At 63.4% G+C, this 55,639-nt stretch carries 60 protein-coding genes (2 of these 60 only partly in view); 56 read left to right on the plus strand and 4 right to left on the minus strand.

Annotated elements, in window-relative coordinates:
- On the minus strand, positions 1-120 hold the beginning of the coding sequence (locus IVB41_RS30130) for an SDR family oxidoreductase (protein ID WP_247437849.1). Its footprint begins 909 nt before the window's first position; the window shows 120 of its 1,029 coding nt (coding positions 1-120); it begins with the start codon at positions 118-120; its stop codon lies off the left edge, out of view.
- 161 nt (positions 121-281) lie between these two features.
- Here IVB41_RS30130 and IVB41_RS30135 point away from each other — a divergent pair, with 161 nt between their 5' ends.
- From IVB41_RS30135 to IVB41_RS30195, 13 genes are all read left to right on the plus strand, one after another.
- Positions 282-869: an SIS domain-containing protein gene (locus tag IVB41_RS30135; protein ID WP_245287774.1), complete on the plus strand. Its 588-nt coding sequence runs from the start codon at positions 282-284 to the stop codon at positions 867-869.
- A gap of 75 nt (positions 870-944) precedes the next feature.
- Positions 945-2,213 (plus strand): class I SAM-dependent methyltransferase, encoded by a 1,269-nt coding sequence (locus IVB41_RS30140; protein ID WP_247437850.1) that lies wholly within the window; start codon positions 945-947, stop codon positions 2,211-2,213.
- 379 nt (positions 2,214-2,592) lie between these two features.
- Positions 2,593-2,784, plus strand: a complete 192-nt coding sequence (secE, locus tag IVB41_RS30145; RefSeq protein ID WP_007602984.1) for a preprotein translocase subunit SecE — start codon at positions 2,593-2,595, stop codon at positions 2,782-2,784.
- A complete protein-coding gene (nusG, locus tag IVB41_RS30150) occupies positions 2,784-3,338 on the plus strand; it encodes a transcription termination/antitermination protein NusG (protein WP_007602985.1) in 555 nt (184 codons plus the stop codon). The genes secE and nusG overlap by 1 nt, the downstream gene beginning before the upstream one ends.
- A 130-nt stretch (positions 3,339-3,468) precedes the next feature.
- Positions 3,469-3,897: a 50S ribosomal protein L11 gene (rplK, locus tag IVB41_RS30155; protein ID WP_007602986.1), complete on the plus strand. Its 429-nt coding sequence runs from the start codon at positions 3,469-3,471 to the stop codon at positions 3,895-3,897.
- A 6-nt stretch (positions 3,898-3,903) separates the two neighbouring features.
- On the plus strand, positions 3,904-4,596 hold the full coding sequence (rplA, locus tag IVB41_RS30160) for a 50S ribosomal protein L1 (protein WP_007602988.1): 693 nt from the start codon (positions 3,904-3,906) through the stop codon (positions 4,594-4,596).
- Between the two features lie 90 nt (positions 4,597-4,686).
- The gene (locus tag IVB41_RS30165; protein ID WP_247437853.1) at positions 4,687-5,640 is read left to right on the plus strand and encodes a 2-hydroxyacid dehydrogenase; all 954 of its coding nucleotides are present in this window, start codon (positions 4,687-4,689) and stop codon (positions 5,638-5,640) included.
- A gap of 570 nt (positions 5,641-6,210) precedes the next feature.
- Positions 6,211-6,729: a 50S ribosomal protein L10 gene (gene rplJ / locus IVB41_RS30170; protein ID WP_027567495.1), complete on the plus strand. Its 519-nt coding sequence runs from the start codon at positions 6,211-6,213 to the stop codon at positions 6,727-6,729.
- Positions 6,730-6,783: 54 nt separating this feature from the next.
- Complete coding sequence (gene rplL, locus IVB41_RS30175; protein ID WP_007602994.1) at positions 6,784-7,161, plus strand: 50S ribosomal protein L7/L12; 378 nt, start codon at positions 6,784-6,786, stop codon at positions 7,159-7,161.
- Between the two features lie 482 nt (positions 7,162-7,643).
- Positions 7,644-11,759, plus strand: a complete 4,116-nt coding sequence (gene rpoB, locus IVB41_RS30180; protein ID WP_247437856.1) for a DNA-directed RNA polymerase subunit beta — start codon at positions 7,644-7,646, stop codon at positions 11,757-11,759.
- Positions 11,760-11,887: 128 nt separating this feature from the next.
- The gene (gene rpoC / locus IVB41_RS30185; protein WP_027567494.1) at positions 11,888-16,084 is read left to right on the plus strand and encodes a DNA-directed RNA polymerase subunit beta'; all 4,197 of its coding nucleotides are present in this window, start codon (positions 11,888-11,890) and stop codon (positions 16,082-16,084) included.
- A 191-nt stretch (positions 16,085-16,275) separates the two neighbouring features.
- Complete coding sequence (locus IVB41_RS30190; protein WP_247437867.1) at positions 16,276-18,336, plus strand: FAD-dependent oxidoreductase; 2,061 nt, start codon at positions 16,276-16,278, stop codon at positions 18,334-18,336.
- A gap of 132 nt (positions 18,337-18,468) precedes the next feature.
- Complete coding sequence (locus IVB41_RS30195) at positions 18,469-20,490, plus strand: ABC transporter ATP-binding protein (RefSeq protein ID WP_247287033.1); 2,022 nt, start codon at positions 18,469-18,471, stop codon at positions 20,488-20,490.
- Here IVB41_RS30195 and IVB41_RS30200 read toward each other — a convergent pair.
- Positions 20,418-21,656 carry an NAD(P)/FAD-dependent oxidoreductase gene (locus IVB41_RS30200; protein WP_247437869.1) on the minus strand — a complete coding sequence of 413 codons (1,239 nt, stop codon included), beginning with the start codon at positions 21,654-21,656 and terminating at the stop codon, positions 20,418-20,420. The genes IVB41_RS30195 and IVB41_RS30200 overlap by 73 nt on opposite strands.
- Before the next feature lie 639 nt (positions 21,657-22,295).
- On the opposite strand from IVB41_RS30200, the gene rpsL reads away from it, so the two are divergent.
- The 35 genes from rpsL to IVB41_RS30375 all read left to right on the plus strand — a co-directional run bounded on the left by rpsL (position 22,296) and on the right by IVB41_RS30375 (position 45,117).
- A complete protein-coding gene (gene rpsL / locus IVB41_RS30205; protein ID WP_007603006.1) occupies positions 22,296-22,667 on the plus strand; it encodes a 30S ribosomal protein S12 in 372 nt (123 codons plus the stop codon).
- Between the two features lie 15 nt (positions 22,668-22,682).
- Positions 22,683-23,153 carry a 30S ribosomal protein S7 gene (gene rpsG, locus IVB41_RS30210; RefSeq protein ID WP_007603009.1) on the plus strand — a complete coding sequence of 157 codons (471 nt, stop codon included), beginning with the start codon at positions 22,683-22,685 and terminating at the stop codon, positions 23,151-23,153.
- A 30-nt stretch (positions 23,154-23,183) separates the two neighbouring features.
- On the plus strand, positions 23,184-25,256 hold the full coding sequence (gene fusA / locus IVB41_RS30215) for an elongation factor G (RefSeq protein ID WP_027518591.1): 2,073 nt from the start codon (positions 23,184-23,186) through the stop codon (positions 25,254-25,256).
- A gap of 40 nt (positions 25,257-25,296) precedes the next feature.
- Complete coding sequence (tuf, locus tag IVB41_RS30220) at positions 25,297-26,487, plus strand: elongation factor Tu (protein ID WP_018456453.1); 1,191 nt, start codon at positions 25,297-25,299, stop codon at positions 26,485-26,487.
- A gap of 82 nt (positions 26,488-26,569) precedes the next feature.
- Positions 26,570-26,878 carry a 30S ribosomal protein S10 gene (rpsJ, locus tag IVB41_RS30225; protein ID WP_002712302.1) on the plus strand — a complete coding sequence of 103 codons (309 nt, stop codon included), beginning with the start codon at positions 26,570-26,572 and terminating at the stop codon, positions 26,876-26,878.
- A gap of 53 nt (positions 26,879-26,931) precedes the next feature.
- Positions 26,932-27,645, plus strand: a complete 714-nt coding sequence (gene rplC / locus IVB41_RS30230) for a 50S ribosomal protein L3 (RefSeq protein ID WP_007603016.1) — start codon at positions 26,932-26,934, stop codon at positions 27,643-27,645.
- Position 27,646: 1 nt separating this feature from the next.
- Complete coding sequence (gene rplD / locus IVB41_RS30235) at positions 27,647-28,267, plus strand: 50S ribosomal protein L4 (RefSeq protein WP_007603018.1); 621 nt, start codon at positions 27,647-27,649, stop codon at positions 28,265-28,267.
- The gene (locus IVB41_RS30240) at positions 28,264-28,566 is read left to right on the plus strand and encodes a 50S ribosomal protein L23 (protein WP_007603019.1); all 303 of its coding nucleotides are present in this window, start codon (positions 28,264-28,266) and stop codon (positions 28,564-28,566) included. Before rplD ends, IVB41_RS30240 begins: the two co-directional genes overlap by 4 nt.
- 12 nt (positions 28,567-28,578) lie before the next feature.
- Complete coding sequence (gene rplB / locus IVB41_RS30245; protein WP_007603020.1) at positions 28,579-29,412, plus strand: 50S ribosomal protein L2; 834 nt, start codon at positions 28,579-28,581, stop codon at positions 29,410-29,412.
- A 12-nt stretch (positions 29,413-29,424) separates the two neighbouring features.
- Positions 29,425-29,703: a 30S ribosomal protein S19 gene (rpsS, locus tag IVB41_RS30250; protein ID WP_007603021.1), complete on the plus strand. Its 279-nt coding sequence runs from the start codon at positions 29,425-29,427 to the stop codon at positions 29,701-29,703.
- A 10-nt stretch (positions 29,704-29,713) separates the two neighbouring features.
- The gene (gene rplV, locus IVB41_RS30255) at positions 29,714-30,100 is read left to right on the plus strand and encodes a 50S ribosomal protein L22 (protein WP_007603022.1); all 387 of its coding nucleotides are present in this window, start codon (positions 29,714-29,716) and stop codon (positions 30,098-30,100) included.
- 18 nt (positions 30,101-30,118) lie between these two features.
- A complete protein-coding gene (gene rpsC / locus IVB41_RS30260; protein ID WP_007603023.1) occupies positions 30,119-30,844 on the plus strand; it encodes a 30S ribosomal protein S3 in 726 nt (241 codons plus the stop codon).
- A 32-nt stretch (positions 30,845-30,876) separates the two neighbouring features.
- Positions 30,877-31,290 (plus strand): 50S ribosomal protein L16, encoded by a 414-nt coding sequence (gene rplP, locus IVB41_RS30265; RefSeq protein ID WP_007603024.1) that lies wholly within the window; start codon positions 30,877-30,879, stop codon positions 31,288-31,290.
- A gap of 5 nt (positions 31,291-31,295) precedes the next feature.
- A complete protein-coding gene (gene rpmC / locus IVB41_RS30270; RefSeq protein ID WP_247438245.1) occupies positions 31,296-31,502 on the plus strand; it encodes a 50S ribosomal protein L29 in 207 nt (68 codons plus the stop codon).
- Positions 31,503-31,515: 13 nt separating this feature from the next.
- Positions 31,516-31,764, plus strand: coding sequence for a 30S ribosomal protein S17 (gene rpsQ / locus IVB41_RS30275; protein WP_007603028.1), 249 nt, complete (start codon positions 31,516-31,518; stop codon positions 31,762-31,764).
- Positions 31,765-31,847: 83 nt separating this feature from the next.
- The gene (rplN, locus tag IVB41_RS30280; protein WP_007603030.1) at positions 31,848-32,216 is read left to right on the plus strand and encodes a 50S ribosomal protein L14; all 369 of its coding nucleotides are present in this window, start codon (positions 31,848-31,850) and stop codon (positions 32,214-32,216) included.
- Entirely contained in the window at positions 32,216-32,530 is a 315-nt protein-coding gene (gene rplX / locus IVB41_RS30285; protein WP_007603031.1) for a 50S ribosomal protein L24, read from the plus strand. The genes rplN and rplX overlap by 1 nt, the downstream gene beginning before the upstream one ends.
- Positions 32,523-33,080 (plus strand): 50S ribosomal protein L5, encoded by a 558-nt coding sequence (gene rplE, locus IVB41_RS30290; RefSeq protein ID WP_007603032.1) that lies wholly within the window; start codon positions 32,523-32,525, stop codon positions 33,078-33,080. The genes rplX and rplE overlap by 8 nt, the downstream gene beginning before the upstream one ends.
- A 46-nt stretch (positions 33,081-33,126) precedes the next feature.
- Positions 33,127-33,432 (plus strand): 30S ribosomal protein S14, encoded by a 306-nt coding sequence (gene rpsN, locus IVB41_RS30295; RefSeq protein ID WP_007611604.1) that lies wholly within the window; start codon positions 33,127-33,129, stop codon positions 33,430-33,432.
- A 14-nt stretch (positions 33,433-33,446) separates the two neighbouring features.
- The gene (gene rpsH / locus IVB41_RS30300; RefSeq protein WP_007603034.1) at positions 33,447-33,845 is read left to right on the plus strand and encodes a 30S ribosomal protein S8; all 399 of its coding nucleotides are present in this window, start codon (positions 33,447-33,449) and stop codon (positions 33,843-33,845) included.
- A 16-nt stretch (positions 33,846-33,861) separates the two neighbouring features.
- The gene (rplF, locus tag IVB41_RS30305) at positions 33,862-34,395 is read left to right on the plus strand and encodes a 50S ribosomal protein L6 (protein ID WP_007611603.1); all 534 of its coding nucleotides are present in this window, start codon (positions 33,862-33,864) and stop codon (positions 34,393-34,395) included.
- A gap of 11 nt (positions 34,396-34,406) precedes the next feature.
- The gene (gene rplR / locus IVB41_RS30310) at positions 34,407-34,769 is read left to right on the plus strand and encodes a 50S ribosomal protein L18 (RefSeq protein WP_007603036.1); all 363 of its coding nucleotides are present in this window, start codon (positions 34,407-34,409) and stop codon (positions 34,767-34,769) included.
- A 47-nt stretch (positions 34,770-34,816) separates the two neighbouring features.
- On the plus strand, positions 34,817-35,404 hold the full coding sequence (rpsE, locus tag IVB41_RS30315) for a 30S ribosomal protein S5 (RefSeq protein ID WP_007603037.1): 588 nt from the start codon (positions 34,817-34,819) through the stop codon (positions 35,402-35,404).
- A gap of 25 nt (positions 35,405-35,429) precedes the next feature.
- Complete coding sequence (gene rpmD / locus IVB41_RS30320; RefSeq protein WP_007603038.1) at positions 35,430-35,636, plus strand: 50S ribosomal protein L30; 207 nt, start codon at positions 35,430-35,432, stop codon at positions 35,634-35,636.
- 73 nt (positions 35,637-35,709) lie between these two features.
- Positions 35,710-36,195: a 50S ribosomal protein L15 gene (gene rplO / locus IVB41_RS30325; RefSeq protein ID WP_007611602.1), complete on the plus strand. Its 486-nt coding sequence runs from the start codon at positions 35,710-35,712 to the stop codon at positions 36,193-36,195.
- Between the two features lie 152 nt (positions 36,196-36,347).
- On the plus strand, positions 36,348-37,679 hold the full coding sequence (secY, locus tag IVB41_RS30330) for a preprotein translocase subunit SecY (protein WP_007611601.1): 1,332 nt from the start codon (positions 36,348-36,350) through the stop codon (positions 37,677-37,679).
- Positions 37,680-37,954: 275 nt separating this feature from the next.
- The gene (locus IVB41_RS30335) at positions 37,955-38,848 is read left to right on the plus strand and encodes an adenylate kinase (protein ID WP_247437879.1); all 894 of its coding nucleotides are present in this window, start codon (positions 37,955-37,957) and stop codon (positions 38,846-38,848) included.
- A 187-nt stretch (positions 38,849-39,035) separates the two neighbouring features.
- Complete coding sequence (gene rpsM / locus IVB41_RS30340; RefSeq protein WP_007611599.1) at positions 39,036-39,404, plus strand: 30S ribosomal protein S13; 369 nt, start codon at positions 39,036-39,038, stop codon at positions 39,402-39,404.
- A gap of 123 nt (positions 39,405-39,527) precedes the next feature.
- A complete protein-coding gene (gene rpsK / locus IVB41_RS30345; RefSeq protein WP_007603045.1) occupies positions 39,528-39,917 on the plus strand; it encodes a 30S ribosomal protein S11 in 390 nt (129 codons plus the stop codon).
- Positions 39,918-40,028: 111 nt separating this feature from the next.
- Positions 40,029-41,060 (plus strand): DNA-directed RNA polymerase subunit alpha, encoded by a 1,032-nt coding sequence (locus IVB41_RS30350; RefSeq protein ID WP_035961343.1) that lies wholly within the window; start codon positions 40,029-40,031, stop codon positions 41,058-41,060.
- A gap of 121 nt (positions 41,061-41,181) precedes the next feature.
- Positions 41,182-41,598: a 50S ribosomal protein L17 gene (gene rplQ / locus IVB41_RS30355; protein WP_007603047.1), complete on the plus strand. Its 417-nt coding sequence runs from the start codon at positions 41,182-41,184 to the stop codon at positions 41,596-41,598.
- Between the two features lie 119 nt (positions 41,599-41,717).
- Positions 41,718-42,557, plus strand: coding sequence for a c-type cytochrome (locus tag IVB41_RS30360; protein WP_247437881.1), 840 nt, complete (start codon positions 41,718-41,720; stop codon positions 42,555-42,557).
- Between the two features lie 80 nt (positions 42,558-42,637).
- Positions 42,638-43,426, plus strand: coding sequence for an SDR family NAD(P)-dependent oxidoreductase (locus IVB41_RS30365; protein WP_027567487.1), 789 nt, complete (start codon positions 42,638-42,640; stop codon positions 43,424-43,426).
- Positions 43,427-43,435: 9 nt separating this feature from the next.
- Entirely contained in the window at positions 43,436-43,732 is a 297-nt protein-coding gene (locus IVB41_RS30370; RefSeq protein ID WP_027567486.1) for a DUF1330 domain-containing protein, read from the plus strand.
- Between the two features lie 56 nt (positions 43,733-43,788).
- Positions 43,789-45,117 carry a chloride channel protein gene (locus IVB41_RS30375; protein ID WP_027567485.1) on the plus strand — a complete coding sequence of 443 codons (1,329 nt, stop codon included), beginning with the start codon at positions 43,789-43,791 and terminating at the stop codon, positions 45,115-45,117.
- Positions 45,118-45,120: 3 nt separating this feature from the next.
- Here IVB41_RS30375 and IVB41_RS30380 read toward each other — a convergent pair whose 3' ends face one another.
- Together IVB41_RS30380 and IVB41_RS30385 are read right to left on the minus strand one after the other, a co-directional pair.
- Positions 45,121-46,134 carry a zinc-binding alcohol dehydrogenase family protein gene (locus IVB41_RS30380; protein WP_247437891.1) on the minus strand — a complete coding sequence of 338 codons (1,014 nt, stop codon included), beginning with the start codon at positions 46,132-46,134 and terminating at the stop codon, positions 45,121-45,123.
- Between the two features lie 80 nt (positions 46,135-46,214).
- Positions 46,215-47,828, minus strand: a complete 1,614-nt coding sequence (locus IVB41_RS30385; RefSeq protein ID WP_247437893.1) for an OprO/OprP family phosphate-selective porin — start codon at positions 47,826-47,828, stop codon at positions 46,215-46,217.
- Between the two features lie 312 nt (positions 47,829-48,140).
- Between IVB41_RS30385 and IVB41_RS30390 the strand changes: the two genes are divergently transcribed.
- The 8 genes from IVB41_RS30390 to IVB41_RS30425 form a co-directional block, all read left to right on the plus strand.
- Positions 48,141-49,547: a DegQ family serine endoprotease gene (locus IVB41_RS30390; RefSeq protein ID WP_027567482.1), complete on the plus strand. Its 1,407-nt coding sequence runs from the start codon at positions 48,141-48,143 to the stop codon at positions 49,545-49,547.
- Positions 49,544-50,878, plus strand: a complete 1,335-nt coding sequence (locus IVB41_RS30395; RefSeq protein ID WP_247437894.1) for a replication-associated recombination protein A — start codon at positions 49,544-49,546, stop codon at positions 50,876-50,878. Before IVB41_RS30390 ends, IVB41_RS30395 begins: the two co-directional genes overlap by 4 nt.
- 63 nt (positions 50,879-50,941) lie before the next feature.
- A complete protein-coding gene (locus IVB41_RS30400; RefSeq protein WP_247287017.1) occupies positions 50,942-51,289 on the plus strand; it encodes a type II toxin-antitoxin system RelE/ParE family toxin in 348 nt (115 codons plus the stop codon).
- Entirely contained in the window at positions 51,289-51,579 is a 291-nt protein-coding gene (locus IVB41_RS30405; protein WP_247287015.1) for a helix-turn-helix domain-containing protein, read from the plus strand. The genes IVB41_RS30400 and IVB41_RS30405 overlap by 1 nt, the downstream gene beginning before the upstream one ends.
- Positions 51,580-51,721: 142 nt before the next feature.
- Positions 51,722-52,927, plus strand: a complete 1,206-nt coding sequence (locus IVB41_RS30410; RefSeq protein WP_247437896.1) for an RluA family pseudouridine synthase — start codon at positions 51,722-51,724, stop codon at positions 52,925-52,927.
- A 40-nt stretch (positions 52,928-52,967) separates the two neighbouring features.
- The gene (locus IVB41_RS30415; RefSeq protein WP_247437898.1) at positions 52,968-53,762 is read left to right on the plus strand and encodes an ATP12 family chaperone protein; all 795 of its coding nucleotides are present in this window, start codon (positions 52,968-52,970) and stop codon (positions 53,760-53,762) included.
- A 56-nt stretch (positions 53,763-53,818) separates the two neighbouring features.
- Positions 53,819-55,417, plus strand: coding sequence for a flagellar hook-length control protein FliK (locus IVB41_RS30420; protein ID WP_247437901.1), 1,599 nt, complete (start codon positions 53,819-53,821; stop codon positions 55,415-55,417).
- Positions 55,414-55,639 carry the 5' portion of an EscU/YscU/HrcU family type III secretion system export apparatus switch protein gene (locus IVB41_RS30425; RefSeq protein WP_247361892.1) on the plus strand. It continues 35 nt past the right edge of the window, so 226 of the gene's 261 nt are visible here — the first part of the coding sequence; the start codon lies at positions 55,414-55,416; its stop codon lies off the right edge, out of view. Before IVB41_RS30420 ends, IVB41_RS30425 begins: the two co-directional genes overlap by 4 nt.

Raw genomic sequence — 55,639 nt, forward strand, 5'->3', positions numbered from 1 at the left:
ATTTTCGGGACGTCCGATCACAAAATTGTCGAGCGCGACGACCTCGTGGCCGTCGTCGAGGAGGCGGTCGACGAGGTGACTGCCGATGAAGCCGGCGCCACCGGTAACGATGCATTTCATAGGAACATCCGTGATGCGAATGCCCAGCGAAACAGGCCCGCCAATGTTGAGTGAAGGTGGAAACCGAATCGGCTGCTGGTCAACTTCGAAGGTAATATACCTTTGCAATCACTGGTGATAGCCGGTATCAGGGCGTCATGTCGCCGTCGAGCTGCGAGCCCATGCCTGCCGAGTCCGTCGATCCCGATCACAAGGCTTTCCTTGACGACTACGTAGGACGCCTCCATCGCGCGACGGCGATTGACGACGGGGTTTTCGCCAGGATTTCCGCCACCCGCACGGCCTGGTTGTGCGCGCGCGAGCAGGGCGGCCGCGTCATCTTCATCGGCAATGGAGGCTCGGCCGGCATCGCCTCCCATCTCGCGATCGATCTGGCGAAGAACGCATCGGTGCCGGCACTCTGCTTCAGCGATGCCAGCATGATGTCGTGCCTCGCCAATGACTATGGTTTCGAGGACTGGCTTGCGCATGCCGTGAGGTTGAGCGCCCGCGCCGGCGACTGCCTCGTCGCGATCAGCTCGTCGGGACGCTCGAAGAACATTCTCAATGCGGTCGCGCAGGCGCGGACGATGAAGCTCGATGTGATCACGCTGTCGGGCATGACCGCGGAGAATCCGCTGCGCAATCTCGGCGACGTCAATTATTACGTCGACAGTCGCAGCTACAATATTGTCGAGACCACGCATCAGTTCTGGATGATGGCCGCGATCGACCTCATCATCGGTCGCGCGGAATATCCGGCCTCCTGAGGCGGTGCCCTCTATCTGATCACCACGGGTGAGATTGCCTCGCCTGTTCGCATGTCTCCGTCTTACGGTCCTACGATGAAAAACCTGTTCTACGTCCGCCATACCTGCCGCCTCTGTCATTCGGACAAGCAAGAGCTCGTCGTGCCGATGGCAGGCATGCCCATCGGCACGCCGAACTTTCAGGTGCCGGACGCAAGCGTCGACGATCCCGTCTTTCGGGCCGCGGTGCCGATGGCGCTGCACCTGTGCGCGGACTGCGGCCATCTGCAGATTCTCCACGTCGGCAATCCAGAGATCCAATACCGAAACTACGTCTATACCACCTCGCTCTCGCTTGGTTTGCGGGAGCACTTCGCGGGCTATGCGATGGACGTCGTCAGCCGATTCGCCATCGCGCCGGGCTCGCTGGTCGTCGAGCTCGGCAGCAACGACGGATCGCTGCTCGGTTTCTTCAGGGAGCGCGGCATGCGGGTGCTCGGTGTCGATCCCGCCGTCGACATCGCGCGGCGTGCGACGGAAGCGGGGATCGAGACCATCGGCGATTTCTTCACCGATGCCATCGGTCGCCGCATCCTGCAAAGCCACGGCGCGGCCAGTGTCGTGATCGCCAACAACATGATCGCCAATGTCGACAATCTCGACCCGCTGGTGATCGGGGTTCGCGACGTGCTTGCGCCGGACGGGCTGTTCGTTTTCGAAACGCAGTATGGCGTCGACGTCACCGAGAAGAACCTTCTCGACACCGTCTATCACGAGCATCTGTCGTATTTTAACATCAAGCCGCTGACGCGCTTCTTCGCGCGACTCGGCATGGAAGTGATCGACGTCCAGCACATCGAGACCAAGGGCGGCTCGATCCGGGTGACGGTGCAGCGTGCCGGCGGCGCGAAGAAGCCGTCCGCGGAGGTCGCGCGCTTCATCGCCGAGGAAGACCGGCTCGGCGTCGACCGGCCGGCCTACTATGTGCCCTATGCGAAGAGAATCGCCGCCATCCGCGACGAGCTGGTCGCGATGGCCGATGCCGCCCATGCGCGCGGCCAGCTCGTGGCCGGCTACGGCGTCTCGGTCGGGACCACGACCCTGCTGCCGCAGTTCGGCCTGGAGAACAAGATCGACTTCCTGGTGGACGACGACCCCAAGAAGGGGAGCGTTATGGCCGGCCCGGGGTATGACATCCCGATCCTGCCGCCCGCCGCCCTTTACGAGCGCAAGCCGGCGTTCGTCGTCGTCTTCGCCTGGCGCTATGTGGATCCGATCCGGGCCAAGCATGCCGGCTATTTCGCCGAGGGCGGAAAGTTCGTCGTGCCGTTGCCGGGCATTTCGACGATCGATCGGGCCGACTGACCTTGAGGGGTCGCCAAAGAGGCTGCAGGTGAGGGGGACGGGCCCGGTGGTCTCGTTCTGCGAGGAACCGGCTGAGGCCCTGGGAAGGCGCTTTGCAGGCGGCGGATAAGCCCTTGATCGGCCTGATCTCTAGTCGGTCGCCCGCGGAGGTCGGTTTACTCGCGCGGGCCCTCTCTATCTTGACCTTTGGTCCCATCCGCAGTAGATACCGCGCACTCGCAGCCGGCCCGTTAGACGCGGATTTCCGGCGCGGCTTTGAAATCCCCGAACAATCGAGCCCGATTTCCGGCTCATCCTTCGACAGAGGGCTGGGCCAACGGCGGCTGTTCGGATCCCTGAAATTCATTCGCGTCTGTCGACGGACGTTGGACATCAAACGATGGCAGTCAGCCCGTTCAAGTTCTTGCAGGAAGTGCGCTCGGAGACCGCCAAGGTCACCTGGCCGACCCGCCGCGAGACCACGATCACCACCATCATGGTGTTCGTGATGGTCGCCGTGGCCTCGATCTTCTTCTTCGCCGCCGACCAGATCATCCGCGTCCTCATCACCTTCCTTCTGGGCATTCACTGATGGCAACAGCAACGGCTCAATTGTCTGACAAGCGCTGGTACATCGTCCACGCCTATTCGAACTTCGAGAAGAAGGTCGCCGAATCGATCCGCGAGCAGGCCAAGCAGCGCGGGCTCGAGGAGCTGTTCGAGCTGGTGCTGGTTCCGACCGAGAAGGTCACGGAAGTGCGCCGCGGCCGCAAGATCGACGCCGAGCGCAAGTTCTTCCCGGGCTACGTGCTGGTGAAGATGAAGCTGACCGACGAGGCGTTTCATCTGATCAAGAATACGCCGAAGGTGACCGGCTTCCTCGGCGCGGAAAACAAGCCGATGCCGATCTCGGAAGCCGAGGCCATGCGCATTCTGCACCAGGTGCAAGAGGGCGTGGAGCGGCCGAAGGCGTCGGTGTCGTTCGAAATCGGCGAGAACGTGCGCGTGGCCGACGGCCCGTTTGCCTCGTTCTCGGGTGTGGTCGAGGAAATCGACGAGGCGCGCTCGCGCGTGAAGGTCGCGGTGTCGATCTTCGGCCGCGCCACGCCGGTCGAACTGGAATTCGGTCAGGTCGAGAAGGTCTGATCGGGTAGGGGTGAGGCTTCGGTCTCGCGCAGCAAGAGGCCGTGGGAGGGAGAGGGCGGTTGCCAGCCGCATCCGACCCAGACCACGAACCTGAAACCGCCGGCCCAGGCCGGCCCAACAGGAGTGATACATGGCAAAGAAAGTGACCGGATACCTGAAGCTTCAGGTCCCGGCCGGTGCGGCGAATCCTTCGCCCCCGATCGGTCCCGCGCTCGGTCAGCGCGGTCTCAACATCATGGAGTTCTGCAAGGCGTTCAACGCCCAGACCCAGAAGGAAGAGAAGAATACCCCGATTCCCGTCGTGATCACGATCTACGCCGATCGTTCGTTCACGTTCGAGATGAAGACGCCGCCGATGTCCTTCTTCCTCAAGCAGGCTGCCAAGATCCAGTCCGGCTCCAAGGCGCCGGGCCGTGACAAGGCGGGTGCGGTGACCAAAGCGCAGGTGCGCGAGATCGCCGAGAAGAAGATGAAGGATCTCAATTGCGACTCGATCGAGTCGGCCATGAAGATGGTCGAGGGCTCTGCCCGTTCGATGGGTCTGGAAGTGGCGGGGTAAGGGCTCATGGCAATCGGAAAGCGTTTGAACAAAGCCCGCGAAGGTATTGATCGCGAAAAGCTTTACCCGCTCGCGGACGCCATCAAGATGGTCAAGGAACGCGCGAAAGCGAAGTTCGACGAGACCATCGAGGTCGCGATCAATCTCGGTGTCGATCCGCGTCACGCCGACCAGATGGTCCGCGGTGTCGTGACCCTGCCGAACGGCACCGGCCGTACGCTCCGCGTCGGCGTGTTCGCCCGCGGCGCCAAGGCCGACGAGGCCAAGGCTGCGGGTGCCGATGTCGTCGGCGCCGAGGACCTGGTCGAGAAGGTGCAGAACGGCACGATCGATTTCGACCGCTGTATCGCAACCCCCGACATGATGCCGCTGGTCGGCCGCCTTGGTAAGGTGCTCGGTCCGCGCGGCCTGATGCCGAACCCGAAGATCGGCACCGTGACCATGGACGTCACCGGCGCTGTGAAGGGCGCCAAGGGCGGCTCGGTCGAGTTCCGCGTCGAGAAGGCCGGCATCCTGCAGGCTGGCGTCGGCAAGGCCTCGTTCACCGAGGAAAAATTGGTCGAGAACATCAAGGCTCTGGCTGACGCTGTCTCCAAGGCCAAGCCGGCCGGTTCCAAGGGCACCTACATCCAGCGCGTTGCGGTGTCCTCGTCGATGGGTCCCGGCGTGAAGGTCGAGCCGGGCACCATTCTCGGCTAAGGGTTGGAAACGACATGAGGCGAGGGGCGGAATTGGGCAACCGATTCCGCCCCTCGTCGTTTGTGACGGCGTTCACCGGAAACAAGAACAATGACTGACAAGGTCCTGATCTACTCGCGCTTTCCCAAGACGATGATGGCGCGCTTCGCCGAGCGGTTCGAACTTCTCGACACCGGCGGCAAGCCGGCGCGGGAGATGTTTTCGGCCGACGCGCTCGGCGATATCCGCGCAGTGCTCACCGCCGGCGGCACGCCGCTGGGCGCGGAGGCGATGGACCTGTTTCCGAAGCTCGGTGCCATCGTCTGCTACGGCACTGGCTATGACGGCGTTGACCTGAAGGCCGCTGCTGCCCGCAACATCGCGGTCGGACATAGCCCGGGCGCCAATGCGGCCTCGGTCGCCGACATCGCGATGACGCTGATGCTCGCGACGACGCGGCGAATCCTGGTTGCCGACCAGTACGTCCGAAGCGGCGATTGGGCCGCGTCAAAGCCCTCGCCGATGATGCGCCCGCAGGCCGGGATGCCGGGTCGCCGCATCGGCGTCTACGGCATGGGCGAAATCGGCCGCAAGATCGCAGCGCGCTGCGCCGCCTTCGAGAGCGAAATCGGCTATTTCAGCCGCAGCAAATACGACCTGCCCTATCGATATTTCCCGACGCTGGAGGCGCTCGCCGACTGGTGCAGCGTGCTGATGATCGCGGTCCGGGCAGGGGCCGAGACCCAGCATGCCGTCGGCGCCGATATCCTCAGGCGCCTCGGGGCGGACGGCTATGTTGTCAACATCTCCCGCGGCTCGGTGATCGATGAGAAAGCCCTGGTGGTGGCGCTCACCGAAAAGACCATCGCCGGAGCCGGTCTCGACGTCTACGACAAGGAGCCGCACGCCCCGGACGCGCTGACGGCGCTGCCCAACGTCGTGTTCGCCCCCCATATCGGCGGCCACACCCTCGAATCGCACGTCGCCATGCAGAACTGCGTGCTGGCGAACCTGACCGCATTTTTCGAGGGCCAGCCGCTGCCTTACGCGGTCAAAGGAGCCTGAATCGGCCCTTGTCGGCCCGGGTCAAGCGCCAGCGGCAACGGATTGGAACTGGTGTGAATTTTGCTCTTGGCAAGCCGGCGCCGAGCGGTTAAAGAACCGCTTCCGGACGTGCCGGCCTCGGCTGGCGCGTTCGTGCACGCATTCCGAAAACAAGCGATGGAGATCATTCCTTTTCAGGGCGTCCGTGAGGATTTGCCGGAAAAGGAGGGAAACCCGTCGGGTGTGGGATGCGGGCAGAGGTCGGGCGGTTCGCCGGCTGACCTTGTCCTGTCCAAGACTGCAGGCGCCCGCGGGGAATTTCGATTTCTCAACGGCTTAATCGCATGGCCTGCATAGACGGGTGAAGACCGGATTTCACGTCGTGACCGCCTTAGGGTCGTTGCGGAATGAGTTTGGTTCGGACCTCGACACGCCGTGGGCTCCAACGAGCTCCCGGAGGGCAGGCTTTGAATTGTCGTCTTGCCCGGCGTGTCCGATGGGTTTGGCCCTGAGGTTCAGGTTTGGGCGGGACGATGGGTGCAACCCGGCGGTCCCGCTTTCGCGATGACCGCCAACCGGAAAGAGCTTGCTGTGGAACGAGCGGCAAAAAAGGAAGCGGTCGAACAGCTCAATGGGGTCTTCAAGACCACGAGCGTCGCGGTCGTTGCCCAATATTCCGGCCTGACCGTTGCCCAGATGCAGAAGCTGCGCTCGCAGATGAAGCAGGCTGGCGCCTCGGTGAAGGTCTCGAAGAACCGTCTCGCCAAAATTGCTCTTGAAGGCACAGACGTCGTTGCCATCGGCCCCATGCTGAAGGGACCGACCGTGATCGCCACTTCGGACGATCCGGTAGCGGCGCCAAAGGTCGCCGTCGAATTCGCCAAGGCGAACGAAAAGTTCGTCATCATTGGTGGCTCGATGGGAACGACCGTCCTGAATGTCGACGGCGTGAAGGCTCTTGCCTCGCTGCCGTCGCTTGACGAACTGCGCGCCAAGATCGTCGGCCTGCTTGTGGCCCCGGCGACCAAGATCGCTCAGCTCGCCAACGCGCCCGCGGGCAAGCTCGCGCGCGTCATCCAGGCTTATGCCTCAAAGGGCGAAGCGGCCTGACGCCCTTCGCAAAACTCAAACCCGAACCAGACTTACATTCAAGGAAACTGAACAATGGCTGACCTGCAGAAGATCGTTGACGACCTCTCGAGCCTCACCGTGCTCGAAGCTGCCGAACTCGCGAAGCTCCTCGAAGAGAAGTGGGGCGTTTCGGCTGCCGCGGCTGTCGCCGTGGCTGGCCCGGCTGGTGGTGGCGCCGCCGCCGCTCCGGCCGAAGAGAAGACCGAGTTCACGGTCGTTCTTGCCGCCGCCGGCGACAAGAAGATCGAGGTCATCAAGGAAGTCCGCGCCATCACCGGCCTGGGCCTGAAGGAAGCAAAGGACCTCGTCGAGGGCGCGCCGAAGCCTGTCAAGGAAGGCGTGAACAAGGACGAAGCCGAGAAGCTCAAGGCCCAGCTCGAGAAGGCTGGCGCGAAGGTCGAGCTCAAGTAAGCAGCGCTTACTGGCACGGGATCCCGGTCAGCATCATCGCAACCGGGATCTCGGTCCACTCCCTGAAAGGGTGGGCCAGATGCAAAAGGCGTGCGACGGAACGACCCGACGCAGGCCGAACACGAAAAAGTGTGGGGATTTGAGGGTTTACCCCTCGAATCTGCACTAATGTCGCCCCATATCGGGTCGGCAGCACGAAAGCGCGGTGGGCAGGGATGCCGGATTCCCTGTAAGCCGTTGGGAGAGCAAGCTATTTCGGGCTTTTGCAGTCCGTGAAGAGGTTGGTTGTGACGGGCGGGCGCGCTCCTGCGCCCCGCGCGTCGTTTTGCGTTTTGAAGGTCTGAAGAACAGATTCAGGACATTCCTGCCTGAAACTGAGTCTCCGGCCCCCAAGACGGGTTCGAAAAATTCAACCCGGGGAGCGGCGGTCGCCGCGTTCCGGAGGGCGCGCCCAAATCGGGCGACGAAAATGAGAGGCCACGATGGCGCAGCAGACATTCACCGGTCGCAAACGCGTTCGCAAGTTCTTCGGACACATCAAGGAAGTGGCCGAGATGCCGAACCTCATCGAGGTTCAAAAGGCGTCCTATGACCAGTTCCTGATGGTCGACGAGCCCCAGGGCGGGCGGTCGGACGAGGGCTTGCAGGCGGTGTTCCGCTCGGTGTTCCCGATCTCGGACTTCTCGGGCACCTCGATGCTGGAATTCGTCCGCTACGAGTTCGAGCCGCCGAAATACGACGTCGACGAGTGCCGCCAGCGCGGCATGACCTTCGCGGCCCCCCTCAAGGTGACGCTGCGCCTCATCGTGTTCGATATCGACGAGGAAACCGGCGCGAAGTCGGTCAAGGACATCAAGGAGCAGGACGTCTACATGGGCGACATCCCGCTCATGACGATGAACGGCACCTTCATCGTCAACGGCACCGAGCGCGTCATCGTCTCGCAGATGCACCGTTCGCCGGGCGTGTTCTTCGATCACGACAAGGGCAAGACCCATTCGTCGGGCAAGCTGCTGTTCGCGGCCCGCGTGATCCCGTATCGCGGTTCCTGGCTCGACATCGAGTTCGACGCCAAGGACATCGTCTATGCGCGTATCGACCGTCGCCGCAAGCTTCCGGTGACGTCGCTGATGTTCGCGCTCGGCCTCGACGGCGAGGCGATCCTCAGCACCTTCTACAAGAAGATCCAGTACAAGCGGATCAAGGAGGGCTGGCGTGTTCCGTTCGACGCCAATCGTTTCCGCGGCTACTCGACCATCAAAGACCTGATCGACGCCGATACCGGCAAGGTCGTGCTCGAAGCCGGCAAGAAGCTCACCGTGCGCGGTGCGCGTCAGATGCAGGAGAAGGGGCTGAAGGCGCTGCGCCTCTCGGATGCGGAGCTCGTCGGCAACTACATCGCCGAGGACCTCGTCAATCCCAAGACCGGCGAGATCCACGCGGAAGCCGGTGAAGAGATCACCGACAAGTCGATGAAGGCTCTCAACGAGCAGGGCTACAAGGAGCTGCCGCTGCTCGACATCGACCACGTCAATGTCGGCGCCTACATCCGCAACACGCTCTCGGCCGACAAGAACATGACGCGTGAGGACGCGCTGTTCGACATCTACCGCGTGATGCGTCCGGGCGAGCCGCCGACGCTGGATTCGGCGCAGGCGATGTTCCAGTCGCTGTTCTTCGACGCCGAGCGCTACGACCTCTCTGCGGTCGGCCGCGTCAAGATGAACATGCGCCTCGACCTCGATGCGCCCGACACCCAGCGCACGCTGCGCAAGGAAGACATCCTCTCCGTCATCAAGACGCTGGTGGATTTGCGCGACGGCAAGGGCGAGATCGACGACATCGACCATCTCGGCAACCGCCGTGTGCGTTCGGTCGGCGAGCTCATGGAGAACCAGTACCGCATCGGCTTGCTCCGCATGGAGCGCGCGATCAAGGAGCGCATGTCGTCGGTCGACATCGACACGGTCATGCCGCAGGACCTGATCAACGCCAAGCCGGCGGCCGCCGCCGTGCGCGAGTTCTTCGGCTCCTCGCAGCTCTCGCAGTTCATGGACCAGACCAACCCGCTGTCGGAGATCACCCACAAGCGCCGTCTCTCGGCGCTTGGACCGGGCGGTCTGACCCGCGAGCGCGCCGGCTTCGAGGTGCGCGACGTGCATCCGACGCATTACGGCCGCATCTGCCCGATCGAGACGCCGGAAGGTCCGAACATCGGCCTGATCAACTCGCTCGCGACCTTCGCGCGCGTGAACAAGTACGGCTTCGTCGAGACCCCTTACCGCAAGGTCAAGGACGGCCGCGTCACCGACGAGGTCGTGTACCTCTCGGCGATGGAAGAGGGCCGCTACACGGTCGCGCAGGCCAACGTGCCGCTCGACCCGAAGGGCCGCTTCACCGAAGATCTCGTGGTCTGCCGTCACGCCGGCGAAGTCTTGCCGGTGACCCCGGACAAGGTCGACTACATGGACGTGTCGCCGAAGCAGCTCGTTTCGGTCGCGGCCGCGCTGATCCCGTTCCTCGAGAACGACGACGCCAACCGCGCGCTGATGGGCTCGAACATGCAGCGCCAGGCGGTGCCGCTGGTTCGCGCCGAAGCGCCGTTCGTCGGCACCGGCATGGAAGGCGTGGTTGCGCGTGACTCGGGTGCTGCGATCGCAGCGCGCCGTTCGGGCGTGATCGACCAGATCGACGCAACCCGCGTCGTCATCCGCGCCACGGAAGATCTCGATCCGACCAAGTCGGGCGTCGATATCTACCGGCTGATGAAGTACCAGCGCTCCAACCAGTCCACCTGCATCAACCAGCGTCCGCTGGTGAAGGTCGGCGACATCGTCAAGAAGGGCGACATCATCGCCGACGGTCCGTCGACCGATCTCGGCGAGCTCGCGCTCGGCCGGAACGTGCTCGTCGCGTTCATGCCGTGGAATGGCTACAACTTCGAAGACTCGATCCTGCTCTCCGAACGGATCGTGAAGGAAGACGTGTTTACCTCAATTCATATCGAAGAATTCGAGGTGATGGCCCGCGACACCAAGCTCGGACCCGAGGAAATCACCCGCGACATTCCGAATGTCTCGGAAGAAGCGCTGAAGAACCTCGACGAAGCCGGCATCGTGTACATCGGCGCGGAAGTGCGCGCCGGCGACATCCTGGTCGGCAAGATCACGCCGAAGGGCGAAAGCCCGATGACGCCGGAAGAAAAGCTCCTGCGCGCCATCTTCGGCGAGAAGGCTTCCGACGTCCGCGATACCTCGCTGCGCGTTCCTCCGGGCGTGCAGGGCACCATCGTCGAAGTGCGCGTGTTCAACCGGCACGGCGTCGACAAGGACGAGCGTGCGCTGGCAATCGAGCGGGAAGAGATCGAGCGTCTGGCCAAGGACCGCGACGACGAGCAGGCGATCCTGGACCGCAACGTCTACAACCGTCTTGCCGAGCTGCTCGAAGGACGGCAGGGCATCGCCGGTCCGAAGGGCTTCAAGAAGGACACCAAGATCACCCGTGCGGTGCTCGAGGAGTACCCGAAGTCGCAGTGGTGGCTGTTCGCTTCGCCGAACGACAAGCTGATGGCCGAGATCGAGGCTATGCGGAAGCAGTACGACGAGTCGAAGAAGGGGCTGGAACAGCGCTTCCTCGACAAGGTCGAAAAGCTTCAGCGCGGTGACGAATTGCCGCCCGGGGTGATGAAGATGGTCAAGGTCTTCGTCGCGGTGAAGCGCAAGATCCAGCCCGGCGACAAGATGGCCGGCCGCCACGGCAACAAGGGCGTGGTGTCGAAGATCGTGCCGATCGAGGACATGCCGTTCCTCGAAGACGGTACGCATGCCGACATCGTGCTCAATCCGCTCGGCGTGCCCTCGCGCATGAACGTCGGACAGATCCTCGAGACCCATCTCGGCTGGGCCTGTGCCGGCCTCGGCAAGCGTATCGGCCAGACGGTCGATGCCTATTTGTCGAAGCAGGACATCAGGCCGCTGAAGGAAACCTTGAAGAAGGTCTACGGCGAGGACGAGACGATCAAGTCGCTCAACGACAACGAGTTGATCGAGCTCGGCCACAATCTGAGCCGCGGCGTTCCGATCGCGACGCCGGTGTTCGACGGCGCCAAGGAAGCCGACATCGAGGAGATGCTGAAGCTTGCCGGTCTGGACGCTTCGGGCCAGTCGACCGTCTATGACGGCCGCACCGGCGACGCCTTCGACCGCAAGGTGACGGTGGGCTACATCTACATGCTCAAGCTGCACCATCTCGTCGACGACAAGATCCACGCGCGTTCGATCGGTCCGTACTCGCTCGTTACCCAGCAGCCGCTGGGCGGCAAGGCGCAGTTCGGCGGCCAGCGCTTCGGTGAAATGGAAGTGTGGGCGCTCGAGGCTTACGGCGCGGCGTACACGCTCCAGGAGATGCTGACCGTGAAGTCGGACGACGTCGCCGGCCGTACCAAGGTGTACGAGGCGATCGTGCGTGGCGACGACACCTTCGAGGCCGGTATTCCCGAATCGTTCAACGTGCTGGTCAAGGAAATGCGCTCGCTCGGCCTCAACGTCGACTTGCACAATTCCAAGGTCGGACCGGGGACGGCGGAAGCGGCCGAGTAATACGACCCTCATGCCCGGCCTGAATGGCCGGGCATCGGCGCCCAGTCCTCGAATCGCGAGGGCAGGGCGCCCCGCATAGTGATTTTCGAATTTGCTGCCGGAGGCGACCGGCACGCGAGGAGAAGACGATGAACCAAGAAATTATGAATCTCTTTAATCCGACGACGCCGGCTCAGGTCTTCGACCAGATCCGGATCTCGATCGCGAGCCCCGAGAAGATTCTGTCCTGGTCGTACGGCGAGATCAAGAAGCCGGAAACCATCAACTACCGTACCTTCAAGCCCGAGCGCGATGGCCTGTTCTGCGCCCGCATCTTCGGGCCGATCAAGGACTACGAGTGCTTGTGCGGCAAGTACAAGCGCATGAAGTACAAGGGCATCATCTGCGAGAAGTGCTCGGTCGAGGTCACGCTGTCGCGCGTTCGGCGCGAGCGCATGGGCCATATCGAGCTCGCGGCCCCCGTCGCCCACATCTGGTTCCTGAAGTCGCTGCCCTCGCGCATCGGCCTCCTGCTCGACATGACGCTGAAGGATCTCGAGCGGATCCTCTACTTCGAATATTACGTCGTGCTCGAGCCGGGCCTCACCGCGCTGAAGGACCGTCAGCTCTTGTCGGAAGACGAGTATCTGAAGGCGCAGGACGAATACGGCCAGGATTCCTTCACCGCCATGATCGGCGCGGAAGCGATCCGCGAGCTGCTCAAGGGCATGGATCTCGAGAAGCTCGAGCTGACCTTGCGCGCGGAGATGCAGGAGACCGACTCCGACATCAAGCACAAGAAGCTCGCCAAGCGCCTGAAGATCGTGGAAGCGTTCCGCCACTCCGGCAACAAGCCGGAATGGATGATCATGACCGTGGTCCCGGTGATTCCGCCGGACCTGCGTCCGCTGGTGCCGCTGGACGGCGGCCGCTTCGCGACCTCGGACCTCAACGATCTCTACCGCCGCGTCATCAACCGCAACAACCGCTTGAAGCGGCTGATGGAGCTGCGCGCGCCGGACATCATCATCCGCAACGAGAAGCGCATGCTTCAGGAGGCCGTCGACGCGCTGTTCGACAACGGCCGCCGTGGCCGCGTCATCACCGGTGCCAACAAGCGTCCGCTGAAGTCGCTCGCCGACATGCTCAAGGGCAAGCAGGGCCGGTTCCGTCAGAACCTGCTCGGCAAGCGCGTCGACTATTCGGGCCGTTCCGTGATCGTGGTCGGTCCCGAGCTGCGCCTGCATCAGTGCGGCCTGCCGAAGAAGATGGCGCTCGAGCTGTTCAAGCCGTTCATCTACTCGCGGCTTGACGCCAAGGGCCTGTCCACCACCGTGAAGCAGGCGAAGAAGCTGGTCGAGAAGGAGCGGCCCGAGGTCTGGGACATCCTGGACGAGGTCATCCGCGAGCATCCCGTGCTGCTCAACCGCGCACCGACGCTGCATCGCCTCGGCATCCAGGCGTTCGAGCCCGTGCTGATCGAGGGCAAGGCGATCCAGCTCCACCCGCTGGTCTGCGCCGCGTTCAACGCCGACTTCGACGGCGACCAGATGGCCGTGCACGTCCCGCTGTCGCTGGAAGCGCAGCTGGAAGCGCGCGTCCTGATGATGTCGACCAACAACATCCTGCATCCGGCGAACGGCCAGCCGATCATCGTGCCGTCGCAGGACATCGTGCTCGGTCTCTACTACGTCTCCATCATGCGCGAAGGCCTGCCCGGCGAGGGCAAGATCTTCGGCGAGATGGCGGAGCTCGAGCACGCGCTGCACGCGAAGGTCATCCACCTCCACACCAAGATCAAGTACCGGTGGGAAGGCATCGACGATACCGGCAAGATCTCCAAGCGCTGGATCGAGACCACCGCTGGCCGCGTCATGCTGGGCAATTTGCTGCCGAAGAACCCGCGTGTTCCCTACGAGATCATCAACAAGCTGATGACCAAGCGCGAGATCTCCGGCGTCATCGACCAGGTCTACCGCCACTGCGGTCAGAAGGAGACGGTGATCTTCTGCGACCGCATCATGGCGCTCGGCTTCTACAACGCGTTCAAGGCCGGCATCTCGTTCGGCAAGGACGACATGGTCGTGCCGCACTCCAAGTGGAAGATCGTCGACGCCACCCGTACGCTGGCGAAGGATTTCGAGCAGCAGTACAACGACGGTCTGATCACCCATGGCGAGAAGTACAACAAGGTTGTCGACGCCTGGTCGAAGGCCACGGAAGAAATCGCCAAGGCGATGATGAAGGAGATCTCCTCGACCAAGAAGACGGCGAGCGGGGCGGATGCCGACATCAACTCGATCTACATGATGGCTCACTCCGGTGCCCGCGGTTCGCCGGCCCAGATGCGCCAGCTCGCCGGCATGCGCGGCCTGATGGCCAAGCCGTCTGGCGAGATCATCGAGACGCCGATCATCTCGAACTTCAAGGAAGGCCTTTCGGTGCTCGAGTACTTCAACTCGACCCACGGCGCCCGCAAGGGCCTCGCGGACACCGCATTGAAGACCGCGAACTCCGGCTACCTGACCCGTCGTCTCGTCGACGTCGCGCAGGATTGCATCATCACGCAGGACGATTGCGGCACCAAGCTCGGCATCAAGATGCGCGCCATCGTCGATGCCGGCACCGTGGTCGCTTCGCTCGGCTCGCGCATCCTCGGACGCACGGCCTGCGAAGACGTGCGTGACAGCACGGGCAAGGTGATCTTCAAGCGCGGTACGCTGATGGAAGAGAGCCATCTGGATGCCATCCATCAGGGCGGCGTCCAGGAGGTGAAGATCCGCTCGGCGCTGACCTGCGAGCTCGTCAACGGCATCTGCGGCAAGTGCTACGGCCGCGATCTCGCTCGCGGCACGCCGGTCAACCACGGCGAAGCGGTCGGCGTCATCGCGGCGCAGTCGATCGGCGAGCCTGGCACCCAGCTCACCATGCGCACCTTCCACATCGGCGGTGCGGCGCAGCTGAACGAGCAATCTTTCGTCGAATCCAACTTCGACGGCAAGATCGTGATCCGGAACAAGGCCATCGCTCGCAACAGCGACGGCCACCTGGTCGCGATGGTTCGCAACATGGTGATCGCGATCGTCGATGCCGACGGCACCGAGCGTGCGACGCACCGTATTCAGTACGGTTCGCGCCTGCACGTCGACGAAGGCGATACGGTCAAGCGCGGCCAGCGCATCGTAGAGTGGGATCCCTACTCCCGTCCGCTTCTCACCGAGGTCGAAGGCACCATCGGCTTCGAGGATCTGGTCGAGGGACAGTCGATCTCGGAAACACTGGACGAGGCCACCGGTATTGCCAAGCGCGTGGTCATCGACTGGCGCTCGATGCGCGGCGGCGGGGACCTGCGTCCCGCCATCGTGATCAAGGGCAAGGACGGCAAGGTGCTCAAGCTCGCCCGTGGCGGCGATGCCCGCTACATGCTGTCGGTCGATGCCATTCTGTCGGTCGATGTCGGCGCCAAGGTCCAGGCGGGCGACATTCTCGCCCGTGTCTCGACCGAAAGCGCCAAGACGCGCGACATCACCGGCGGTCTGCCGCGGGTCGCGGAACTGTTCGAGGCTCGGCGTCCGAAGGATGCGGCGATCATCGCCGAAATCGCGGGCACCATCCGGTTTGGGCGCGACTACAAGAACAAGCGTCGCATCTCGATCGAGCCGATGGACAAGACCGACGAGCCGCGTGAGTACCTGATCCCGAAGGGCAAGCACATCCACCTTCAGGACGGCGACATCGTCGAAAAGGGCGACTTCATCGTAGAAGGCAACCCGGCGCCGCACGACATTCTGGCGGTCAAGGGCATCGAGGAACTCGCAGCCTATCTGGTCAACGAGATCCAGGAGGTCTACCGGCTCCAGGGCGTGCTCATCAACGACAAGCATATCGAGGTGATCGTTCGTCAGATGCTCCAGAAGGTGGAAGTCACCGACCAGGGCGACACGGACATGATCTCGGGCGAGCAGATCGACAAGATCGAGTTCGACCAGATCAACGCGAAGGCCAAGGAAGAGGGCAAGAAAATCGCCACGGGGACGCCGGTTCTGCTCGGCATCACCAAGGCGAGCCTTCAGACCCGCTCCTTCTTCTCGGCGGCCTCGTTCCAGGAGACCACCCGCGTCCTTACGGAAGCGGCGGTCAACGGCAAGGTCGATCCGCTCGAAGGCCTCAAGGAGAACGTCATCGTCGGCCGGCTGATTCCGGCAGGCACCGGCGCCTCCATGGCGAAGATCCGCGAAGTCGCCGTGAAGCGCGACAAGATGATCCTCGACGAGCGCGAGAAGCAGGCGGCGGTCGTGCCGCCGGCGCCGGAAGTGGAGCCGATGGCGCTGCCACCTGCGGAATGATCGTTCATCCGTAGGAATACCGAGGACACTGAAAAGGCCGGCGAAAGCCGGCCTTTTTGCTGCTTTGTTTCCCTGTTGCGGTGCAGGATCAACCTTTGTTCATCTTTCCTTCAGGCGCAAAAGCGCTTCTGCTAGGAGAGCTTAGACCGGTGGTCCCGTGAAGGGGGCGGGCCGGAGACCACGGAATTCTCATGCTTGATCTCGCAATCGTAGGCGGCGGCCCCGGCGGGCTGATGAGCGCTTGGTATTTGAAGCGCAAGCTCGGCGATCTCTGCCGCGTCACCATCTACGAGGCATCCGACCGGCTCGGCGGCAAGATCGTCACGCGCAAATTCGATTCCGCGCCCGCGATGTACGAGGCCGGCGTTGCCGAGATCTACGACTACTCGATGACCGGGCCGGATCCGTTGCGCGAGTTGATCCAGCATTTCGGCCTGCAGACCATTCCGATGGATGCCGAGCAGGTGCAGTTCGGCGGCGAGCTCCTCAACGACGTCACTGGCATGCGCCGTAAATACGGCGCCAAGACCGCGGCCGCGATCGAGGCGTTCCGTAAGCGCTGCGCCGAGGCGATGACGCCGATCGAGTATTACGAGGGTGTCGGCGCTCACGACAACGAGAATCCCTGGGCCTACAAGACCGCCGAACAGGTGCTCGACGAGGAGGTCGAGGACGAGACCGCAAAGCGATTCTTCAAGGTGATGGCGCGCTCGGACCTCGCGACCGAGAGCCACAACACCAACGGGCTCAACGCGCTCAAGAACTACCTGATGGATGTCGACGGCTATATCGGCCTCTATTCCATCCAGAACGGCAACGAGCAGCTCATCGAGTGCCTCCAGTCCGAGGTCAATGCCGACATCCAGCTCAATCACCGCGTCCTCACCGTCGGCAAGGCGCCGACCGGCCGCTATCAGCTCAAGATGATGAACGGCAAGGGGCCGGAGACGCGCGACTTCGACCTTGTGCTGGTCTGCTTGCCGCATTCCTGGCTCGGGACCGTCGGCTGGGAGGGCGAACAGCTCCGCAAGTCGATGGTCAAGCACGTCTCGTACTTCGACCGTCCCGCGCACTATTTGCGCGTCTCGATCCTGTTCGACACGCCGTTCTGGGGCGACAAGATCGCCGGCGCCTGGTTCATGTCGGAAGCCTTTGGCGGTTGCTGTGTCTACAACGAGGGCGCGCGCCATGATGTAGGCAAGCACGGCGTACTGAACTGGCTGATTCCGGGCTCCGACGCGCTGGCCTTTGCGAATCTCTCCGACCAGGAGCTGATCGATGCCGCGCTGAAATCGCTGCCGGCATCGCTCGGCGATGCGCGCGCCCATTTCATGGAAGGCAAGATCCACCGCTGGCTGTCGTCGGTGAACGCGATTCCGGGCGGCTTGCCCGTGCGCGACGTCATGACCAATCACCGGCCGGAGCCGAAGGAACATCCCGGAATCGTGGTGGTCGGCGACTATCTGTTCGACTCGACGCTGAACGGCCTGCTCGATTCCTCGGACGCGGCGACGGACATCATCTTGACCGAGATGATGCGCCTGCGCCGCGAGCGTTCGCAGGACGACAAGCCGCTCTCGGACAAGATCGATCGCGACTATTTTGACAATTATCGCGGCCAGGGTCCCTACAGCGAAGTGTGGCAACACTTCACCGATCCCGACTATCTCACAAAACTGATCGGCATTGTCTGGGGCAAGGCCAAAGGCACGAAGCTCTTGATCGCGGGCTCGGCCAGCGGCGAGCTTGTCGGCGCGCTGCGCGATCGCGGCATCGATGCCTGGGGCATCGAGAACAATCGCACCATTCACGCCAGAACGCCGAAGGCGCTGAAGAAGTACAACAAGCTCGGTTCGATCACCGACATGCCGTTCAAGGACGGTGCGTTCGACTTCGTGTTCGAGACCAGCCTCTGCCACGTTTCCCCGAAGCAGGTGGTCCGTGCGATCAGGGAGCTGAACCGTGTGGTCAAGACCGGGCTCGTGTTCGGCTCGGTCACCTCGGACATGGCGCCGGCACTGATCGACCGCTACGACCTCCTGCGTGGGGTCAAGAAGCTCGGCACCTGGTGGGAATGGTCCGAACTGTTCTTCGGCAACGGCTTCGAGTTGTCGATGCACCGCAAGGACTGCACGGACGCGCTCTGGGAGACGACGCTCGCCGCCAACAAGGGGCCGGGCCAGTGGTACGCCGACGCCGATTCCCTGCGCTATTCCTTTTTCGACAAGGTCGAGGACGAGGAAGACGACTAGCCGCCTGAAACGGGCGCCTTCGCCAATTGTTTTGCCGAATTCATCCTGATCGCATAGAATCGATGCAATAGCGGTTTCCGCTATTTCCTGCTTTCTCCGCGGTCATGCCGGCCGTCAGCATCGGTTGGTTTCATGGCGTCCAAGCCCCTCCCGCCCGACAAACAGAAGCTCGCCGCGGAAGAGGCGGCCGAGCTCGACGAGAAGCTCGTCCCTACCGCCAAGCCGGACCTCGAAGACGACGAGGACGATGAGGACGAGGAGGATGACGGACTGGAGCTCGATGACGATGATGAGGACGAGGACCTCGTCGTCTTTACCGCGCGCGAGGCCGCCGGCGCGCTCGCGACCATCCTGGGCTTCGTCAAGCCGTTCCTGGTCAACTACAAGCAGATGCTGTCGTTCGTGGCGTTCGGCGTCTTCGTCGAGACGCTCTTCAACGTCATCATGCCGCTCAGCCTGAAGTACCTGATCGACGACGCGCTCGGCGAGGAGGATTTCCAGGCGCTGTACAAGATCCTCGGCGTGCTCGCGGTCGCGGGCATCTTCACCTCGATCGTCGCGGTCTGGTACGAGCGCTGGGATGCGAGGCTCGCGGCGTGCATCATCTCCGACGTCCGCAAACGGCTGTTCGAGCACGTCCAGGACCTGCCGGCGGCCTATTTCGGTCGCACCAAGCGCGGCGAGATCCTGTCGCGCTTCTCCGTCGACCTCGCGGCCTTCGAGGGCTCGGTCAAGACCTTCGCCAACAGCGCGGCGTTGCCGTTCCTGGAATTGATCGCGGGCATCATCCTGATGGTGTTCCTGAACTGGCAGCTCGCGGCGGTTGCGCTGCTGGTGTTCCCGATCACGCTGATCGGTCCCCGCATGCTCACACCGAAAGCTGTTCAGGCGAATTACGAGCAGAAGCTCAATGAGTCCGCGCTGCTCGGCATGGTGCAGGAGAACGTGGCGGCGCAGGCCGTGATCAAGGCGTTCAGCCTGCAACGCCGGATGTTCGGGTTCTTCAAATTCCGCAACGACGAGACGCGAAACAAGATGGCCTCGGCGGCGTTCCTGTCGACCATGGTGGAGCGGACGGTCACCATCTCGGTGCTGCTCCTGCATCTCGTCGTGCTCGCGATCGGCGCATATCTGGCGACCAAGGGGCAGATCACCATCGGCACCTTCGTCACCTTCGAGAGTGCGTTCTGGGAGGTGTCCTACAACATCGCCCATGTGATGCATTTCATCCCCGTGTCGATCTCCTCGGCAGCCGCGATTCGTCACATGCAGGAGCTGCTCGACGAGCCCACGCGCAGCGCCGATCGTGCCGGCGCGCCCGATCTGCCGCGCATCACCAACGACATCACATTCGACCATGTGACCTTCCAATACGAAGGCAGCCAGACGCCGGTGCTGGACAATCTCAGTCTCAAGCTCAGTGTCGGCAAGCGCATTGCCATCGTCGGTCCCTCGGGCTCCGGCAAGAGCACGCTGCTGAATCTGATCCTGCGGCTCTATGTGCCTGACGAGGGGCGCGTCACCATCGACGGCGTCGACGTCCGCAAGGTGACGCTGGATTCGCTGCGCCGGAGCATGGCGGTGGTGTTCCAGGAGAACATGCTGTTCAACATGTCGATCCGAGAGAACATCCGGCTCGGCAAAGAGGGCGCGACCGACGAGGAAGTGGAGGAGGCGGCCAAGAAGGCCGAGATCCACCGCTACATCATGAGCCTGCCGCAGCGATACGATACACCGGTGGGCGAGCGCGGCGATACCTTGTCGGGCGGCCAGCGCCAGCGCATCGCGATCGCGCGCGCGGTCATCCGTAATCCTTCCGTGCTGCTGCTGGACGAAGCCACGTCGGCGCTCGACCAGACCACGGAAGCTGCGATCAACCGCACGCTGCTGAAGGTTGCCAAGGGCCGCACCATGATCTGGTCGACCCACCGCCTGACCTCGGTGGTCGAGATGGACGAGATCATCGTGATTTCAGGAGGCAGGGCGATCGAGCGCGGCTCTCATGCGGAACTGCTCGCCAAGAACGGCACCTATCGCAAGCTGTGGAACGACCAGATCCACCAACCTCATGGCGCGCCGGCTCACGTCGACGAGGACAGCGACGATGACGACGAGGATGAAGACGATCTCGACGAGGACGATGAGGAGGAGTGACCGAGGAAGTTCGGCTCCAGATCGAAGGCTCCTCCAAGCGGCCGCAATAGCCCCTGAACCGACCAGGCAATGAAGCGTGCCCAGCGCTGCGCCGTCCAATAGGGGCTCGTCGCAATGGAGACTGAGCGGAAGTCGAACGCCTTCGCCGCCGACCAATCGTCGCACGCCCGCTTGACCGGATCTGCGTAGAAGGTGGCGATCTTGCTTGTATCCATCCCGTCGGAGGCCAGCCATCGCGGGATGTAGAGGTTGCAGAGCCGCTCGACGTCGGTGAAGACCTTGTCGCAGCCGGTGCCGGCGGCAGGGCAGGAGGTCGAGAAGGCATCGCCCACCAGCACGAGGCCGGGTAGGCCGCTGGCATCGTTCACATAGAGATCGACCGGGCGGATTTTCAGCTCACCGGGAATGTCGAACGGTCCAGTGATGCGCTTGAGCCGTGGCAGCGCGGCGTTCAACGTCTCGGCGGGCGCGCGGCGCAGCTTAAGCAACCAGGGATCGTCGAAGCTGCGGTAGACGAACAGATTGGCGCGCATCCGCGTCCCGATCGGAAAAAGCGTGAGGTAGGGGATGCGGTCGCTCGGCCGTTCCGAGAAATAGGTCAACGCCGGGAAGTCGAAGGAGTCCCGTCCCGCGGGCACCACGTCGAACCCGATCGAAATCGAATGGCAGGCACTGACGATCTTTCGGGCGATTCCCAGCTGGTGGCGCAGGCCGACATTGAGGCCGTTGGCGAGCACGACCAACCGGGCGGAGATCATCTCGTCGTTGGAGAGAGTGACCCTCTGCCGCTCCGCGCTTGTCTCGACCAAGATGGCCTTGGCGCAGATGCGCTCGACGCCGGCAGGAATTTCGTCGCGGACCGCGTTGACGAGGGCATCGTAGAGGATGTTGAACTGCCGGCTTGGCGCCTTGTCGAGAAGGCGGCCGAAGCGGGCGATCCAGTTCTCACCCACATAGGTCGCGCGGCGCAGCACCGATTCGGCGATTCCCGTCTGCAGGAATCGCCCGACCTGCACGTGACCGCTCAGTTTTTCGACCCGAAAGTCCGCCGAATAGTTCTCATGCGGATCGATCAGAATGGTCGAAATGCCGCTACGGCCGAGCATCGCGGCGGCGGTTGAGCCGGACAATCCCCCGCCGATAATGGCAATGTCGGTGTACCGCATGGTGCTAATCTCTGCCCAAGGCGGCACATTGGCGCTCCAACCGGAAAGAAAGCCTTAGCCAAAGGTTACAAAAGTATATTTAACCCGGGTATAAATTGGTTTGAGGTGGCGGAACGCGCTCTTCGTTTCCATCTCGCGAAGGTGCAGCGAGCGGCCCGTGAAGCGATTTCAGCAGGCGCGGGAAGCGCTTCTGACTGACGTTTCGCCTTGACTTGACCGACTCCCACTTATAGAACCCCCTCACTTAACGACAGGCGGTGAGCATCGCCAACGTCGGAACGGGCCACCTGTTTGATCCCCTGGGATCGCCAAGACAGGCACCAACCTCGACGAATGCCGCTCAAACGCTGTCGATCATAGCTAGGCAATGCCAGTGCGATTTTAGTTCTCTTGAGCATGTTCTCTCGAGATCGAATTCGGATGCATGACCTCGGTGCGCGGGCCGCAGCTTCAAGCTGACCGGTTCAACTACTGCGGTCCTCTGTGGCGTCGAAGCGCTTTCCGCCCGTTGAGGGGTGGTTGGCGCGATTTCGCTTTGTGCGGATTGTTCCGCGCAAGGCGGCCTCGTCGGGCGGGTAGCTCGAAAGAATTTGCGGACCCGGTGACGGGCCGCGGCAGAACACAAAGGGTAATGCCAGGATGCCGACGATCAACCAGCTGATCGCTCAACCGCGGGAAGTGCAGAAGTCGCGCAAGAAGGTGCCGGCACTGCAGCAGTCGCCGCAGAAGCGCGGTGTTTGCACGCGCGTTTACACCACGACCCCGAAGAAGCCGAACTCGGCGCTTCGTAAGGTTGCCAAGGTGCGCCTGACCAACGGCTTCGAGGTGATCGGCTACATCCCCGGTGAGGGCCATAACCTCCAGGAGCACTCGGTGGTCATGATCCGCGGCGGTCGCGTCAAGGACTTGCCCGGCGTGCGCTACCACATCCTCCGCGGCGTTCTGGATACCCAGGGCGTCAAGAACCGTAAGCAGCGCCGTTCGAAGTACGGCGCCAAGCGTCCGAAGTAAGCGGGAACCAGGTCCATGTCTCGTCGCCATTCTGCCGAAAAGCGCGAAGTCCTTCCCGATCCGAAGTTCGGGAACATCATTGTCACGAAGTTCATGAATTCGGTGATGTACGCCGGAAAGAAGTCTGTCGCCGAAGGCATCGTCTACGGCGCGTTCGGCCTCATCGAAAGCAAGACCAAGCAGAACCCGCTCGGCGTGTTCGAGCAGGCACTCGAGAACGTCATGCCGACGATCGAAGTGCGCTCCCGCCGCGTCGGTGGCGCGACCTATCAGGTTCCGGTCGAAGTTCGCTCGGTGCGCCGTCAGGCGCTGGGCATTCGCTGGCTGATCTCGGCTGCGCGCGATCGCAACGAGAAGACGATGACCGAGCGGCTCTCTGCGGAGCTCCTGGACGCGTCGAACAACCGGGGTAACGCCGTCAAGAAGCGCGAAGACGTGCACCGGATGGCGGAAGCCAACCGCGCCTTCTCGCACTATCGCTGGTAACGGCGACACACGGAATCTAAGGAACACTCCATGCCCCGCGTTCATGCCATAGAGAACTACCGTAACTTCGGTATCATGGCGCATATCGATGCCGGCAAGACCACGACCACCGAGCGCATCCTCTATTACACCGGCAAGAGCCACAAGATCGGCGAAGTGCACGAAGGTGCCGCGACGATGGACTGGATGGAGCAGGAGCAGGAGCGTGGCATTACGATTACGTCGGCCGCGACCACCGCGTTCTGGGAAGGCAAGCGTCTCAACATCATCGACACTCCCGGCCACGTTGACTTCACCATCGAAGTCGAGCGCAGCTTGCGCGTGCTCGACGGCGCCGTGTGCGTGCTCGACTCGAACCAGGGCGTCGAGCCCCAGACCGAGACGGTCTGGCGCCAGGGCGACAAGTACAAGGTTCCGCGCATCGTCTTCGCCAACAAGATGGATAAGACCGGCGCCGACTTCTACAAGTGCATGCAGGATATCGTCGACCGCCTCGGCGCGAAGCCGATCGCGATCCAGCTTCCGATCGGCTCCGAGAACAACTTCAAGGGCCTGGTCGATCTCGTTCGTATGAAGGGCGTTGTCTGGGAAGAAGAGAAGCTCGACGCCAAGTTCGTCGACATCGATATTCCCGAGGACATGGTCGAGAAGGCCAAGGAATACCGCGAGAAGCTGTTGGAAGCCGCCGTCGAGCTCGACGACGAAGTTCTCGCCGCTTACCTCGACGGCAAGGAGCCGGACGAGGCGACGTTGAAGCGCTTGATCCGCAAGGCCGTGCTGACTGGCGCGTTCTTCCCGGTATTGTGCGGCTCGGCGTTCAAGAACAAGGGCGTGCAGCCTTTGCTCGACGCGGTCGTGGATTATCTGCCGTCGCCGGTTGACGTGCCCGCCATCAAGGGCGTCGACGAAGACGGCAACGAGGTCGTTCGCCTGCCGGACGACAAGGAGCCGCTGGCTCTGTTGGCCTTCAAGATCATGGACGACCCATTCGTCGGCACCATCACCTTCTGCCGCATCTATTCCGGCACGCTGCTGTCGGGCACCGGCGTCATCAATTCGACTCGCGACCGCAAGGAGCGCATCGGCCGCATGTTGCTGATGCATGCGAACAACCGCGAAGACATCAAGGAAGCCTATGCCGGCGACATCGTCGCATTGGCTGGCCTAAAGGAAGCGCGCACCGGTGACACGCTGTGCGATCCCGACAAGGCGGTGATCCTCGAAAAGATGGAATTCCCCGAGCCGGTCATCGAGATCGCGATCGAACCCAAGTCCAAGGCCGACCAGGAAAAGCTCGGCGTGGCGCTGGCGAAGCTCGCTGCGGAGGATCCGTCCTTCCGCGTGTCGACCGACCAGGAGTCCGGCCAGACCATCCTCAAGGGAATGGGCGAACTCCATCTCGACATCAAGGTCGACATTCTCCGCCGCACCTACAAGGTCGATGCCAACATCGGCGCGCCGCAGGTGGCGTTCCGTGAGCGCGTCACCAAGAGGGCCGAGGTCAAGTACACCCACAAGAAGCAGACCGGCGGTACCGGTCAGTTCGCGGAAGTGTCGATCGTGGTCGAGCCGAACGAGCCCGGCAAGGGCTACGAGTTCGAGTCCAAGATCGTCGGCGGTGCGGTTCCGAAGGAATACATCCCCGGCGTCGAAAAGGGCCTCAACAGCGTGATGGGCTCTGGTGTCGTCGCGGGCTTCCCGGTGGTCGACGTCAAGGTTCAGCTCGTCGACGGCAAGTATCACGACGTCGACTCGTCGGCGCTCGCCTTCGAAATCGCATCGCGTGCTGCATTCCGCGAAGCCTTGCAGAAGGGCAAGTCCGTCCTGCTCGAGCCGATCATGAAGGTCGAAGTGGTGACCCCGGAAGATTACACCGGCTCCGTCATCGGCGACCTGAATTCCCGGCGCGGTCAGATCCAGGGTCAGGACATGCGCGGCAACGCCAACGTCATCAACGCGATGGTGCCGCTCATGAACATGTTCGGTTACGTGAATAACCTGCGCTCGATGAGCCAGGGTCGCGCAACCTTCACCATGCAGTTCGACCACTACGCAGAAGCGCCGGCCAACGTGTCGGCAGAAGTCCAGAAGAAGTTTGCCTGATTGTCGTCGGTCTCGAACTGACGATTGAACGGAGAGTCAAATGGCCAAAGCAAAGTTTGAACGTAACAAGCCGCACTGCAACATCGGCACCATCGGTCACGTCGACCATGGCAAGACGTCGCTGACCGCGGCGATCACCAAGGTCCTCGCCGAAGCCGGCGGCGCGACGTTCACGGCGTACGACCAGATCGACAAGGCGCCGGAAGAGAAGGCGCGCGGTATCACGATCTCGACGGCGCACGTCGAATACGAGACCAAGAACCGCCACTACGCGCACGTCGACTGCCCTGGCCACGCCGACTACGTGAAGAACATGATCACCGGCGCCGCCCAGATGGACGGTGCGATCCTGGTCGTGTCGGCCGCTGACGGTCCGATGCCGCAGACCCGCGAGCACATCCTGCTCGCCCGCCAGGTCGGCGTTCCCGCGCTCGTCGTGTTCCTCAACAAGTGCGACATGGTCGACGATCCGGAACTGCTCGAGCTCGTCGAGCTCGAGGTTCGCGAGCTGCTCTCGAAGTACGAATTCCCGGGCGACACCATCCCGATCATCAAGGGCTCGGCGCTCGCCGCCCTCGAAGATTCCGACAAGACGCTCGGCCATGACGCGATCCTCGAGCTGATGAAGCAGGTCGACGCTTACATTCCGCAGCCGGAGCGTCCGGTCGACCTTCCGTTCCTGATGCCGGTTGAAGACGTGTTCTCGATCTCGGGCCGCGGCACCGTCGTGACCGGCCGTGTCGAGCGCGGTATCGTCAAGGTCGGCGAGGAAATCGAGATCGTCGGTCTGCGCGCCACGCAGAAGACCACGGTCACTGGCGTCGAAATGTTCCGCAAGCTGCTCGATCAGGGCCAGGCCGGCGACAACATCGGTGCGCTGCTTCGCGGTACCAAGCGCGAGGACGTCGAACGCGGCCAGGTGCTGTGCAAGCCGGGTTCGGTCAAGCCGCACACCAAGTTCAAGGCTGAGGCTTACATCCTCACCAAGGAAGAGGGCGGCCGCCACACCCCGTTCTTCACCAACTACCGTCCGCAGTTCTACTTCCGCACCACCGACGTGACCGGTGTCGTGCATCTGCCGGAAGGCACCGAGATGGTGATGCCGGGCGACAACATCGCGATGGAAGTGCACCTGATCGTGCCGATCGCGATGGAAGAGAAGCTCCGCTTCGCGATCCGCGAAGGTGGCCGTACCGTCGGCGCCGGCGTCGTCGCCTCGATCATCGAGTAATTGCGAGAATAGGGATCGGCGAATAGCGAATGTGACATTCGCTATTCGCTATTCGCCACCCCACTGAAGAAAGACCACGGCAATGAACGGCCAAAACATTCGTATCCGTCTCAAGGCGTTCGACCATCGTATCCTCGATACGTCGACCCGCGAGATCGTGAACACGGCGAAGCGCACCGGCGCGCAGGTCCGCGGACCCATTCCGCTGCCCACCCGCATCGAGAAGTTCACCGTCAACCGTTCGCCGCACGTCGACAAGAAGAGCCGCGAGCAGTTCGAGATGCGCACTCACAAGCGCCTGCTCGACATCGTCGATCCGACCCCGCAGACCGTCGATGCTTTGATGAAGCTCGACTTGGCCGCCGGTGTCGACGTCGAGATCAAGCTCTAAGATTTTTGGATCACGTTCGCCACTAGCGGACAGAAAGAACAGGAAGCACGCCGATGCGCTCCGGAGTGATCGCACAAAAGGTCGGGATGACGCGGGTCTTTACAGAGGCCGGCGAACATATCCCCGTGACCGTGCTGAAGCTCGGCAATTGCCAGGTCGTAGGCCACCGCACCGAAGAGAAAAACGGTTATGTCGCGCTCCAGCTTGGTTCTGGCAGCCGCAAGACCGTGTACATGCCCAAGGCGGAGCGCGGCCAGTTCGCGGTCGCCAAGGTCGAGCCGAAGCGGCAGGTCGAGGAATTCCGCGTCTCCGCGGATCAGATGATCCCCGTCGGTGCCGAGATCCTGGCGGACCACTTTGTCGTCGGTCAGTTCGTCGACGTCACCGGTACTTCGGTCGGTAAGGGTTTTGCCGGCGGTATGAAGCGCTGGAATTTCGGCGGTCTGCGCGCCACCCACGGCGTCTCGGTCTCGCACCGTTCGATCGGTTCGACCGGTGGCCGTCAGGACCCGGGCAAGACCTGGAAGAACAAGAAGATGCCCGGTCACATGGGCGTCGATCGCATCACCACGCTCAACCTTCGGGTCGTTCAGCTCGATGTCGAGCGCGGCCTGATCCTCGTCGAAGGCGCCGTTCCCGGTTCCAAGGGCGGCTGGATCCGCGTGCGCGACGCCGTCAAGAAGCCGCTGCCTAAGGAAGCTCCGAAGCCCGGCAAGTTCAAGGTTGCTGGCGAAGCGGACGCTGCTCCGGCTGCGCAGGAGGCGTGAGATGGAATTGAAGGTCACCACCCTCGAAGGTAAGGAAGCCGGCTCGGTCCAGCTTTCCGACACCATTTTCGGCCTTGAGCCGCGCCAGGACATCATTGCACGTTGCGTGCAGTGGCAGCTCAACAAGCGCCAGGCCGGCACGCACAAGGCCAAGGGCCGCGCCGAGATCTGGCGCACCGGCAAGAAGATGTACAAGCAGAAGGGCACCGGTGGTGCTCGTCACGGCTCGGCTCGCGTGCCGCAGTTCCGCGGCGGTGGCCGTGCTTTCGGTCCGGTGGTGCGTTCGCACGCCACCGACCTGCCGAAGAAGGTCCGTGCGCTCGCGCTCAAGCATGCGCTCTCGGCCAAGGCCAAGGACGGCGATCTCATCGTGATCGACAAAGCCGCGCTGGAAGCCGCCAAGACCAAGGCGCTGCTTGGTCATTTCTCCGGTCTGGGTTTGACCAACGCGCTGATCATCGACGGCGCCGAGCTCAACAACGGCTTCGCCGCTGCAGCCCGCAACATCCCGAACATGGACGTGCTGCCGATCCAGGGCATCAACGTCTATGACATCCTGCGCCGTCGGAAACTCGTTCTGACCAAGGCCGCCATCGATGCGCTGGAGGCGCGCTTCAAATGACGAAGAACATCGAGCCTCGCCACTACGACGTGATCCTGTCGCCGGTCGTGACCGAAAAGGCCACGATCGCCTCGGAGCACAACAAGGTGCTGTTCAAGGTGGCCGCGAAGGCGACCAAGCCGCAGATCAAGGAAGCGATCGAGAAGCTGTTCGACGTCAAGGTCAAGAGTGTCAACACGCTGGTCCGCAAGGGCAAGACCAAGATCTTCCGCGGCAACCTCGGCTCGCAGTCGAACTCCAAGCGCGCGATCGTGACTCTCGAAGAGGGTCACCGGATCGACGTGACCACCGGTCTGTAAGGTCGTACGACGATGGCACTGAAGACATTCAATCCCACGACGCCGGGCCAGCGCCAGCTGGTCATGGTCGATCGTTCGGCCCTCTACAAGGGCAAGCCGGTCAAGGCGCTCACCGAAGGCAAGCACTCCTCTGGCGGCCGCAACAACACCGGTCGCATCACGGTGCGCTTCCGCGGCGGTGGCCACAAGCGGACGTTGCGTACCGTCGATTTCAAGCGCGACAAGGTCGATGCGCCCGCGACGGTCGAGCGGCTGGAATATGATCCGAACCGCACCGCGTTCATCGCGCTGGTCAAGTACGAAGACGGCACCCAGGCCTATATCCTGGCGCCGCAGCGCCTGGCCGTCGGTGATTCCGTCGTCGCCGGCAACTACGTCGACGTGAAGCCGGGCAATGTCATGCCGCTCGGCAACATGCCGGTCGGCACGATCATCCACAACATCGAGGTCAAGATCGGGAAGGGCGGCCAGCTCGCCCGTTCCGCGGGCACCTACGCCCAGCTCGTCGGTCGCGACCAGGACTACGTGATCGTCCGCCTGAACTCGGGCGAACAGCGCCTGGTGCACGGCCGTTGCCGCGCCACGATCGGCGCGGTGTCGAACCCGGATCACATGAACACGTCGATCGGCAAGGCCGGCCGCAACCGTTGGCTGGGCCGCAAGCCGCATAACCGCGGCGTCTCGATGAACCCGATCGACCATCCGCACGGCGGTGGTGAAGGTCGTACCTCGGGCGGTCGCCACCCGGTTACTCCGTGGGGCAAGCCGACCAAGGGCAAGAAGACCCGCTCCAACAAGTCGACCAACAAATTCATTCTCCTAAGCCGCCACAAGCGGAAGAAGTAAGGAACGCCGGACATGGTTCGTTCAGTCTGGAAAGGCCCGTTCGTCGAGGGTTCTCTGCTCAAGAAGGCAGATGCCGCGCGCTCGTCCGGCCGTCACGACGTCATCAAGATCTGGAGCCGTCGCTCGACGATCCTGCCGCAATTCGTCGGTCTGACCTTCGGCGTCTACAACGGTCAGAAGCACGTGCCGGTGGCCGTCAACGAGGAAATGGTCGGTCACAAGTTCGGCGAGTTCTCGCCGACCCGGACCTTCCATGGCCACTCCGGGGACAAGAAAGCCAAGAAGGCTTGAGGATTAAACGATGAGCAAACCTAAGCGCGAACGGAGCCTCGCCGAGAACGAGGCCAAGGCGGTCGCCCGGATGCTGCGGGTGAGCCCGCAGAAGCTCAACCTGGTCGCCCAGCTCATTCGCGGCCGGAAGGCGGCTGCTGCGCTCGCCGACCTGCAGTTTTCGCGCAAGCGGATCGCGGTTGACGTGAAGAAGTGCCTGGAATCGGCTATTGCCAACGCCGAGAACAACCACGACCTCGACGTCGATGATCTCGTCGTGGCGCAGGCCTTCGTCGGCAACGGCCTCGTGATGAAGCGCTTTGCCGCCCGCGGCCGTGGCCGTTCGGGCCGTGTCTACAAACCATTTTCACAGCTGACGATCATCGTTCGTCAGGTCGAAGCCGCAGCAGCGGCTTAAGGGACGCAGGAGAACACGATGGGTCAAAAGATCAATCCGATCGGTCTGCGTCTCGGCATCAACCGGACCTGGGATTCCCGCTGGTACGCGGGCAAGCAGGAATACGGCAAGCTGCTGCACGAGGACGTCAAGATCCGCGAGATCCTGCACAAGGAGCTCAAGCAGGCGGCCGTCGCCCGCATCGTGATCGAGCGTCCGCACAAGAAGTGCCGCGTCACCATCCACTCGGCTCGTCCGGGCGTGGTGATCGGCAAAAAGGGTGCCGACATCGACAAGCTGCGCAAGAAGGTCGCGGACATCACCGCGTCCGACGTCGTCATCAACATCGTCGAGATCCGCAAGCCGGAGCTCGATGCGACGCTGGTGGCTGAGTCGATCGCGCAGCAGCTGGAGCGCCGCGTGGCGTTCCGCCGCGCCATGAAGCGCGCCGTGCAGTCGGCGATGCGTCTCGGCGCGGAAGGCATCCGCATCAACTGCTCGGGACGTCTGGGCGGTGCGGAAATCGCGCGCATGGAGTGGTACCGCGAAGGTCGCGTGCCGCTGCACACGCTGCGCGCAGACATCGACTACGGCGTTGCGACCGCGTTCACGACCTTCGGCACCTGCGGTGTCAAGGTCTGGATCTTCAAGGGTGAGATCCTCGAGCACGATCCGATGGCCCAGGACAAGAGAATGGCCGAAGGTGAGACTGGTGGCGGCGGCGATCGCGGCGGCCGGCAGCGCCGGGACAACGCTGCAGCCTGACGCCAGCACAGAGAATTTGAGGGCTTGAAGCCATGATGCAACCTAAGAAAACGAAGTTCCGGAAGGCGCATAAGGGCCGTATCCACGGCGTTGCGTCTTCGGGCGCGACGTTGGCCTTCGGCCAGTTCGGTCTGAAGGCGACCGAGCCTGAGCGCGTCACTGCGCGCCAGATCGAAGCCGCTCGCCGCGCGCTGACCCGCCACATGAAGCGCGCCGGCCGCGTCTGGATCCGCATATTCCCCGACGTTCCCGTGTCGAAGAAGCCTGCCGAAGTCCGCATGGGTTCCGGCAAGGGCGCGCCGGAATTGTGGGTCGCGCGCGTCAAGCCGGGCCGGGTGCTGTTCGAGATCGACGGCGTCAACACCCAGACGGCGCGTGAAGCGCTGACCCTGGCGGCAGCCAAGCTGCCGATCAAGACGCGCTTCGTCGAGCGCATTGCGGAGTAATGGCCATGGCCCAGATGAAAATCGAAGATATCCGCGCGTTGAGCCCCGATCAGCAGGATGACGCCATCCTGAACTTGAAAAAGGAGCGCTTCAACCTGCGCTTCCAGCGCGCCACCGGGCAGCTCGAGAACACCTCGCGCCTGCGCGAGGCCCGCCGTGACATCGCCCGGATCAAGACCGTCGCCGCGCAGACGCGCGTGAAGAAGAAGTAAGAGGCTTACGAAGATGCCGAAACGTACTTTGCAGGGCGTGGTCGTCAGCGACAAGCAAGCCAAGACCATCGTGGTGCGCGTCGATCGCCGCTTCACGCACCCGATCTACAAGAAGACGATCCGCCGTTCGAAGAACTACCACGCGCACGACGAGAGCAACGAGTTCAAGCCGGGCGACATGGTGTGGATCGAGGAATCGAAGCCGATTTCGAAGTTGAAGCGCTGGGTCGTGATCCGGGGCGAACACAAGAAAAGCGCCTGATCTGTTGGCTTTAGCCGACTGACTTCAGGTAAATGTTGAGCGCCGGCTGGGCTGGCGCAAATAGAAGAGGACGAGGTGCATCAATGATTCAGATGCAGACCAACCTCGACGTGGCCGATAATTCTGGCGCACGCCGTGTCATGTGTATCAAGGTGCTCGGGGGCTCCAAGCGCCGCTACGCCACGATCGGCGACATCATCGTTGTCTCGATCAAGGAAGCGATTCCGCGTGGCAAGGTGAAGAAGGGCGACGTGATGAAGGCCGTCGTGGTGCGCGTCCGCAAGGACATCCGCCGCGCCGACGGTTCGGTCATCCGCTTCGACCGCAACGCCGCCGTTCTGATCAACAATCAGTCCGAGCCGGTCGGTACCCGTATCTTCGGGCCCGTGCCGCGCGAGCTGCGCGCCAAGAACCACATGAAGATCATCTCGCTCGCGCCGGAGGTGCTGTGATGGCTGCGAAGATCCGCAAGGGCGACAAGGTCGTCGTGCTGACCGGCCGCGACAAGGGCCGCACCGGCGAGGTGTTCGAAGTGCGTCCGGACGCCGGTACGGCGCTGGTGCGCGGCATCAACATGGTCAAGCGTCACCAGAAGCAGACGCAGGCCCAGGAGGGCGGCATCATCTCGAAAGAGTCGCCGATCCAACTGTCCAACATCGCGTATGTCGGCAAGGACGGGAAGCCGACCCGCGTCGGATTCAAGATTCTGGCGGACGGCAAGAAGGTCCGCATCGCCAAGAGCTCGGGAGCTGAGATCGATGGCTGAGGCCGCTTACACGCCGCGCCTGCGCGCGGAATACGACGCGAAGATCCGGACGGAAATGACCGAGAAGTTCGGTTATGAGAACGTCATGCAGGTTCCGCGCCTGGACAAGGTCGTGCTGAACATGGGCGTTGGCGATTCCGTCAACGACCGCAAGAAGGCCGAGAACGCCGCTGCGGAATTGACCCAGATCGCCGGCCAGAAGGCGATCGTGACCTATTCGCGGATCGCGATCGCGACCTTCAAGTTGCGTGAGAACCAGCCAATCGGCTGCAAGGTCACGCTGCGCAAGGCCCGCATGTACGAGTTCATCGATCGCCTGGTGACGGTCGCGCTGCCGCGCGTCCGCGACTTCCGCGGCTTGAACCCGAAGAGCTTCGACGGTCGCGGCAACTACTCGCTCGGCCTCAAGGAACACATCATTTTCCCCGAGATCGACTTCGACAAGGTCACGGAATCCCGCGGTATGGACATCACCGTCTGCACCACGGCCAAGACCGACGACGAGGCGAGGGCCTTGTTGACCGCTTTCAATTTCCCGTTCCGGCAGTGAGACGCTGACCTAAAGCCTCTCAAACGCGGATACCCAGGAGCCAAACATGGCAAAGAAGAGTTCAATCGAGAAGAACAACCGGCGCAAGCGGATGACGAAGAACGCCGCTCCGAAGCGCGAGCGGTTGAAGGCGATCATCGCCGACAAGACGTTGCCGATGGAGGAGCGGTTCGCCGCGACCCTGAAGCTGGCGGAAATGCCGCGCAACTCGTCGGCGACCCGCATCCGTCTGCGTTGCGAGCTGTCGGGCCGTTCGCGCTCGAACTATCGCTTGACCAAACTGTCCCGCATCGCAATGCGGGACCTTGGCTCCAAGGGCATGGTCCCGGGCCTCGTGAAGTCCAGCTGGTAAGGAGGGTCGTTTAGATGTCTACGCACGATCCAATCAGCGATCTGATCACCCGCATCCGCAACGCGCAGATGCGCTCCAAGAACAAGGTCTCCACGCCTGGCTCGAAGATGCGCGAGAACGTGCTCGAGGTGCTGAAGAGCGAAGGTTACATCCGCGGTTACGCCACGCTTGAGCACTCCTCGGGCCGCAGCGAGATCGAGATCGAGCTGAAGTATTTCGACGGCGAGCCCGTTATCCGCGAGATCGAGCGTGTCTCCAAGCCTGGGCGTCGCGTTTACGCCTCGGTGAAGAACCTGCCGCGGGTCAATAACGGACTCGGCATTTCAGTGTTGTCGACACCGAAGGGAATCATGGCTGACCACAGTGCGCGTGAAGCGAACGTGGGCGGCGAAGTTCTCTTCACGGTGTTCTGAGAAGGATTTTTGATCCATGTCACGTGTTGGCAAAAGGCCGGTAGCGGTGCCGTCGGGTGTGACCGCGACCGTCGACGGGCAGACCGTCAAGATGAAGGGGCCGAAGGGCCAGCTTCAGTTCGTCGTCCATAGCGACGTCGAGGTGAAGCTCGACAACGGCCAGGTCAAGGTGAACCCGCGGGTCGAGACCAACCGCGCGCGGGCCCTTTACGGGACCGCTCGCGCCCAGGTCGCGAATCTGGTCGAAGGCGTCACCAAGGGTTTCGAGAAGAAGCTCGAAATCACCGGCGTCGGTTACCGCGCCGCGCTGCAGGGCAAGAACCTGCAGCTCGCGCTTGGCTACAGCCACGATGTGGTTTACGCGATCCCGGAAGGGATCACGATCACCGTGCCGAAGCCGACCGAGATCACGGTGACCGGCAGCGACATTCAGCGCGTCGGCCAGGTCGCCGCCGAGATTCGCTCCTATCGTCCGCCGGAGCCCTACAAGGGCAAGGGCGTGAAGTATGTTGGCGAATTCATCTTCCGCAAGGAAGGCAAGAAGAAGTAACGGAGCCGGTCATGTCGAAAGCCAAGGTTACGAATGCCCGGCGCAAGCGCAGTGTACGTCTGAAGCTGCGCCGCTCGGGTGGCGGCCGTCCGCGCCTGTCGGTGTTCCGCTCGTCCAAGCACATCTACGCCCAGGTCATCGACGACCTGAAGGGCGAGACGCTGGCCTCTGCCTCGTCGCTCGAGAAGTCGATGCGCGACGGCGGCAAGACCGGCGCCGACATCGATGCGGCGAAGGCGGTCGGCAAGCTGCTGGCCGAGCGCGCCGCCGAGAAGGGCGTCAAGGAAGTCGTGTTCGATCGCGGCAGCTATCTCTACCACGGGCGCGTCAAGGCTCTTGCCGACGCGGCGCGTGAGAGCGGGCTGAGCTTCTAACAGAATTTGAGGATTGAGGCGTAAGCCTCTGAAGGACTGGAAAAACCATGGCAGAACGCGAACAACGTGGTGGACGCGATCAACGCGGCGGCGGACGTGAACGCAGGGAAGAGCGCGACAGCGAGTTCGTCGACAAGCTCGTCCACATCAATCGCGTCGCCAAGGTCGTCAAGGGCGGCAAGCGCTTCGGTTTCGCAGCGCTGGTCGTGATCGGCGACCAGAAGGGCCGCGCCGGCTTCGGTCACGGCAAGGCGCGCGAAGTGCCCGAGGCGATCCGCAAGGCAACCGAATCCGCCAAGCGCAACCTGACCCGCGTGTCGTTGCGCGAGGGCCGCACGCTGCATCACGATATCGCCGGCCGTCATGGCGCGGGCCGTGTTTACCTGCGCGCAGCTCCGGCCGGTACCGGGATCATCGCCGGCGGTCCGATGCGCGCCGTGTTCGAGACGCTCGGCGTCCAGGACGTGGTTGCGAAGTCGATCGGTTCGTCGAACCCGTACAACATGGTTCGCGCGACCTTCGATGCGCTGAAGCATCAGGATTCGCCGCGCTCGGTCGCTGCCCGCCGCAACATCAAGGTGTCCACCCTCCAGTCCCGCCGTATCGGTGGCGACGCCGAGGCGGTTGCCGAATAACGGAAGCTTTTCGGAGTAGACGCCCATGGCCAAGAGTGCCGTTACGACCGCAAAGACGATCAAGATCGAGCAGACCGGCAGCGCGATCCGCCGCCATCACTCGCAGCGCTCGACGCTGATCGGGCTCAAGCTCAACAAGATCGGCCGCACCAGCGAACTGCCGGACACCCCGGCGGTGCGCGGCATGATCTTGAAGGTTCACCATCTCGTTCGCATCGTCGACGAGAAGTAAGCAAAGGCGCACGATCCCGAAGCGGGGACCCGTTTTCGGTGAAGGTCATGCGCAAGAAACAAGGAGCAGGGCGATGAAGCTCAGCGATATCGCCGACAATGCCGGCTCGCGCAAGAAGCGTATGCGCGTCGGCCGCGGCATTGGTTCGGGCAAGGGCAAGCAGGCCGGCCGCGGTGGCAAGGGCCAGACCGCGCGTTCGGGCGTGCGCATCAAGGGTTTCGAAGGCGGTCAGATGCCCTTGCATCGCCGTCTGCCCAAGCGCGGCTTCAACAACATCTTCCGCATCGAGTTCGCCGAGATCAATCTCGACCGGCTCCAGGACGCCGTCGATGCCAAGAAGATCGACGCCGGCAGCGTCGTGAACGTCGAATCCCTGGTCAAGGCTGGCGTGCTGCGCCGCGCCAAGGGTGGCCTGCGGCTGCTCGGCCGCGGCGAGTTCAAGGCCAAGCTCAACATCGAAGTGCACGGCGCCTCGAAGACCGCGATCGCGGCAGTCGAGAAGGCCGGCGGCTCGGTGAAGATCCTCGCCCCTGCCAAGGAAGAAGGCGAGGCGGCGTAACAACTGCGTCATCGGCCCGCGGCTCGCGGGCCTTTACGCATGCGGGACGATGGACTTATCGAAGCCGTAGCCCCAGATAATGTCCGGTGTCCGGTATAATGTAGCCCGGCCGCGGGCATAACGGCGCAAAAGGCGGCGGGAGAAAGTCCAAGATGGCCTCTGCAGCGGAACAACTGGCAGCCAATCTCAATTTCGGTGCGTTTGCCAAGGCTGACGAACTGAAGAAGCGCATCTGGTTCACCCTGGGCGCGCTGCTCGTTTATCGGCTCGGGACCTACATCCCGCTGCCCGGCATCGATCCCAACATCTGGGAGCAGGTCTTCCGCTCCCAGGCGGGCGGCATCCTCGGCATGTTCAACATGTTCGCCGGCGGCGGCATTCACCGCATGGCGATCTTTGCGCTGAACATCATGCCGTACATCTCGGCCTCCATCATCATCCAGCTCCTGACCACCGTCTCGCCGCAGCTCGAGGCGCTGAAGAAGGAAGGCGAGTCCGGCCGCAAGCTGCTGAACCAGTACACCCGTTATCTCACGGTAATCCTGGCCGCGTTCCAGTCCTACGGCATCGCGGTGGGCCTCGAAGGCGCCGGCAACGTCGTCAGCGACCCCGGCATGTTCTTCCGTCTGTCCACCGCGATCACGCTGACCGGCGGCACCATGTTCCTGATGTGGCTGGGCGAGCAGATCACCTCGCGCGGCATCGGCAACGGCATTTCCCTGATCATTCTCTCCGGCATCGTCGCCGAGCTGCCCGCGGCGCTCGCCAACATGCTCGAGCTCGGCCGTCAGGGTGCGATGTCGACCGGCCTGATTCTGGTCGTCATCATCATGGCGGTGGCCGTGATCGCCTTCATCGTGTTCGTGGAGCGCGCCCAGCGCCGGCTCTTGATCCAGTATCCGAAGCGCCAGGTCGGCAACAAGATGTTCGAGGGGCAGTCCTCGCATCTGCCGCTCAAGCTCAACACTTCGGGCGTGATCCCGCCGATCTTCGCGTCCTCGTTGCTGCTGCTGCCGACCACGGTTGCGAACTTCAACGCGGGGAGCGGGCCGGAATGGTTCCAGTGGATCAACACCCAGCTCGGCCACGGCCGTCCGCTGTTCCTGATCATGTATCTGGCGCTGATCGTGTTCTTCGCATTCTTCTACACCGCGATCGTGTTCAATCCGACCGAGACCGCAGACAATCTGAAGAAGCACGGCGGCTTCATTCCGGGTATCCGTCCGGGCGAGCGTACCGCGGAATATATCGACTACGTGCTGTCGCGCATTACCGTGCTCGGCGCGGTCTACCTGGCGATCGTCTGCTTGATTCCGGAAATCCTGATCTCCTACGCCTCGGTGCCGTTCTACTTTGGCGGCACTTCGCTGCTGATCGTCGTCAGCGTCACCATGGACACGGTGGCACAGGTGCAGGGCTATCTCCTGGCGCATCAGTACGAAGGTCTGATCCGGAAATCGAAGCTGCGCGGCCGGCGCCGTTAAGCGCGGAGTCCTCTCAGGCGGCGCAATTGCGCCGCCGATTCGCCGCGCGAGTAACGCGCGGCGCCTGCGGGAGCGGCCAGCCAGCCATCCGGTGGCATCGGCAGAGCCACTCGCAATGAAGCGCAATCACTGATCTCAAAGGCTTCTTGGCGTCCGGCCATTTGCTCCCCTATGATATGGGTAGCGGTGCGGCGCTGATTATGATTTGCACTGTAACTGGACTTCAAAACACAGGTGCGCGACGTATCGCGCACCAATCGGGGGGGCGTACGCCGATGAGAATTATACTTCTGGGGCCGCCGGGATCGGGCAAGGGCACCCAGGCGCAGCTGCTGGTGCAGCGCTATGGCATCGTCCAACTCTCGACCGGCGAGATGTTGCGTGCCGCGGTGGCGGCCGGAACGCCGGTCGGTCTCAAGGCCAAGGAGATCATGGCCAGCGGCGGTCTTGTGCCCGACGATGTCGTGGTCGGAATCATCTCCGATCGAATCGATCAGCCGGATGCCAAAAACGGTTTCATCCTCGACGGTTTCCCGCGCACTGTGCCGCAGGCCGAGGCGCTGGATGAGCTGCTCAAGCACAAGCACCTCAAGCTCGACGCCGTGATCGAGCTCCGCGTCAACGAGAGTGCACTCCTGAACCGTGTCGAGACCCGCGTCGCCCAGATGCGCGAGCGCGGGGAGGAGGTCCGACTCGACGACACCCCGGAGGTCTTGACCAAGCGGTTAGCCAGCTACCGCAACCAGACGGAACCGCTGATTCACTACTATTCCGAGCGGCGGAAGCTCTCGACCATCGACGGCATGATGGCGATCGACGAGGTCACCCGCGCCATCCATCGCCTGCTCCTGGCGCTTGGGGCGGTCGAGCCCAAGACGCATGGCAAGACGCACGGCAAGGCCTCCGCCCGGCGCGCGGCCAAGGCGGCTCCGGCCAAAAAGGCCAAGGCGGCGAAAAAATCGGCCAAAAAGCCGGCGAAGGCGGCCAAAAAGGCCGCCAAATCCAGGAAAGCGGCCAAGAAGGCCGTGAAGGGTCCTAAGAAGGCGGCCAAGAAAGCCGTCAAGAAAACCGTGAAGAAAAAGGCAGCCAAAAAGACCGCCAGGAAGGCTGTCAAGAAAGGTGCCAAAAAGGCCGCAAAAAAGGTCACGAAAAGGCGAGCTAAGCGCTAGCAGCGGTTGACGAAAGCCCCCTGAATCCCCTAATAAGCCCCGCATCCAAGTCGGATAGTTTAAAACGATGCCGGGCCCCAGGAAGACTAGGGGTGGGCGTCGTGTTCGCGTTTGTGAACACCTGCCCGAGAAACCAAGCACTTAAAGCCCGATTCCTGACGAGGGATCGGCGACAGGAGAGAAGGCCGTGGCCCGTATTGCCGGCGTGAACATCCCGACCAACAAGCGCGTGCTGATCGCGCTCCAGTACATCCATGGCATCGGTCAGAAGATCGCCGGTGAGATCATGGAGAAGGTCAAAATCCCGGACGATCGTCGGGTCAATCAGCTCAGCGACGCCGAAGTGCTTCAGATCCGCGAAGTGATCGACCGCGACTATCTCGTCGAGGGCGATTTGCGTCGTGAGGTCGGCATCAACATCAAGCGACTGATGGATCTCGGCTGCTATCGCGGCCTGCGCCATCGTCGCGGTCTGCCGGTGCGTGGCCAGCGTACCCACACCAATGCGCGCACGCGCAAGGGTCCGGCCAAGGCCATCGCCGGCAAGAAGAAGTAAGTTTTCGCATCCAATTACGGCGTGTGGCGACCCGGGGATGACCCGTTCGCCACACGCCTTTCGTTCTACAGGTGTAGCCGCTGGCATTACGGCGGCGTTTGAGATCTTCAGGAAAGGTAGTCTATGGGCAAGGAAGCCACCCGCGTTCGTCGTCGTGAGCGCAAGAACATCGCCTCCGGCGTCGCGCACGTGAACTCGTCGTTCAACAACACGACCATCACCATCACCGATGCGCAGGGCAACACGATCGCCTGGTCCTCCGCCGGCACGATGGGCTTCAAGGGCTCGCGCAAGTCGACCCCGTATGCCGCACAGGTTGCCGCCGAGGACGTGTCGAAGAAGGCGCAGGAACACGGCATGCGCACGCTGGAAGTCGAAGTCGCCGGTCCCGGTTCGGGCCGCGAATCGGCGCTCCGGGCGCTCCAGGCCGCAGGCTTCACCGTCACCTCGATCCGCGACGTGACCACGATCCCGCACAACGGTTGCCGTCCCCGTAAGCGTCGGCGCGTTTGATACCAGATTGCGGGCGCATCGGCGCCCGCAATGACTTTTTGCAAAGCCGCGGAAATGATCTGCGGCCTTTCTCCAACGCCAGTGCCTGCAACAGCAGTCTGACTGGCCTGTATGGGTGAAACAGTGACGATCCAGAAAAATTGGCAAGAACTGATTCGGCCGAACAAGCTGCAGGTACAGCCCGGCAGCGATTCGAACCGTTTCGCGACCATCGTCGCCGAGCCGCTCGAGCGCGGCTTCGGCCAGACGCTCGGCAACGCGCTGCGCCGCATCCTGCTGTCGTCGCTCCAGGGCGCGGCTGTGCAGTCGGTGCACATCGACGGCGTGCTGCACGAGTTCTCCTCGATCGCGGGCGTCCGTGAGGACGTCACCGACATCGTGCTCAACATCAAGGACATCTCGATCAAGATGCAGGGCGAAGGCCCCAAGCGCATGGTCGTGAAGAAGTCCGGCCCGGGCGTCGTCACCGCCGGTGACATCCAGACCGTCGGCGACGTCGTCGTGCTCAATCCGGACCTGCAGATCTGCACGCTCGACGAGGGCGCGGAGATTCGCATGGAGTTCACGGTCGCCACCGGCAAGGGCTACGTGCCCGCCGAGCGCAATCGTCCCGAGGACGCGCCGATCGGCCTGATCCCGGTCGACAGCCTGTACTCGCCGGTCCGCAAGGTCTCCTACAAGGTCGAGAACACCCGCGAGGGCCAGATCCTCGACTACGATAAGCTGACCATGACGATCGAGACCAACGGCGCGCTGACGCCGGATGATTCCGTGGCCTACGCTGCGCGCATCCTGCAGGACCAGCTCAACGTGTTCGTCAACTTCGAAGAGCCGCGCAAGGAAGTCGCCCAGGAGATCATCCCGGACCTCGCCTTCAACCCGGCCTTCCTCAAGAAGGTGGACGAGCTCGAGCTGTCGGTGCGTTCGGCCAACTGCTTGAAGAACGACAATATCGTCTACATCGGCGACCTCGTGCAGAAGTCGGAAGCCGAAATGCTCCGCACTCCGAACTTCGGCCGCAAGTCGCTGAACGAGATCAAGGAAGTGCTGGCCCAGATGGGTCTGCACCTCGGCATGGAAGTGCCGGGCTGGCCGCCGGAGAACATCGACGAGCTCGCCAAGCGCTTCGAGGATCATTACTGATCCGAACGACGACAGGCTGAGGCGCGAATTCATCGCGCCTTAGCGGGCGAACGCAGGCAGCCCACCTGAGCAACTGGTCCGACGAACCGTCGCGACGAATGAAATTCAAGGAATAGATAAAATGCGTCACGGCAAGGTTCATCGCAAGCTCAACCGCACCGCCGAGCATCGCCGCGCGATGTTCGCCAACATGTGCGCCGCGCTGATCAAGCACGAGCAGATCGTCACCACGCTGCCGAAGGCGAAGGAATTGCGTCCGATCGTCGAGAAGCTGATTACCCTCGGCAAGAAGGGCGGGCTGGCCATGCGCCGCCAGGCCATCTCCGAGATGCGCGACAAGGATCAGGTCAGGAAGTTGTTCGACACGCTCGCGCCCCGCTACAAGGATCGCCAGGGTGGCTACACCCGCATCATCAAAGCGGGCTTCCGTTACGGCGACAATGCGCCGATGGCCGTGATCGAGTTCGTCGACCGCGACGTCGATGCCAAGGGCCAGGACTCCGGCCCGGTGCAGGAAAAGGAAGCCGAGGCGGCGTAAGCCGACCGGCGGAGAGTTTTCAGAAAGCGGCGCCTTCGGGCGCCGCTTTTTTGTATGGCGCGGCTGCATCTCATACTGCGCATCGTTGCGTTGAACGCGATTCCGGCCGGGGGCTCTCGATGAGGATTGTGTCAGGGATTGCGCTGGCGCTGCTGATGTCGCCGGCCTCTGGCGAGACGCTCGTCGAGCGCGGCGCCTATCTCGTCAACAGCGTGATGGTTTGCCACAACTGCCACACGCCGCGAGGGCCGCAAGGGCTCGATCTCTCTCGCGCGCTCTCCGGGGGCAGCCAGGTTTTTGACGAGCCCGCCTTCAAGGTCTCTGGCTCCAACATCACACCGGACAAGGACACCGGCATCGGCAACTGGACCGACGCCGAGCTGAAGCGGTTTCTCGTCAGCGGGGTCAGGCCGAACGGAACCAGGGTCGCGCCGATCATGCCGACCGCGTTCTACACCGTGCTCACGGCCCGCGATCTCGACGCACTCGCAGCTTATTTGCGCTCAGTGCCGGCCGTACGCCACGAGACGCCGCCGCCGGAATACAGAAGCGCGCCGAAGCCGGAGACGCCGATCTACGCCGGCAAGCAGGCGAACGAGGCTGAGCTTTCCGACAGGCTTGCGCGCGGCCGCTATCTCCTGACCATCGCCCATTGCCTGGAATGCCACACGCCGGACGGCCCGTCCGTCGTGCACGATTTCGCCGGAGCGAGCGGCAAGGGCGGCCGGACATTCAAGGGGCCGTGGGGCGAATCCGTCTCCGCCAACATCACCGCGGATATAGCCGCGGGCATCGGCGGGTGGAGCGACGACGAAATCAAACGTGCGATTGCGCAAGGCATCGCACGCGACGGCCACAAACTGAAGCCGCCGATGGCCTATGCTGCCTATGCCAGCATGACGGCCCAGGATCTCGATGCCATCGTCGCGCTTCTCCGGACGCTTCCGCCTCGCAACTAAATCCTCACGCGTCGGTGAGGGGCGATTGCACCCGCCCGCGCAGCGCACGATATCTCCGTCAGTTTCAATGGAGACATCGCATGAAGATCGACCTTTCCGGAAAGACCGCCCTCGTCACCGGCTCGACCGCCGGCATCGGCCACGCCATCGCCAAGGGCCTTGCCGGCTCCGGTGCGAGCGTCGTGATCAACGGACGCGGCCAGGGCAAGGTCGATGCGGCCGTGCGCAAGCTGGAAGGGGCGGGCGGAAAGGTCCGCGGCATCGCCGCCGACGTCTCGACCGCGGCGGGCTGCAAGGCGTTGGCGGCGGCGCTGCCAGACGTCGACATCCTTATCAACAATGCCGGCATCTTCGAGCCGAAAGACTTCTTCGACATTCCGGACGAAGACTGGAGTCGCTTTTTCGAGGTCAACGTGATGAGCGGCGTGCGTCTGTCACGCGCGTATATGAAGGGCATGCTCAAGCGCAACTGGGGCCGAATCGTCTTCATCTCCTCGGAATCAGGGCTCAACATTCCCGTCGAGATGATCCACTACGGCATGAGCAAGACGGCGCAGCTCTCGGTCGCGCGCGGCCTGGCGCAGCTCACACGCGGCACCGGCGTCACCGTCAATTCCGTGCTGCCGGGCCCGACCATGTCGGAAGGCGTCGAGACCTTCGTGAAGGATCTCGCCAAGCAGAACGGGCAGTCGGTCGATGAGGCCGCGGCCAATTTCGTCAAACAGCATCGGCCAAGCTCGCTGCTCCAACGCTTCGCCAGCGTCGACGAGATCGCCAACATGGTGGTGTATGCGGCTTCGAAGGAAGCCTCCGCGACCAACGGTGCGGCGCTGCGCGCGGAAGGCGGCATCGTCAACACGATTGCCTGAGGCCGTCTCATGCCGGCCTATGTGATCTCGGAGGTCGAGGCGCGTGATCAGGCCGCGATGGAGGCCTATCGTACGCTGGCTGCTGCTACCATCGCGCAATATGGCGGCCGCTATCTCGTCCGCGGCGGCGCCGCCGAATTGGTGGAGGGCGGCCCGCCGCCCAAGACCATCATCATCGTGGAGTTTACCTCGATGGAACGCGCGCGCGAATGGTACGCGTCGCCGGAATATGCGGAGGCGCTAAAGCTTCGGCAGACCGCGCTGGAGCGGCGGTTGATGTTCGTCGAGGGCATGGTTCCGGTCTAGCTGGTCTGCTCGCTTGCCTCTTCAATTCGCGGCGGGACCGGCTAAACTTCGGTTTTATGCTCTGGCCCCTCTCGACCCGCCATAAACGCCTGTTCAGGCTGACATCCGCGCGATGGCAGCGGCGGGCGATCTTCGTGCTCGGTGGAATCGGGGTTGGCGCCGCGGCGGTGGCGCTGGCGCAGCTTGCCGATCTCGCCCAGCACGCCTTTGCGCTGCTGCTAGCCAAATCGCGCTACGCCGTGCTCGCGGTGACACCTCTCGGCTTCATGCTCTCGGCCTATCTGACCACCCGGTTGTTCCCGAACGCACAGGGCAGCGGCATTCCTCAGGCGATCGCCGCACGGCATCTGACCGATCAGACGGCGCGCGAGAGCCTGGTCTCGATCCGAATCGCGATCGGAAAGGTGATCCTCACCTTGTTCGGTCTGCTGTGCGGTGGCTCCGTCGGCCGGGAAGGACCGAGCGTTCAAGTCGGCGCTTCCATCATGTTCGCGCTCGGCCGCGTCTCGCCACGCCGCCAGCCCGGATTGATCCTGGCCGGCGCGGCTGCTGGCGTCGCGGCCGCCTTCAACACGCCGCTGGCGGGGATCGTCTTCGGCATCGAGGAGATGAGCCGTGCTTTCGAGACGCGTACCAGCAGCCTGATCATCGCGGCGGTGATCGCGGCCGGCCTGACCTCGCTCGCGCTGATGGGCAACTACGCCTATTTCGGCAGCAGTGCGATGTCGCTGGCCCCCGGCGCCGACTGGCTCGCGGTTCCGGTGTGCGGCGTGGTTGGTGGCGTGGCCGGCGGCGTCTTCAGCCGCATCGTCATCACCATGGCGCGGGGCTCGGCCCATCCGTTCGGGCGTGCGGTCAAGGGCCACCCTTTGTGGTTCGCGCTCGCGTGCGGGTTGGCGGTCGCGATCTGCGGCATCGTCTCCGGCGATACGGTCTATGGCACAGGCTACCAGCAGGTAAAGACGGCCCTGGAGCAGGGCGCACCGCTGCCGCAGGACTTCGGCATCCTCAAGCTTCTCGCCACCACCTTCGCGGCGATCAGTGGCATACCCGGCGGAATTTTTTCGCCGTCACTCGCCGTTGGAGCCGGCCTCGGCAGCAATATCGCGTCCTTCTTCCACGACGCTCCGCTCGGTGCGATCATGTTGCTCGGCATGGTGTCGTATTTTGCAGGGGTGGTGCAGGCGCCGATCACCGCTTTCGTCATCGTGACCGAGATGACCGACAACCACGCCATGGTGGTGCCGTTAATGGCCGCTGCCCTGATCGCACACGCCACCTCACGGCTGATCTGCGAGGAAGGGATCTACCACGCGCTCGCCAAGGGCTTTATCGAGCGGGCGACGCGTCCGCCGGAGACGAAAGCGGCGCCCGCTTCGAGCTAAGACCTACCACCCCTCCAGCACGATCTTGCCGCGCGACTTGCCGCTCTCCAAAAGCGCGTGCGCGCGCTTGAGATTGGCAGCGTTGATCGTGCCGAAGGTCTGGTCGAGCGTGGTACGCAAGACGCCCTTGTCGATGAGGTCGGCGACGTCGTTCAGCAGATGATGTTGCGCGATCATATCGGCGGTCTGGAACGAGGAGCGCGTGAACATCGATTCCCAATGCACCGAGATTGCCTTGCCCTTGAACGCACTCATGGTGAATTCCGACGGATCGTCGATCAGGCCGAACTTGCCCTGCGGCGCCATCAAATCGGCGATGCTCTTGTAGTGCTGGTCGGTGAAGGTGAGGCTCGCCACCAGCGCGACTGGCGGCAGCTTGAGCTTCTCGATCTGCTCCTTCATCGGTTGGCCGTGGTCGATTACTGCATGCGCGCCGAGATCGAGGCACCATTTTTGCGATTCCGGCCGCGTTGCGGTTGCAACCACGGTCAGCCCGGTGAGGCGGCGAGCGAGCTGGATCAGGATCGAGCCGACGCCGCCGGCGCCGCCCGTGATCAGCAGCGTACGTGGATCGACACTCTTGCCGGGCACCGCACCCAGCCGGTCGAACAACAGCTCCCAGGCGGTGATGGAGGTGAGGGGAAGGGCGGCTGCCTGCGCGAACGACAGGCTCTTCGGTTTATTGCCGACGATGCGCTCGTCAACGAGATGGAATTCGGAATTGGTGCCCTGGCGCAGGATCGCGCCGGCGTAAAATACTTCGTCGCCCGGCTTGAACAAGGTGACGTCGGGACCGACGGCGTCGACCACGCCGGCCGCGTCATAGCCCAGAATCTTCGTCTCGCCCTCGGGCGGAGCGGCGCGCTTGCGCACCTTGTAATCGACCGGATTGGCCGAGATCGCCTTCACGGCGACGCGGATGTCGCGGCCGCCGGGCTCGGGCCTTGCGGTCTCGAAATCGATCAGCGCGTCCTGATCCTCGATCGGAAGCGATTTCTTGTAGCCGACGGCCTTCATGGCTTGTCTCCTTCAGATAGCGTTGCAGATGCTGGGTCCCGGGTTCGCGTTTTCGCGTACCCCGGGACGACAGGCGATACCTAGAACGCGAACTGCGTCCGCATGGCGACCGCATCGAACTTCGAGCCGACATCGGCGGTCGAGACCGGCGAGGCCTGCCTCGACACCGTGCCATGCAGATAGTCCAGCATGAAACGGACGTTGCCGTTGACATACCAGTTCAGCGCCGCCGTGTAGACGGTCTGCCGGCCGCCTGCGATGCCGGTGGCGGTCCCGAGCTGATCGTTGAGGTCGATCGTGGAGAAGCGTCCCGCGACTTCCCACGCGCCCCAGCCGCCGCCCTCGAGCGAGAACGGGTGCGCCGGCTTGACGCCGCCATAGGCCGCATTCGCCGCATTATAGCTGCGACCCTCGCCAGTCAGCACGTAGCCGGCCTGCGCGTAGCCGCCCTGGAATTTGAGGCTCGGCGCACCCAGCGGCGGCAGGCCGGTATTGGCGCTGCGATCGATGTTGTACCAGAAATACTCGCCTTGCAGGATCAGCGGTCCATAGGTGGCGGCGGCTTCGACGCTGTAGACCTGCGCGCCGGAGGCATTGGCGATCGCGCCGGTCGTAGCCAGCGCCGTGGGATCGATGCGCAGTTCCGGACGATCGGTCAGCGTCACCGTCTGTGCACCCGTCACCAGATTGCGCGTCGGCTGGATCAGCCATTCGGCATTGCCCCCGAGATGGACCGAGTAGTCTTTGCCGCTGACGACCTGGCCGGCGACACGCGCGACCGCGCCGTATTGTTCCGTGGCGCCGTTCGGCGCAACGCTCGACGCTGAGTGGATCGCACCGGTGGCGGGGCCGGTGACATAGGCGCCGACCCAGAACTCGTCGTTGTACCAGCGCGTGCCGACCGCCGAACGGAAGTCGCCCGCGGCGATGCTCGTGGCGACGATCCCCGCCGAGGCGCGCTCCATGAACATGATGTCGTTGGAGCTCGTGGCCTCATCGAGAGTGTAGGGCAGGTCCATGATGCCGCCTTCGATGGCCATCTTGCCGCCGAACGGTTTCAGGCCGGTATAGCTGAGATAGGCGTTCTCGACGCCAGAGACGCCGCCGCCGGGCAGCGAACCCGGAGCTGCGCCGCCAAACCCGTCGGAGGAGCCGCCGAAGTCGTAGACCAGCGCGAAATTCCAGTCGTGGAAGAACTTGCCGGCGACACCGATGCGCGCGCGGCGGACGTTCTCGCCGCTGTCGAGCTTTTGCGGCACGGTTGCCGCCGTGTTGGGCCGATAGTCATAGCCGCCGACATCCCAATGCACGCGGCTTGTGATCCCGACGCAGTTAGCCCCATCGGCAGTGCAGATGGTCGGTCGGTTGTTCGGCATTGTCACGACGACGCCGGATGCGGGCGCCGGTCCCTTGAGCGGGATCGCCGCGTTGGCGTTGGCGACGGCGGCCTTCGCTTCGGAACGCGCTTCGGCTTTTGCCTCCGCCTTCGCCTCAAGCCTGGCCTTCGCTGTGGCCGCAGTATTCGCGGCGGTCTGGCTCTGGAGCTTGTCGAGCTTCTGCTCCAGCATCTTCAGCTGCTGCTTCAGGAGCGCGATCTCCTGGTCGCTGCTGCTCGCCGATTGGGCCTGGGCCTGCGAGGCTGCCAGTGCGGCGGCGAGACCCATCGCCGTGGCTGCAATTCTTGTCCTACTCACGTCATGACTCCATCGTTTGACGAACTTCCCCAAGTCGCTGGCGGAGAGCCTAGGTGTGATCGATGACTACCCCGCGACGCTGCGGCCGGTTGCGCGGTTCCCACTGGTGTAAATTCGCCGCAACCGAATCCGCCTTGCGCCACCATGCAAGATGACGCACATCGTGCCAATCGGCAGCCCCGGCAAATTGCGATTTCGCACGCAGAGCTTGCAGGCCGGCCACACCGAAAAGGCCCCTGAATATGCCGCCGGGCGCCCTTCTAATGGGGGGCGAACGCGCCTATATTCCGGCGTCTTTTCCAAGAGGTAGGAATGTTTCGATCGACCTGGACCGCCGTCGTCACGGCACTGTGCATAGCCTTTTCGGCCAACTTCAATCCGGCCGCCGCGCAGGACCGCCGTGTGCCGTCCTCGCCCGCCGAACTGCGGCTGTCCTATGCGCCGATCGTGCAGCGGGTGCAGCCGGCGGTTGTCAACGTCTATGCCGCCAAGGTGGTGCAGAACCGCAACCCGCTGCTCGACGACCCCATATTCCGCCGCTTCTTCGGCGTGCCCGGCCAGCAGCAGGAGCAGGTGCAGCGCTCGCTCGGTTCGGGCGTGATCGTCGATGCGTCGGGGCTCGTTGTCACCAACGTCCACGTCATCGAAGGCGCCGACCAGGTCAAGGTGTCGCTGTCGGACAAGCGTGAGTTCGAGGCCGAGATCGTGCTGAAGGACTCTCGCAGCGATCTGGCCGTGCTGCGTTTGAAGGACACCAAGGAGAAGTTTCCGGCTCTCGAATTCACCAATTCGGACGAACTGCTGGTAGGCGACGTCGTGATGGCGATCGGCAATCCCTTCGGCGTCGGCCAGACCGTGACTCACGGCATCATCTCGGCCTTGGCACGCACGCAGGTCGGTATCACCGACTACCAGTTCTTCATCCAGACCGACGCGGCGATCAATCCTGGCAATTCCGGCGGCGCGTTGGTCGACATGAACGGCAGGCTCGCGGGCATCAACACCGCGATCTATTCGCGCTCCGGCGGCTCGCAGGGCATCGGCTTCGCGATCCCCGCCAACATGGTGCGCGTCGTCGTCGCCTCCGCCAAGGGTGGCGGCAAGGCGGTCAAGCGGCCCTGGTTAGGGGCGAAATTGCAGGCGGTGACGCCGGAGATCGCCGAGAGTCTCGGCCTGCGTTCGCCGACCGGTGCGCTGGTCGCAAGCGTCGTCCCGAACGGGCCGGCGGCCAAGGCCGGGCTGAAATCCTCCGACCTGATCGTCTCGATCGACGGCCAGACCGTGGATGATCCCAACGCTTTCGACTATCGCTTCGCCACACGGCCGCTCGGCGGCACGGCGCAGATCGACGTGCAGCGCGGCGGCAAGCCGGTCAAGCTGACGGTGGCGCTGGACGCCGCGCCCGATGCCGGCCGCAACGAGCTCGTCATCACCGCGCGCTCGCCTCTCCAGGGCGCGAAGGTCTCGACCATCACCCCGGCGCTTGCCGACGAGCTGCATCTGGACGCCGATACCGAAGGCGTCGTGGTCACCGATCTCGGCGGCGACAGCGCGGCCGCGAATGTCGGCTTCCAGAAGGGCGACGTCATCCTGGCGGTCAACAACCAGAAGATCAGCAAGACCAGCGATCTCGAAAAGGCGGCGGCCGAGCGCCAGCGCATCTGGCGCATCACGCTGGTGCGTGGCGGCCAGCAGATCAACGTCACGCTGGGCGGATGAGTCCGAAGCGACCACAGGAGACGCCAACCCTCTTCGCCGCGGCGGGGCTCGATCACGAGGCTCCGCATCCGCTGCCGGATCGGCTGCGGCCGCGCGCGCTCTCGGAGGTCGTCGGCCAGGATCACATCCTGGGTCCAGACGGCGCGCTGACGCGCATGCTGGAGACGCGCACGCTGGGCTCGCTGGTGTTCTGGGGCCCGCCCGGCACCGGCAAGACCACGGTGGCGCGGCTGCTCGCGGACGCCACCGATCTGCATTTCGAGCAGATCTCCGCGGTGTTCTCCGGCGTCGCCGATTTGAAGAAGGCCTTTGAGGCGGCGCGTGCACGCCGCGAGATGGGCAAGGGCACGCTGCTGTTCGTCGACGAGGTGCATCGCTTCAACCGCGCCCAGCAGGATTCGTTTCTGCCCGTCATGGAAGACGGCACGGTGGTGATGGTCGGCGCCACCACCGAAAATCCGTCCTTCGAGCTCAACGCGGCGCTTCTGTCCCGGGCGCGCGTGCTGGTGTTTCGCTCGCTCGACGCGGCCGCGATCGAAAAGCTGTTTGCGCATGCCGAGGAGGTCGAGGGCCGCAAGCTGCCGCTCGACGAGGAAGCGCGCGCCGTGCTGGTGCGCATGGCCGATGGCGACGGCCGCGCGTCGCTGACGCTCGTCGAGGAAGTCTGGCGCGCCGCGCGCAAGGACGAGATTTTCGACGCCGCGCAGTTGCAGGAAATATTGCAGCGTCGCGCGCCCATCTACGACAAGTCGGCCGACGGCCATTACAATTTGATCTCGGCGCTGCATAAGTCGGTGCGAGGCTCCGATCCCGATGCCGCGCTGTATTATCTCGCGCGCATGCTCGATGCCGGCGAGAACCCGCTCTTTTTGGCCCGCCGCGTCGTGCGCATGGCGGTCGAGGATATCGGGCTTGCCGATCCGCAGGCGCTGGTCATCGCCAACGCAGCCAAGGACACCTTCGACTTCCTCGGTCATCCCGAGGGCGAGCTCGCGATCGCGCAAGCCGTGGTCTATCTCGCCACCGCGCCGAAATCGAATGCCGTCTACACCGCCTTCGGCAAGGCGATGCAGGTCGCAAAGCAGGCCGGCTCGCTGCTGCCGCCGAAACATATCCTCAACTCGCCGACCAAGCTGATGAAGTCGGAAGGCTACGGCGCATCCTACGAATACGACCACGACGCCCCCGACGCCTTCTCCGGACAGGATTACTTCCCGGAAGCCCTGGGTCGCCAGACCTTCTACGACCCGCCCGACCGGGGGTTCGAGCGGGAGATCAGGAAGCGGCTGGATTATTGGGCGAAGTTGCGGAAGGAGCGGGGTGGGAAGTAGGTTCTGCAGCACCCAGAAGGCGCTTGCATTTACGTGCCAAAAATGACACACAAGCGCAGCCGAATGATCGATCGCACGAAGAAGCTTCCAGCGAGATTCTACGTTAGCTCGACAGGTCGGAATCCTGTTCGCGAGTGGATATTGGATTTGCCTTCTGAAGATCGACGAACTGTCGGGAAGGATATTCAGAAAGTCGAATTCGGTTGGCCGATCGGACGCCCGCATTGCGCCCCGCTAGGGGAGGGATTGTGGGAAGTTCGAAGCGATCTCGGCAGCAACCGGATTGCGCGAGTGATCTTCTGTCTGGAAGACGGTCAGATGATCCTGCTTCACGGCTTTATCAAGAAAACGCAGAAGGCGCCAAAGCAGGATATTGACCTTGCGCTAAAGCGCAGGCGAGAGGTGACGTGATGACGAAAAGCAAAGCGCACGTGAGCAAAGAAACGTTCGACGAGTTTCTTACCGAGCAAGGTATACTTGGGACTTGTGAGGAGCGTGCTCTCAAGGAGCTCATCGCTGAGCAATTGACGGAGGCGATGAAGACGCAGGGAATCACGAAGACGGCGATGGCCGAACGCATGAAGACCAGTCGTCGTCAGCTCGATCGGCTCCTTGATCCCGCGACCCCCTCGGTGACGCTGGATACACTGCAGCGCGCCGCAAGTGCGGTTGGCCGTACACTACGAGTCGAGTTGGTATGACTTCGCTCGTGCCAGGCGCCGTCTTGATGAACCTGCAACAGCGATATGACCTGCGGCTGGCGGAGAAGCAGATTGGCGCGGAAGTCGCGTCACTGCACCGGCGCGCCGATACACAGTCGACACGAACGTTTGGAAAAACCACATGAGCCGCCGCATCAAGAGAATGAACCCAAAACCTCGCGAGCGCGATGAGCGCAAGGAGGCGCGCCCGTTCAAGGCGCGCAGCGCGAAACATGCTGGGCTGCGACCGGGCGCGAAGCCTCCGCGCTTCGCGAGCGAGCGCGTCGAGCGGCGCGCGCCCAAAGCCGAACCGGAAAAGGCTGCGCCGGCAAAGCCCCCCGTCGAGGCATTGCTGCCGACCAAGGTGCAGACCGTCAAGGTGACGGCCGACGAGAACAACATGCGCGTCGATCGCTTCCTTGAAGCGCACTTTCCCGGCCTGTCGTTCTCCCACATCCAGCGCGTCGTTCGTAAAGGCGAGCTGCGCGTCGACGGCAAGCGCGTCGACAGCAAGGACCGCCTGGAGGAGGGCCAGAGCGTCCGCATTCCGCCGCTGAAGCTCGACACGCCGAAGGCACCCAACCCCGAGTCGGAGGCGGCGCAAAAGACGCTTGCCGCGCTGAAGGAGATGACGATTTACGAGGATGACGACGTTCTCGTGCTGAACAAGCCGGCCGGACTCGCCGTGCAGGGCGGCTCGGGCATGACGCGACACATCGACCAGATGCTGGAGGTGATGCGCGATTCCAAGGGCCAGAAGCCGCGCCTCGTGCACCGCATCGACAGGGAGACGTCGGGCTGTCTCCTGGTCGCCAAGACCCGCTTTGCCGCCTCGCATCTCACCGGCGCATTCCGTTCGCGGTCGGCGCGAAAAACCTATTGGGCGCTGGTGCCGGGCCTACCGAAGCCGAAGCAGGGCCGCATCTCGACCTTCCTCGCGAAAGAGGAGAGCGAGGACGACACCATCATGCGCATCGCCCAGCATGGCGACGAGGGCGCAAGCCACGCGGTGACCTACTATGCGGTGGTCGAGACCGCCGGCAACAAGCTGACCTGGGTGTCGCTGAAGCCGGTGACCGGGCGCACCCACCAGCTGCGCGCCCACATGGAACATATCGGCCACCCCATCGTCGGCGATCCCAAATATTTCAACATCGAGAACTGGCAATTGCCGGGCGGCCTGCAAGACCGGCTGCATCTGCTCGCGCGCCGTATCGTCATTCCGCATCCGCGCGGCGGCTTCATCGATGCCACCGCGCCGCTGCCGCAGCACATGCAGCAGTCGTGGAACCTGCTTGGACTCGATGCAAGCAGATTTGATCCGATCGAGAATGCGCCTGAAGAGTAGTTGGAAAGGGCGGCAGCGGAAGGGCAGGGACCGGAACGAGATGCGCGAATTGTTTGATGAAGCTGCGGGGCGATCCCCGCTTGATCCGCAGGAATTGGTCCGCCAGGCCGCGCGCGTGCCGTTGCGCAAGCGCTTCTACAAGGAGGTCGGGGTGGCCGAGGCTGAGGGCGGTTTTGCCATCATGCTCGACGGCAAGGCGATCCGCACGCCGTCCGGCCGCCAGGTGGTCATCCCTTCGCGCGCGCTGGCCGACGCAGTGGCTGCGGAATGGGCGGATCAGGACGAGACGATCAAGCCCATGACCATGCCGCTGACGCGGATCGCCAACAGCGTGGTCGAGGGTGTCGTCGACCGCGTTGATCTCGTCAGCGACGATCTCGCAAAGTATCTCCAGTCCGATCTGCTGTTCTATCGCGCCGGTCATCCGGAGGGGCTCGTCGCCCGCGAGGCCGCGCATTGGGATCCCGTGCTGTTCTGGGCCGCGGAGACGCTGGGGGCGCACTTCATCCTGTCCGAAGGCGTCATGCATGTGACGCAGCCGGATGAGGCGCTCCAGGCCGCGCGTGGGGCCTTGCCAGGGGACGCCTGGTCGGTCGCCGCGCTCCACGTGATCACCACCCTGACCGGCTCGGCGCTGCTGGCGCTGGCGCTTGCCCATGGCGTGCGCGACGCCGACCAGGTTTGGGCGGCAGCCTATGTTGATGAGGACTGGAACGCCGAGAAATGGGGCGTGGACGAAGAAGCGGCCGGCCGCCGCGCCGCCCGACTGCGGGATTTCGAGGCTGCCGTGGCGGTTTTGGCCGCTGTGAAGCCGCCTGCGGCCAAAGGTCCTTAACGAGAGGTTTACGAGGGCGGCCTTAGGGTGGGGGCCAGCGTTCCCTGGGCCCCACGATGCCGACGCCGATAAGCTCGATTCTTCCCGTCAGTGCCGCCAGCCCCATTGCTGACGCGGCGACGCCCGATCTTGTGCTGCAGGCCGGCAGCGTGGTCGACGCCCGAGTGGTCAGCGTGCTCGCCGATAATCTGGTGCGGATCGCGATCGCCAACCTCTCGATGGATGTGATGTCAGAGGTGGCGCTGACACCAGGCCAAAATCTCCAGCTTGCGGTGTCGCAGAACGGCGGCACCATCCGGCTCGCCGTCATGGGCGGGGCAGGCGAGGCGGCCGCCGATCAGGTCACATTGACGCCGGCTGCGGCCTCGCTGGTGGACAGCCCGCCGCTAGTGCCGTCGGTGGGCGCGGCCCGCAATGCCCTCACACCGACCGAGCAGGTCGCCGTCACAGAAGCCTCGGCCGAGGCCGTGACGAAGCAAGGCAGCCAGGCGCCGCTGTTCGCCAATCTGGCCGCGGTCGTCACCGGCAGCGATCTTCCGGCGGGGCTGAAGCAGGCGATGCTGGGCGTGCTGGCGCAGCAGACGCCGCTCAACACCGGACTCGAAGGCGGCGACATCGAGTCCGCTTTCCAGAAGTCCGGGCTGCTCCTCGAAGCCTCGCTCGCCGCAGGCGCGACTCCGTCCTCCGGAACGATGCCGGATTTGAAAGCCGCGCTGCTGGTGCTGCGCCAGACGCTGACGACGCTCGAGGCCACCGCGCCACAGGCGCAAGGTGCCGCCCTTCCAGCTGGCACCGTGGCGACACCGCAGGTCGCTGCCGCGCAGACGCAGGCTGCACAGGCCGCCACGCCGTCAACCGAACCCGGGATCGCCCAACCGCCGCGTAGCGCCAATCTCGCAGCCTCTGTGTTGGCGGACGCCGCTGGCGGCGCGCCGCAGGCCGCGATGCCGCGGACCATGACCGCAGGCCTTGCCGCGAGCCTCCTGCAAGAGATCACGCAAGATCTGCCGCGCATGACGGGTAACTTGCCGGGCTCGAACAAGGCCGTGCCCGACGGACATGTTTTTGAAGCCGCCGCGCGCGCAACGCCACCGCCGGTTCGCGGCGCATTGCCGTCGCCGCAATCGATTGCCTCGCCGTCACTCGCACCGGATACGCCGCTTGCCGCGACCGTGCATCGCCTGCTCGACGACACCGATGCCGCCCTCGCGCGGCAGACCTTGCTCCAGGTCGCTTCGCTCCCCGATCGCACCGACGCCAGCGGTCACAGGATCGATCCGACTGTGCCGCAGTGGAATTTCGAGATTCCGTTCGCAACGCCGCAGGGCACTGCAATGGCGCAGTTCGAGATCTCGCGCGACGGCGGCAATGAATCCGCCGATCCCGCCAGGCGCGCCTGGCGTGCGCGCTTTACACTCAATGTCGAGCCAGCCGGCCCCGTGCACGCTTTGATTACGCTGAACGGTGACAAGACCTTCGTGCGGATGTGGGCGGAGCGGCCGACGACCGCACAGCAGCTTCGCGCCGGAATCGGCGAGCTCAACCAGGCCCTGACCAGGGCCGAGCTCAAGCCCGGCGACATCCTGGTTCGCGATGGCACCCCGCCGCAGCCCACTCCGGCCCGCGCCGGCCACTTCCTGGATCGCGCCACATGAGCGATCCGTCGAAGCTTGCGATTGCGCTCCATTACGAGAAGGGCAGCAACGCGCCTGTCGTCGTCGCCAAGGGCAAGGGCACCATCGGCGAAAAGATCGTCGAGATCGCCAAGGCCAACGACATCCCGATCGAGGAGAACGAGATCCTGGCCGGCGCGCTGTCCAAGGTCGAACTCGGCGAGGAGATCCCACCCGACCTCTACAAGGCCGTCGCCGAAGTGC

The sequence above is a fragment of the Bradyrhizobium sp. 44 genome, assembly GCF_023073095.1.
Taxonomy (GTDB): domain Bacteria; phylum Pseudomonadota; class Alphaproteobacteria; order Rhizobiales; family Xanthobacteraceae; genus Bradyrhizobium.

Coding starts and splice junctions, on each gene's coding strand:
- rplK (WP_007602986.1), top strand. CDS start 3,469: ATGGCAAAGAAAGTGACCGGATACCTGAAGCTTCAGGTCCCGGCCGGT.
- rplN (WP_007603030.1), top strand. CDS start 31,848: ATGATTCAGATGCAGACCAACCTCGACGTGGCCGATAATTCTGGCGCA.
- rpoC (WP_027567494.1), top strand. CDS start 11,888: ATGAACCAAGAAATTATGAATCTCTTTAATCCGACGACGCCGGCTCAG.
- rplA (WP_007602988.1), top strand. CDS start 3,904: ATGGCAATCGGAAAGCGTTTGAACAAAGCCCGCGAAGGTATTGATCGC.
- rplV (WP_007603022.1), top strand. CDS start 29,714: ATGAGCAAACCTAAGCGCGAACGGAGCCTCGCCGAGAACGAGGCCAAG.
- rpsH (WP_007603034.1), top strand. CDS start 33,447: ATGTCTACGCACGATCCAATCAGCGATCTGATCACCCGCATCCGCAAC.
- IVB41_RS30375 (WP_027567485.1), top strand. CDS start 43,789: ATGCTCTGGCCCCTCTCGACCCGCCATAAACGCCTGTTCAGGCTGACA.
- rpmD (WP_007603038.1), top strand. CDS start 35,430: ATGGCCAAGAGTGCCGTTACGACCGCAAAGACGATCAAGATCGAGCAG.
- IVB41_RS30360 (WP_247437881.1), top strand. CDS start 41,718: ATGAGGATTGTGTCAGGGATTGCGCTGGCGCTGCTGATGTCGCCGGCC.
- rpsL (WP_007603006.1), top strand. CDS start 22,296: ATGCCGACGATCAACCAGCTGATCGCTCAACCGCGGGAAGTGCAGAAG.
- rpoB (WP_247437856.1), top strand. CDS start 7,644: ATGGCGCAGCAGACATTCACCGGTCGCAAACGCGTTCGCAAGTTCTTC.
- rplR (WP_007603036.1), top strand. CDS start 34,407: ATGTCGAAAGCCAAGGTTACGAATGCCCGGCGCAAGCGCAGTGTACGT.
- rplX (WP_007603031.1), top strand. CDS start 32,216: ATGGCTGCGAAGATCCGCAAGGGCGACAAGGTCGTCGTGCTGACCGGC.
- nusG (WP_007602985.1), top strand. CDS start 2,784: ATGGCAACAGCAACGGCTCAATTGTCTGACAAGCGCTGGTACATCGTC.
- rplO (WP_007611602.1), top strand. CDS start 35,710: ATGAAGCTCAGCGATATCGCCGACAATGCCGGCTCGCGCAAGAAGCGT.
- IVB41_RS30190 (WP_247437867.1), top strand. CDS start 16,276: ATGCTTGATCTCGCAATCGTAGGCGGCGGCCCCGGCGGGCTGATGAGC.
- rplQ (WP_007603047.1), top strand. CDS start 41,182: ATGCGTCACGGCAAGGTTCATCGCAAGCTCAACCGCACCGCCGAGCAT.
- IVB41_RS30405 (WP_247287015.1), top strand. CDS start 51,289: ATGACGAAAAGCAAAGCGCACGTGAGCAAAGAAACGTTCGACGAGTTT.
- rpsS (WP_007603021.1), top strand. CDS start 29,425: ATGGTTCGTTCAGTCTGGAAAGGCCCGTTCGTCGAGGGTTCTCTGCTC.
- IVB41_RS30200 (WP_247437869.1), bottom strand. CDS start 21,656: ATGCGGTACACCGACATTGCCATTATCGGCGGGGGATTGTCCGGCTCA.
- IVB41_RS30195 (WP_247287033.1), top strand. CDS start 18,469: ATGGCGTCCAAGCCCCTCCCGCCCGACAAACAGAAGCTCGCCGCGGAA.
- IVB41_RS30380 (WP_247437891.1), bottom strand. CDS start 46,134: ATGAAGGCCGTCGGCTACAAGAAATCGCTTCCGATCGAGGATCAGGAC.
- IVB41_RS30135 (WP_245287774.1), top strand. CDS start 282: ATGCCTGCCGAGTCCGTCGATCCCGATCACAAGGCTTTCCTTGACGAC.
- rpsC (WP_007603023.1), top strand. CDS start 30,119: ATGGGTCAAAAGATCAATCCGATCGGTCTGCGTCTCGGCATCAACCGG.
- rpsG (WP_007603009.1), top strand. CDS start 22,683: ATGTCTCGTCGCCATTCTGCCGAAAAGCGCGAAGTCCTTCCCGATCCG.
- rpsK (WP_007603045.1), top strand. CDS start 39,528: ATGGGCAAGGAAGCCACCCGCGTTCGTCGTCGTGAGCGCAAGAACATC.
- rplD (WP_007603018.1), top strand. CDS start 27,647: ATGGAATTGAAGGTCACCACCCTCGAAGGTAAGGAAGCCGGCTCGGTC.
- IVB41_RS30165 (WP_247437853.1), top strand. CDS start 4,687: ATGACTGACAAGGTCCTGATCTACTCGCGCTTTCCCAAGACGATGATG.
- rplL (WP_007602994.1), top strand. CDS start 6,784: ATGGCTGACCTGCAGAAGATCGTTGACGACCTCTCGAGCCTCACCGTG.
- rpsQ (WP_007603028.1), top strand. CDS start 31,516: ATGCCGAAACGTACTTTGCAGGGCGTGGTCGTCAGCGACAAGCAAGCC.
- rplP (WP_007603024.1), top strand. CDS start 30,877: ATGATGCAACCTAAGAAAACGAAGTTCCGGAAGGCGCATAAGGGCCGT.
- IVB41_RS30335 (WP_247437879.1), top strand. CDS start 37,955: ATGAGAATTATACTTCTGGGGCCGCCGGGATCGGGCAAGGGCACCCAG.
- rpmC (WP_247438245.1), top strand. CDS start 31,296: ATGGCCCAGATGAAAATCGAAGATATCCGCGCGTTGAGCCCCGATCAG.
- rpsJ (WP_002712302.1), top strand. CDS start 26,570: ATGAACGGCCAAAACATTCGTATCCGTCTCAAGGCGTTCGACCATCGT.
- fusA (WP_027518591.1), top strand. CDS start 23,184: ATGCCCCGCGTTCATGCCATAGAGAACTACCGTAACTTCGGTATCATG.
- IVB41_RS30350 (WP_035961343.1), top strand. CDS start 40,029: ATGGGTGAAACAGTGACGATCCAGAAAAATTGGCAAGAACTGATTCGG.
- IVB41_RS30370 (WP_027567486.1), top strand. CDS start 43,436: ATGCCGGCCTATGTGATCTCGGAGGTCGAGGCGCGTGATCAGGCCGCG.
- rplC (WP_007603016.1), top strand. CDS start 26,932: ATGCGCTCCGGAGTGATCGCACAAAAGGTCGGGATGACGCGGGTCTTT.
- IVB41_RS30395 (WP_247437894.1), top strand. CDS start 49,544: ATGAGTCCGAAGCGACCACAGGAGACGCCAACCCTCTTCGCCGCGGCG.
- IVB41_RS30400 (WP_247287017.1), top strand. CDS start 50,942: ATGATCGATCGCACGAAGAAGCTTCCAGCGAGATTCTACGTTAGCTCG.
- IVB41_RS30390 (WP_027567482.1), top strand. CDS start 48,141: ATGTTTCGATCGACCTGGACCGCCGTCGTCACGGCACTGTGCATAGCC.
- IVB41_RS30140 (WP_247437850.1), top strand. CDS start 945: ATGAAAAACCTGTTCTACGTCCGCCATACCTGCCGCCTCTGTCATTCG.
- secE (WP_007602984.1), top strand. CDS start 2,593: ATGGCAGTCAGCCCGTTCAAGTTCTTGCAGGAAGTGCGCTCGGAGACC.
- IVB41_RS30415 (WP_247437898.1), top strand. CDS start 52,968: ATGCGCGAATTGTTTGATGAAGCTGCGGGGCGATCCCCGCTTGATCCG.
- IVB41_RS30365 (WP_027567487.1), top strand. CDS start 42,638: ATGAAGATCGACCTTTCCGGAAAGACCGCCCTCGTCACCGGCTCGACC.
- rplF (WP_007611603.1), top strand. CDS start 33,862: ATGTCACGTGTTGGCAAAAGGCCGGTAGCGGTGCCGTCGGGTGTGACC.
- rpsE (WP_007603037.1), top strand. CDS start 34,817: ATGGCAGAACGCGAACAACGTGGTGGACGCGATCAACGCGGCGGCGGA.
- rpsN (WP_007611604.1), top strand. CDS start 33,127: ATGGCAAAGAAGAGTTCAATCGAGAAGAACAACCGGCGCAAGCGGATG.
- rplB (WP_007603020.1), top strand. CDS start 28,579: ATGGCACTGAAGACATTCAATCCCACGACGCCGGGCCAGCGCCAGCTG.
- rplE (WP_007603032.1), top strand. CDS start 32,523: ATGGCTGAGGCCGCTTACACGCCGCGCCTGCGCGCGGAATACGACGCG.
- tuf (WP_018456453.1), top strand. CDS start 25,297: ATGGCCAAAGCAAAGTTTGAACGTAACAAGCCGCACTGCAACATCGGC.
- secY (WP_007611601.1), top strand. CDS start 36,348: ATGGCCTCTGCAGCGGAACAACTGGCAGCCAATCTCAATTTCGGTGCG.
- IVB41_RS30410 (WP_247437896.1), top strand. CDS start 51,722: ATGAGCCGCCGCATCAAGAGAATGAACCCAAAACCTCGCGAGCGCGAT.
- IVB41_RS30240 (WP_007603019.1), top strand. CDS start 28,264: ATGACGAAGAACATCGAGCCTCGCCACTACGACGTGATCCTGTCGCCG.
- IVB41_RS30420 (WP_247437901.1), top strand. CDS start 53,819: ATGCCGACGCCGATAAGCTCGATTCTTCCCGTCAGTGCCGCCAGCCCC.